50 protein-coding genes and 1 tRNA gene (1 of these 51 only partly in view) are annotated in these 57,671 nt (G+C 70.6%); 17 read left to right on the top strand and 34 right to left on the bottom strand.

All coding sequences use genetic code 11. The annotated features are described in order from the left end of the window. Positions 1 to 157: 157 nt before the first annotated feature. The 3 genes from QPJ90_RS13450 to glgA all read right to left on the bottom strand — a co-directional run bounded on the left by QPJ90_RS13450 (position 158) and on the right by glgA (position 2,588). Positions 158 to 406 (bottom strand): type B 50S ribosomal protein L31, encoded by a 249-nt coding sequence (locus tag QPJ90_RS13450; RefSeq protein ID WP_022905175.1) that lies wholly within the window; start codon positions 404 to 406, stop codon positions 158 to 160. 111 nt (positions 407 to 517) lie between these two features. Further along, a complete protein-coding gene (locus QPJ90_RS13445; protein WP_290131685.1) occupies positions 518 to 1,300 on the bottom strand; it encodes an ABC transporter ATP-binding protein in 783 nt (260 codons plus the stop codon). A gap of 91 nt (positions 1,301 to 1,391) precedes the next feature. Further along, positions 1,392 to 2,588: a glycogen synthase gene (gene glgA / locus QPJ90_RS13440; RefSeq protein WP_290131684.1), complete on the bottom strand. Its 1,197-nt coding sequence runs from the start codon at positions 2,586 to 2,588 to the stop codon at positions 1,392 to 1,394. 47 nt (positions 2,589 to 2,635) lie between these two features. On the opposite strand from glgA, the gene QPJ90_RS13435 reads away from it, so the two are divergent. Then, positions 2,636 to 3,877 carry a glucose-1-phosphate adenylyltransferase gene (locus QPJ90_RS13435; RefSeq protein WP_290131683.1) on the top strand — a complete coding sequence of 414 codons (1,242 nt, stop codon included), beginning with the start codon at positions 2,636 to 2,638 and terminating at the stop codon, positions 3,875 to 3,877. An 82-nt stretch (positions 3,878 to 3,959) separates the two neighbouring features. Then, positions 3,960 to 4,598, top strand: a complete 639-nt coding sequence (gene serB / locus QPJ90_RS13430) for a phosphoserine phosphatase SerB (RefSeq protein ID WP_290131682.1) — start codon at positions 3,960 to 3,962, stop codon at positions 4,596 to 4,598. A 24-nt stretch (positions 4,599 to 4,622) separates the two neighbouring features. On the opposite strand, the gene fabG is transcribed toward serB, so the two are convergent. Next, positions 4,623 to 5,336, bottom strand: a complete 714-nt coding sequence (gene fabG, locus QPJ90_RS13425) for a 3-oxoacyl-ACP reductase FabG (protein ID WP_290131681.1) — start codon at positions 5,334 to 5,336, stop codon at positions 4,623 to 4,625. Positions 5,337 to 5,486: 150 nt separating this feature from the next. Between fabG and QPJ90_RS13420 the strand changes: the two genes are divergently transcribed. From QPJ90_RS13420 to QPJ90_RS13410, 3 genes are read left to right on the top strand one after another with little or no spacing between them, the layout of a single operon-like run. Next, positions 5,487 to 5,921 (top strand): DUF3099 domain-containing protein, encoded by a 435-nt coding sequence (locus QPJ90_RS13420; protein ID WP_290131680.1) that lies wholly within the window; start codon positions 5,487 to 5,489, stop codon positions 5,919 to 5,921. Further along, positions 5,921 to 6,229, top strand: a complete 309-nt coding sequence (locus QPJ90_RS13415) for a hypothetical protein (protein WP_354670479.1) — start codon at positions 5,921 to 5,923, stop codon at positions 6,227 to 6,229. Before QPJ90_RS13420 ends, QPJ90_RS13415 begins: the two co-directional genes overlap by 1 nt. Beyond that, the gene (locus QPJ90_RS13410) at positions 6,226 to 7,191 is read left to right on the top strand and encodes an SURF1 family protein (RefSeq protein WP_290131679.1); all 966 of its coding nucleotides are present in this window, start codon (positions 6,226 to 6,228) and stop codon (positions 7,189 to 7,191) included. Before QPJ90_RS13415 ends, QPJ90_RS13410 begins: the two co-directional genes overlap by 4 nt. A gap of 82 nt (positions 7,192 to 7,273) precedes the next feature. Here QPJ90_RS13410 and QPJ90_RS13405 read toward each other — a convergent pair whose 3' ends face one another. Next, entirely contained in the window at positions 7,274 to 8,872 is a 1,599-nt protein-coding gene (locus QPJ90_RS13405) for an ABC-F family ATP-binding cassette domain-containing protein (RefSeq protein ID WP_290131678.1), read from the bottom strand. A gap of 116 nt (positions 8,873 to 8,988) precedes the next feature. Here QPJ90_RS13405 and QPJ90_RS13400 point away from each other — a divergent pair, with 116 nt between their 5' ends. Further along, positions 8,989 to 9,588 (top strand): biotin transporter BioY, encoded by a 600-nt coding sequence (locus tag QPJ90_RS13400; RefSeq protein WP_290131677.1) that lies wholly within the window; start codon positions 8,989 to 8,991, stop codon positions 9,586 to 9,588. Positions 9,589 to 9,918: 330 nt separating this feature from the next. Here the strand turns inward: QPJ90_RS13400 and QPJ90_RS13395 are convergent, their stop codons facing one another. From QPJ90_RS13395 to sufB, 5 genes are all read right to left on the bottom strand, one after another. Then, positions 9,919 to 10,248 carry a metal-sulfur cluster assembly factor gene (locus QPJ90_RS13395; RefSeq protein ID WP_022902786.1) on the bottom strand — a complete coding sequence of 110 codons (330 nt, stop codon included), beginning with the start codon at positions 10,246 to 10,248 and terminating at the stop codon, positions 9,919 to 9,921. Beyond that, a complete protein-coding gene (gene sufC / locus QPJ90_RS13390; RefSeq protein ID WP_290131676.1) occupies positions 10,248 to 11,021 on the bottom strand; it encodes a Fe-S cluster assembly ATPase SufC in 774 nt (257 codons plus the stop codon). The genes QPJ90_RS13395 and sufC overlap by 1 nt, the downstream gene beginning before the upstream one ends. Before the next feature lie 62 nt (positions 11,022 to 11,083). Continuing rightward, positions 11,084 to 11,410, bottom strand: coding sequence for a non-heme iron oxygenase ferredoxin subunit (locus QPJ90_RS13385; protein WP_290131675.1), 327 nt, complete (start codon positions 11,408 to 11,410; stop codon positions 11,084 to 11,086). Continuing rightward, on the bottom strand, positions 11,410 to 12,681 hold the full coding sequence (gene sufD, locus QPJ90_RS13380; protein ID WP_290131674.1) for a Fe-S cluster assembly protein SufD: 1,272 nt from the start codon (positions 12,679 to 12,681) through the stop codon (positions 11,410 to 11,412). The genes QPJ90_RS13385 and sufD overlap by 1 nt, the downstream gene beginning before the upstream one ends. Continuing rightward, entirely contained in the window at positions 12,682 to 14,100 is a 1,419-nt protein-coding gene (sufB, locus tag QPJ90_RS13375; RefSeq protein WP_290131673.1) for a Fe-S cluster assembly protein SufB, read from the bottom strand. Positions 14,101 to 14,351: 251 nt separating this feature from the next. Here sufB and QPJ90_RS13370 point away from each other — a divergent pair, with 251 nt between their 5' ends. Next, positions 14,352 to 15,323: a COX15/CtaA family protein gene (locus tag QPJ90_RS13370; RefSeq protein ID WP_290131672.1), complete on the top strand. Its 972-nt coding sequence runs from the start codon at positions 14,352 to 14,354 to the stop codon at positions 15,321 to 15,323. Positions 15,324 to 15,821: 498 nt separating this feature from the next. On the opposite strand, the gene QPJ90_RS13365 is transcribed toward QPJ90_RS13370, so the two are convergent. Next, positions 15,822 to 16,748: a heme o synthase gene (locus tag QPJ90_RS13365; protein ID WP_290134238.1), complete on the bottom strand. Its 927-nt coding sequence runs from the start codon at positions 16,746 to 16,748 to the stop codon at positions 15,822 to 15,824. Positions 16,749 to 17,258: 510 nt separating this feature from the next. Between QPJ90_RS13365 and tkt the strand changes: the two genes are divergently transcribed. From tkt to pgl, 6 genes are all read left to right on the top strand, one after another. Next, entirely contained in the window at positions 17,259 to 19,352 is a 2,094-nt protein-coding gene (tkt, locus tag QPJ90_RS13360) for a transketolase (RefSeq protein ID WP_290131671.1), read from the top strand. A 127-nt stretch (positions 19,353 to 19,479) separates the two neighbouring features. Then, positions 19,480 to 20,592: a transaldolase gene (gene tal, locus QPJ90_RS13355; RefSeq protein WP_290131670.1), complete on the top strand. Its 1,113-nt coding sequence runs from the start codon at positions 19,480 to 19,482 to the stop codon at positions 20,590 to 20,592. 1 nt (position 20,593) lies between these two features. After that, on the top strand, positions 20,594 to 22,192 hold the full coding sequence (locus QPJ90_RS13350; RefSeq protein ID WP_290131669.1) for a glucose-6-phosphate isomerase: 1,599 nt from the start codon (positions 20,594 to 20,596) through the stop codon (positions 22,190 to 22,192). A 22-nt stretch (positions 22,193 to 22,214) separates the two neighbouring features. Further along, positions 22,215 to 23,753 carry a glucose-6-phosphate dehydrogenase gene (gene zwf, locus QPJ90_RS13345; protein WP_290131668.1) on the top strand — a complete coding sequence of 513 codons (1,539 nt, stop codon included), beginning with the start codon at positions 22,215 to 22,217 and terminating at the stop codon, positions 23,751 to 23,753. Continuing rightward, positions 23,750 to 24,694: a glucose-6-phosphate dehydrogenase assembly protein OpcA gene (locus QPJ90_RS13340; RefSeq protein ID WP_290131667.1), complete on the top strand. Its 945-nt coding sequence runs from the start codon at positions 23,750 to 23,752 to the stop codon at positions 24,692 to 24,694. The genes zwf and QPJ90_RS13340 overlap by 4 nt, the downstream gene beginning before the upstream one ends. Positions 24,695 to 24,791: 97 nt before the next feature. Further along, entirely contained in the window at positions 24,792 to 25,562 is a 771-nt protein-coding gene (gene pgl, locus QPJ90_RS13335) for a 6-phosphogluconolactonase (RefSeq protein ID WP_290131666.1), read from the top strand. Positions 25,563 to 25,800: 238 nt separating this feature from the next. Here the strand turns inward: pgl and QPJ90_RS13330 are convergent, their stop codons facing one another. The 11 genes from QPJ90_RS13330 to uvrB form a co-directional block, all read right to left on the bottom strand. Then, a complete protein-coding gene (locus QPJ90_RS13330) occupies positions 25,801 to 26,163 on the bottom strand; it encodes an RNA polymerase-binding protein RbpA (RefSeq protein WP_290131665.1) in 363 nt (120 codons plus the stop codon). 3 nt (positions 26,164 to 26,166) lie between these two features. Beyond that, positions 26,167 to 26,418: a preprotein translocase subunit SecG gene (gene secG / locus QPJ90_RS13325; protein WP_022902309.1), complete on the bottom strand. Its 252-nt coding sequence runs from the start codon at positions 26,416 to 26,418 to the stop codon at positions 26,167 to 26,169. Positions 26,419 to 26,535: 117 nt separating this feature from the next. Next, positions 26,536 to 27,315, bottom strand: a complete 780-nt coding sequence (tpiA, locus tag QPJ90_RS13320) for a triose-phosphate isomerase (RefSeq protein ID WP_290131664.1) — start codon at positions 27,313 to 27,315, stop codon at positions 26,536 to 26,538. Then, positions 27,312 to 28,529 carry a phosphoglycerate kinase gene (locus QPJ90_RS13315; RefSeq protein ID WP_290131663.1) on the bottom strand — a complete coding sequence of 406 codons (1,218 nt, stop codon included), beginning with the start codon at positions 28,527 to 28,529 and terminating at the stop codon, positions 27,312 to 27,314. Before QPJ90_RS13315 ends, tpiA begins: the two co-directional genes overlap by 4 nt. 3 nt (positions 28,530 to 28,532) lie before the next feature. Then, positions 28,533 to 29,537: a type I glyceraldehyde-3-phosphate dehydrogenase gene (gene gap / locus QPJ90_RS13310; protein WP_058726334.1), complete on the bottom strand. Its 1,005-nt coding sequence runs from the start codon at positions 29,535 to 29,537 to the stop codon at positions 28,533 to 28,535. A 303-nt stretch (positions 29,538 to 29,840) separates the two neighbouring features. After that, the gene (gene whiA / locus QPJ90_RS13305; RefSeq protein ID WP_290131662.1) at positions 29,841 to 30,821 is read right to left on the bottom strand and encodes a DNA-binding protein WhiA; all 981 of its coding nucleotides are present in this window, start codon (positions 30,819 to 30,821) and stop codon (positions 29,841 to 29,843) included. Positions 30,822 to 30,896: 75 nt separating this feature from the next. Beyond that, positions 30,897 to 31,793 carry an RNase adapter RapZ gene (rapZ, locus tag QPJ90_RS13300; protein WP_290131661.1) on the bottom strand — a complete coding sequence of 299 codons (897 nt, stop codon included), beginning with the start codon at positions 31,791 to 31,793 and terminating at the stop codon, positions 30,897 to 30,899. 187 nt (positions 31,794 to 31,980) lie between these two features. After that, the gene (gene uvrC / locus QPJ90_RS13295; RefSeq protein ID WP_290131660.1) at positions 31,981 to 34,125 is read right to left on the bottom strand and encodes an excinuclease ABC subunit UvrC; all 2,145 of its coding nucleotides are present in this window, start codon (positions 34,123 to 34,125) and stop codon (positions 31,981 to 31,983) included. Further along, positions 34,126 to 37,185: an excinuclease ABC subunit UvrA gene (uvrA, locus tag QPJ90_RS13290; RefSeq protein ID WP_290131659.1), complete on the bottom strand. Its 3,060-nt coding sequence runs from the start codon at positions 37,183 to 37,185 to the stop codon at positions 34,126 to 34,128. It abuts the gene before it with no gap. 48 nt (positions 37,186 to 37,233) lie between these two features. Beyond that, positions 37,234 to 38,157, bottom strand: coding sequence for an SDR family NAD(P)-dependent oxidoreductase (locus QPJ90_RS13285; RefSeq protein ID WP_290131658.1), 924 nt, complete (start codon positions 38,155 to 38,157; stop codon positions 37,234 to 37,236). Next, a complete protein-coding gene (gene uvrB / locus QPJ90_RS13280; protein ID WP_290134237.1) occupies positions 38,147 to 40,219 on the bottom strand; it encodes an excinuclease ABC subunit UvrB in 2,073 nt (690 codons plus the stop codon). The genes QPJ90_RS13285 and uvrB overlap by 11 nt, the downstream gene beginning before the upstream one ends. Before the next feature lie 212 nt (positions 40,220 to 40,431). On the opposite strand from uvrB, the gene QPJ90_RS13275 reads away from it, so the two are divergent. Further along, positions 40,432 to 41,766, top strand: coding sequence for an MFS transporter (locus QPJ90_RS13275; RefSeq protein WP_290131657.1), 1,335 nt, complete (start codon positions 40,432 to 40,434; stop codon positions 41,764 to 41,766). Between the two features lie 115 nt (positions 41,767 to 41,881). Here QPJ90_RS13275 and QPJ90_RS13270 read toward each other — a convergent pair whose 3' ends face one another. The 7 genes from QPJ90_RS13270 to polA form a co-directional block, all read right to left on the bottom strand. Beyond that, on the bottom strand, positions 41,882 to 43,090 hold the full coding sequence (locus tag QPJ90_RS13270; protein WP_290131656.1) for an acyltransferase: 1,209 nt from the start codon (positions 43,088 to 43,090) through the stop codon (positions 41,882 to 41,884). Next, complete coding sequence (locus QPJ90_RS13265; RefSeq protein ID WP_290131655.1) at positions 43,087 to 44,583, bottom strand: class I adenylate-forming enzyme family protein; 1,497 nt, start codon at positions 44,581 to 44,583, stop codon at positions 43,087 to 43,089. The genes QPJ90_RS13270 and QPJ90_RS13265 overlap by 4 nt, the downstream gene beginning before the upstream one ends. A 22-nt stretch (positions 44,584 to 44,605) precedes the next feature. After that, positions 44,606 to 45,733, bottom strand: coding sequence for a hypothetical protein (locus tag QPJ90_RS13260; protein WP_290131654.1), 1,128 nt, complete (start codon positions 45,731 to 45,733; stop codon positions 44,606 to 44,608). Further along, complete coding sequence (coaE, locus tag QPJ90_RS13255; RefSeq protein WP_290131653.1) at positions 45,730 to 46,332, bottom strand: dephospho-CoA kinase; 603 nt, start codon at positions 46,330 to 46,332, stop codon at positions 45,730 to 45,732. The genes QPJ90_RS13260 and coaE overlap by 4 nt, the downstream gene beginning before the upstream one ends. A 96-nt stretch (positions 46,333 to 46,428) precedes the next feature. Beyond that, positions 46,429 to 47,892 (bottom strand): 30S ribosomal protein S1, encoded by a 1,464-nt coding sequence (rpsA, locus tag QPJ90_RS13250; protein WP_290131652.1) that lies wholly within the window; start codon positions 47,890 to 47,892, stop codon positions 46,429 to 46,431. A gap of 243 nt (positions 47,893 to 48,135) precedes the next feature. Next, positions 48,136 to 49,815 carry a DUF885 domain-containing protein gene (locus QPJ90_RS13245; RefSeq protein ID WP_290131651.1) on the bottom strand — a complete coding sequence of 560 codons (1,680 nt, stop codon included), beginning with the start codon at positions 49,813 to 49,815 and terminating at the stop codon, positions 48,136 to 48,138. A 123-nt stretch (positions 49,816 to 49,938) separates the two neighbouring features. Further along, complete coding sequence (polA, locus tag QPJ90_RS13240; RefSeq protein ID WP_290131650.1) at positions 49,939 to 52,608, bottom strand: DNA polymerase I; 2,670 nt, start codon at positions 52,606 to 52,608, stop codon at positions 49,939 to 49,941. 101 nt (positions 52,609 to 52,709) lie between these two features. Here polA and QPJ90_RS13235 point away from each other — a divergent pair, with 101 nt between their 5' ends. Both QPJ90_RS13235 and QPJ90_RS13230 read left to right on the top strand, forming a co-directional pair. Next, a complete protein-coding gene (locus tag QPJ90_RS13235) occupies positions 52,710 to 53,078 on the top strand; it encodes a hotdog fold thioesterase (RefSeq protein ID WP_058724714.1) in 369 nt (122 codons plus the stop codon). Between the two features lie 62 nt (positions 53,079 to 53,140). After that, entirely contained in the window at positions 53,141 to 53,524 is a 384-nt protein-coding gene (locus tag QPJ90_RS13230; RefSeq protein ID WP_290131649.1) for a VOC family protein, read from the top strand. Between the two features lie 55 nt (positions 53,525 to 53,579). On the opposite strand, the gene QPJ90_RS13225 is transcribed toward QPJ90_RS13230, so the two are convergent. The 5 genes from QPJ90_RS13225 to QPJ90_RS13205 all read right to left on the bottom strand — a co-directional run bounded on the left by QPJ90_RS13225 (position 53,580) and on the right by QPJ90_RS13205 (position 57,111). Then, positions 53,580 to 54,050, bottom strand: a complete 471-nt coding sequence (locus QPJ90_RS13225; protein WP_290131648.1) for a GNAT family N-acetyltransferase — start codon at positions 54,048 to 54,050, stop codon at positions 53,580 to 53,582. Between the two features lie 130 nt (positions 54,051 to 54,180). Beyond that, positions 54,181 to 54,786 carry a response regulator gene (locus QPJ90_RS13220; RefSeq protein ID WP_022903868.1) on the bottom strand — a complete coding sequence of 202 codons (606 nt, stop codon included), beginning with the start codon at positions 54,784 to 54,786 and terminating at the stop codon, positions 54,181 to 54,183. A 51-nt stretch (positions 54,787 to 54,837) separates the two neighbouring features. After that, positions 54,838 to 54,918, bottom strand: a tRNA-Leu gene (locus tag QPJ90_RS13215). Between the two features lie 7 nt (positions 54,919 to 54,925). After that, positions 54,926 to 56,431: a HAMP domain-containing sensor histidine kinase gene (locus QPJ90_RS13210; protein ID WP_290131647.1), complete on the bottom strand. Its 1,506-nt coding sequence runs from the start codon at positions 56,429 to 56,431 to the stop codon at positions 54,926 to 54,928. Beyond that, positions 56,428 to 57,111, bottom strand: a complete 684-nt coding sequence (locus tag QPJ90_RS13205; protein ID WP_290131646.1) for a response regulator transcription factor — start codon at positions 57,109 to 57,111, stop codon at positions 56,428 to 56,430. Before QPJ90_RS13205 ends, QPJ90_RS13210 begins: the two co-directional genes overlap by 4 nt. Positions 57,112 to 57,267: 156 nt before the next feature. On the opposite strand from QPJ90_RS13205, the gene QPJ90_RS13200 reads away from it, so the two are divergent. After that, positions 57,268 to 57,671 carry the 5' portion of a hypothetical protein gene (locus tag QPJ90_RS13200; RefSeq protein ID WP_290131645.1) on the top strand. The gene runs 109 nt beyond the window's last position, so 404 of the gene's 513 nt are visible here — the first part of the coding sequence; it begins with the start codon at positions 57,268 to 57,270; its stop codon lies off the right edge, out of view.

Here is a 57,671-nt window from a genome sequence, read left to right as displayed (position 1 = left end):
CGTGGTTCCGATGGACTTCACTTGTGCGCCGCCGATCGGTACCGCCCGCGCCACCGGCGCCGCGCCTCGCGCGCCGCCCGCCGCACCGCCACCCCCCGGAACGGCGAACGGGCGGCCCCCCCGAAGGAGGACCGCCCGTTGCGGAACGCGAGGCTGCTTACTTGGAGAAGCCCTTGAAGCGCTGATTGAACTTCTCGACGCGACCGGCCGAGTCGAGGATGCGCTGCTTGCCCGTGTAGAACGGGTGCGACGCGGACGAGATCTCGACGTCGATGACCGGGTAGGTCGCACCGTCGAGCTCGATGGTCTTGTCGCTGGTCGCGGTCGAGCGCGTCAGGAACGTCTCACCGGAGGCCAGGTCGCGGAAGACGATGGCGTTGTACTCGGGGTGGGTGTCGGTCTTCATGGAGATTCCTCGGTTGGATGCGGTCGGGATGCGCGGGTCCGAAAGGACGCCGTGCGGGAAGTCTTCGGCGTGCGCCAGCCGTCTACGTTACCAGATCGGCTCGGCGAGCCGCTACGACGCGCGGGCGGTCCAGCGCCCGTCGTCCTTGGTCACGGCGAGACCGACGCCGAACGCCTGCGAGAGCGTCTCGTCCGTCAGGACCTCGTCGATCGGACCGGCGGCCTGGACCCGTCCGTCGGCGAGGACGAGCGCGTGCGTGAAGCCGACGGGGATCTCCTCGACGTGGTGCGTCACGATGACGATCGCGGGGGCGTCGGGGCTCTGCGCGTACCCGCCGAGGGTCCGGACGAGGCTCTCGCGGGCGCCGAGGTCGAGCGACGCCGCCGGCTCGTCGAGGAACAGCACCTCGGGGTCGGTCATCACCGCACGGGCGATCTGCACGCGCTTCTGCTCGCCGTCGCTCAGCTCGCCGAAGGTCCGCTCGGTGAACGCACCGAGGCCCCACTCGTCGAGCACACGCTGCGCACGCCGGACGTCGAGCTCCTCGTACTCTTCGTTCCACCGACCGGTGACCGAGTAGGCCGCCGTCAGCACGACGTCGAGCACGGTCTCGGTGAACGGGATGCGTCGCGCGAGGGCGGTCGACGCGAAGCCGATCCGCGGACGGAGCTCGGCCAGGTCGGCCGTCCCGAGCTCGACGTCGAGGACGTGCACGGCGCCCGAGGTCGGGAACGTCTGCGCACCCGCGACCTGCAGCAGCGTGGTCTTGCCGGCGCCGTTCGCTCCGAGCACGACCCAGCGCTCGTCGTCCTGCACCTCCCACGAGACGGAGTCGAGGATGGTGGCCCCGTTGCGGACCACGGAGACGTCTGACAAGCGCACGACCGAGGGCATGCCCCCCAGCCTACGGGGTCGCGACGGCCGGGACCGGCCCGGGAGGCCCGTGGCGCGGAACCTGGTCGGGTCGCGCCACGGACGGTGTGCGTCAGCGACCCGCGAGGACCTGGTCGTACACGGCGCGGGTCCGGTGGGCGATGGCGTCCCACGTGAACTCGCTCTCGACACGCAGTCGTCCGGCGCGGCCCATGAGCTTCGCGAGCCCCTCGTCCTCGAGGACCTCGTTCAGGGTGGCCCCGAGGTCGGCCACGTACCGGTCCGGGTCGGTGGGCGTGCCGGTGCCGTCCTGCGCCTGGTCGATCGGCACGATGCGTCCGGTGAGACCGTCGGCGACGACCTCGGGGATGCCTCCGGTGCCGGTGCCGACGACGGGGATGCCGCACGCCATGGCCTCGAGGTTCACGATGCCGAGGGGTTCGTAGATCGACGGGCAGACGAACACCGTGCCGGAGGACAGCACGTTGACGATCTCACCGTGGGAGAGCATGCGGTCGATCCAGACCACGCCGTCTCGTTCCGAACGCAGGGAGTCGACCAGCCCGGTCACCTCGGCCATGATCTCCGGGGTGTCAGGCGCCCCGGCACAGAGCACGATCTGCACGTCCGACGGCAGCGACGCCACCGCGCGGAGCAGGTAGGGCAGGCCCTTCTGGCGCGTGATCCGTCCGACGAACACGACGCTGCGACGCGAGGGGTCGATCCCGAGTGCGCGCACCGCGTCCTCGTCGACGTTCGGCTGCCACTCGTCGATGTCGATCCCGTTGTAGACGACCTGCACCCGCTCGGGGTCGATCGACGGGTACGACCGGAGGATGTCGGCCCGCATGGCCTTCGACACCGCGACCACGGCGTCAGCCCGCTCGAACGCTTCCCGTTCCATCCAGCTCGACAGTCGGTAGCCGCCGCCGAGCTGCTCGGCCTTCCACGGCCGCAGCGGCTCGAGGCTGTGGGCGGTGACGACGTGGGGGATGTCGTAGGTCAACTGCGCGATCCGTCCAGCGGCGTTCGCGTACCAGGTGTGCGAGTGCACGACGTCGGCGCCCTCGACGTCGGCGGCGATCGCCACGTCGGTGCCGAGCGCCTGCAGAGCGCCGTTGGCCTGCTCGAGGCCGTTCGGCGTCCGGTAGGCCCAGACGTCGGCCTCGTCCCGGAAGGCCCCGAAGGCGCGGACCCGCACGTCGGTGTCCGTACCCGACCGCAGCGCTGCGGTGAGCTCGGCGACGTGGACGCCCGCCCCGCCGTACACCTCTGGTGGGTATTCCCTGGTCAACAGATCGACTCGCACGCGTTCAACGTAACCGTTCCCCGGTCCGGACGCATACTGTGAGCGGTATGGCACCAAAGAAGGTCTTCGGCATCGTCCTCGCCGGCGGAGAGGGCAAGCGCCTCATGCCGCTCACGGCGGACCGTGCGAAACCCGCTGTCCCGTTCGGCGGCAACTTCCGGCTCATCGACTTCGCGCTGTCGAACCTCGTGAACTCCGGGCTGCAGAAGATCGTCGTCCTGACCCAGTACAAGTCGCACAGCCTCGACCGCCACGTCGCGGAGACCTGGCGCATGGAGGGGCTGCTCGGCTCCTACGTCGCGTCCGTGCCCGCGCAGCAGCGACTCGGCAAGCGCTGGTTCGCCGGGTCTGCCGACGCGATCCTGCAGTCGCTCAACCTCCTCCGTGACGAGCGCCCCGACATCGTCGTCGTGGTGGGTGCCGACCACGTCTACCGGATGGACTTCCACCAGATGGTCGAGGCGCACATCGCCTCCGGCCGGAGTGCCACGGTCGCCGCGATCCGCCAGCCGATCGGCCTCGCGGACCAGTTCGGCGTCATCCAGGTCGCCGAGGACGACCCGACGAAGATCGACGCGTTCCTCGAGAAGCCGAAGGACGCGGTCGGTCTGGCCGACTCCCCCGGCGAGATCCTCGCGTCGATGGGCAACTACGTCTTCGACGCCGACGCGCTCGTGGACGCCGTGCTCCGCGACGGCCAGATCGAGACGTCGAACCACGACATGGGCGGTGACATCGTGCCGGACTTCGTGGCGCGGGGTGACGCCGGCGTGTACGACCTCAAGCGCAACGACGTGCCCGGCTCGAACGAACGCGACCGGTACTACTGGCGCGACGTGGGGACGATCGACTCGTTCTTCGACGCGCACATGGACCTCATCGCCCCGGTGCCCGTCTTCAACCTGTACAACCAGGACTGGCCGATCTTCAACCAGCAGACCAACCTGCCGCCGGCGAAGTTCGTCCGCGACGCGAACGGCAACACCGGATCGACGGTGGACTCGCTCGTCTCGCTCGGCTGCCTGGTGTCCGGCGCGCAGGTCGAACGCAGCATGATCGGCCCCTGGTGCGGCATCGACTCCGGCGCGAAGGTCCTCGACTCCATCGTGTTCGAGCGAGCCTCGATCGGTGCGGGCGCCGTCGTCAACCGCGCGATCCTCGACAAGGACGTGGTCATCGCACCGGGTGCGCGGGTCGGCGTCGACCGCGAGGCCGACGAAGCGCGCGGCTTCACGGTCACCGAGTCCGGGATCACCGTGGTCGGCAAGGGCGTCAAGGTCGAGGCCTGACGACGAACCAGCAAGGACGGCCTGGAGGCACGGCTCGCGTCACGGACGCGGCCGTGCCTCCGTCAGTCGGTAGCGTTGGTCCGTGCCCCGCTTCCTCGTCGTCCTCGATGCCGATTCCACGCTGCTCGAAGACGAGGTGATCGAACTCCTCGCCGACGCGGCCGGTACCCGGCCACAGGTCGCGTCGATCACGGAGCGCGCCATGCGCGGGGAGATCGACTTCGCGGAGAGCCTCCGGGAGCGTGTCGCGACCCTCGCGGGCCTCCAGGACGACGTCTTCCGCAGAGCGCAGCAGGCGGTCCGCGTCACGCGGGGCGCTGCCGAACTGATTCGCGGCGTGCACGCCGCGGGCGGCACCGCCGGGGTCGTGTCCGGCGGCTTCCACGAGGTCCTCGACCCGTTCGCCGCCGAGCTCGGCCTCGACCACTGCCGGGCGAACCGGCTCGAGGTGGTCGACGGCGTGCTGTCCGGGCGCGTCCTCGGGGACGTGGTGGACGCGCAGGCGAAGGCGACCGCGCTCCGGGAGTGGGCGGCGGCGGACGGCGTCGACCGACTGCGGACGGTCGCCGTCGGCGACGGCGCGAACGACCTCGAGATGATGCGCGTCGCGGGCCTGTCCGTGGCGTTCGACGCCAAGCCCCGGGTCCGCGCCGAGGCGGACCTGTCCGTGGTCGACCGCGACCTGTCGGCGGTCCTCGTGACGATGGGCCTGCGCGGCTGAACCGCGCAGGCCGTCAGCCGCGCGTCAGTGGCCCATCCCGAGGCCGCCGTCGACCGGGATGACCGCGCCGGAGATGTACCCGGCGCCGTCGCCCGCGAGGAACAGCGTGGCGTCCGCGACGTCGTCCACCGTGCCGTACCGGGAGGCGGGGATCTGCTTCTTGAACTCGGCGACGAGCTCGTCCGGCAGCGACGCCGTCATATCCGTCTGGATGAACCCGGGCGTGACGACGTTGGCGGTGATGCCGCGGGAGCCGAGCTCGCGCGTGATCGACCGGGCCATGCCGATGAGGGCGGCCTTCGACGACGCGTAGTTCACCTGCCCGACCTGACCGAACGTGCCGACGACGCTGCCCATGAGCACGATGCGGCCGAACTTCGCCTTCATCATGCCCTTCGTGGCGCGCTTGACCACCCGGAACGTGCCGGTGAGGTTCGTGTCGACGACGCTCGTGAAGTCCTCCTCCGACATGCGGAGCAGCAGCTGGTCGTTCGTGATGCCGGCGTTGGCGACGAGCACCTCGACCGGGCCGAGCTCGGCCTCGACCTGCGTGAAGGCCGCGTCGACGGACGCCGTGTCGGTGATGTCGGCCTGCACCGTGAGCGCTCCCTCGGGGCCGCCCGTCCCGCTGCGCGACGTGACCGCGACGCGGTGTCCCTCGGCGACGAAGCGCTCCGCGAGGGCGTAGCCGATGCTGCGGTTGCCGCCGGTGATCAGGACGGTACGGGGGGTGCTCATGGTCGCTCCTCGGGGTGTGTCGGACGGCGTGCCGCCGGACACGCCCGGACGAGCGTACCCGAGCCGATCCGCGCACTCCGATCGCGCGCGGCGGAACCGGAATGTCCGACGGAGGCTTAGGCTTGTCCCCGGGAGACGATGGACATCCGAATGAAGACCACGCACAGCATCACGGCACTCCCCGAGTCGCCGGAACAGGACCGTGCGCACCGGCTCTCCCGCTACGTCTGGCAGATGGCCGTCCGTGTCGTCTGCTTCGTCGCCGCCGTCCTCGTCTGGACCGCCTGGCACACGTGGCTCGTGGTGATCCCGATCATCCTCGCCGGGGTGATCCCCTGGGTCGCGGTCATCCTCGCCAACGCCGGCAACCGCGCCGAGAACGACGTCGTCGCCCCCGCCGGAGCGATCCAGCTCTACGACGCCGACGACGTCCGCATCCGTGAGGAGCAGGAGGCAGCCCGCGCGCAGGCCTACCGCGACGAGCAGGATCGCCTCCGCGACCAGGCCCAGCACGCGCAGGACGAGTGGCAGCGGCACGGCGACCACACGAACGTCTGGCCCCCGAAGACCGGCGGACGGCGCTGATGGGGGCGACGTTCGACCTCTTCACCGAGCCCGGTTCCACCCCGGTGTGCTCGCGCGCCGGCTGCACCGAGACCGCCGAGTGGCGCATCAACTGGCGGAACCCGCGCATCCACGCCACCGATCGGGTGAAGATCTGGGCGGCGTGCGAGGACCACCGTGACTTCCTCGCCGACTACCTCCGCTCGCGCAGCTTCCCCGTCCGCGTGACCGGCATGCACGAGGACGTCGACCGCCTCGACGACCTCCGAGACCCGAACGCCGGGCCGAAGAACGACGTCGGGGTGCGCGCCACCGGCACCGATCGATGACCGACGGCTTCGACCCGAGCTCCCGGTACGGCCGACGACACGCCGCCAAGCTGCAGCGCGAGGTGGTCACGACCTCGGGCGCCCCGCACGAGCACGACCCCGACGAGCCGTTCGTCGGGTGGCGCTTCGTCCGGAGCCGCCGCTGGCTCGGGTACTTCGCGATCGCCGTGGCCTTCGCGATCGTCTGCGCCCTGTTCGGCATGTGGCAGTGGGACCGCCGGAACGAGGCCGTCCGTCAGAACGAGCAGATCGCGCAGAACTACGACCACTCCCCGGTCCCGCTCGACCGCGCACTCCCCCGTGCCTCGAGCTGGGACGACGACCAGACCTGGCTCCGGGTGACCGCCACCGGCCGGTACGACACCGACGCGCAGCTCCTCGTCCGGAACCGCGTGCACAACGGCCAGCCCGGCTTCGAGGTCCTCACCCCGCTCGTCACCGCCGACGGCCGCGCGTTCATCGTGGACCGCGGTTGGGTCCCGACGGGCAACCGACAGGACGCGCCCGACCACGTCCCGGCGCCCCCGAGCGGCGAGGTCACCGTCGTCGTGCGCCTGCAGCAGAGCGAGCCGCGGATTCCCGGACGCTCGGACCCGTCGCACACCGACCAGGTGCAGTCGGTCACCCTCGCGGACGTCCGCGACAAGGTGGGGATGCCGATCTGGACCGGCGCCTACGGGCAGCTCGCCTCCGAGGACCCGGCTCCGACACAGACCGCGCCACTCGGCTGGGACCGCCCGTCGGCGGACACCGGGCTGCACCTCAGCTACTTCATCCAGTGGTTCCTGTTCGCCGCCGGGGGCTTCGGCTTCCTGGCGTACGTGATGGTGCAGGAGTACCGGAACCTCAACCAGGACGACCCGGAGGAACGGGAGCGCGCCGAGGAGCGCCGTCGCCGGAAGGACGCGAAGCCGAAGTCCGACGCCGAGGTCGAGGACGAACTGCTGAACGCCGGTCGCTGAACGCGACCGGTTCCGGACGGGAGGCCCGTGGCGGTGTCGCCACGGGCCTCCCGTCCGATCGCGCGCACCGCGCGCACGCCGGTCAGGCGAGCTCGATGAGCTCCGCGTACTCCTTGTTCCAGTGGTCCTCGGTGCCGTCCGGCAGCAGGAGGACCCGCTCCGGGTTGAGGGCCTCGACCGCGCCGGCGTCGTGCGAGACGAGCACGACCGCACCCTCGTAGCCGGCGAGGGCACCGAGGATCTCCTCGCGCGAGGCCGGGTCGAGGTTGTTCGTCGGCTCGTCGAGCAGCAGCACGTTCGCGCCCGACACGACGATCATCGCAAGCGACAGACGGGTCTTCTCGCCGCCGGAGAGCACACCGGCCTTCTTGTAGCCGTCGTCGCCCGTGAAGAGGAACGAGCCGAGCACACGGCGGGCCTCGGTCTCGTTGAGGTCGTTCGACGCCGACACCATGTTCTCGATCACGGTCCGGTTGACGTCGATGTTCTCGTGCTCCTGCGCGTAGTAGCCGATGCGCAGGCCGTGGCCGGGCAGGATCTCGCCCGTGTCCGGCTGGTCCGCGCCCGCGAGGATCCGGAGCAGCGTCGTCTTGCCGGCGCCGTTGAACCCGAGGATGACGACGCGCGAGCCGCGGTCGATCGCGAGGTCCACGCCCGCGAAGATCTCCAGTGAGCCGTACGACTTCGACAGCCCCTCGGCCATGAGCGGCGTCCGTCCGCACGGGGTCGGCGTCGGGAACCGCAGCTTGGCGACCCGCTCCACGGCGCGCTCGTCCTCGAGGCCCGCGAGGAGCTTCTCGGCACGCGCGACCATCTGGTGCGCCGCGGCGGCCTTCGTGGCCTTCGCACCGAAGCGTGCGGCCTGGTCCTTCAGCGTCGCGGCCTTCTTCTCGGCGTTCGCGCGCTCCTTGCGGCGGCGCTCCTCGTCGGCGGCGCGCTGCCGCTGGTAGAGCTTCCAGCCCATGTTGTACACGTCGATCGACTGGCGGTTGGCGTCGAGGTAGAACACTCGGTTGACGACCTCGTCCACGAGCTCGACGTCGTGCGAGATGACGATGACGCCGCCCGGGTAGGTCTTCAGGTGTTCGCGGAGCCAGACGATCGAGTCGGCGTCGAGGTGGTTCGTCGGCTCGTCGAGGATCATCGTCTCGGCGTCCGAGAACAGGATGCGTGCGAGCTCGATGCGCCGCCGCTGACCGCCCGAGAGCGTCTTGAGCTGCTGGTCGAGGATGCGGTCCGGCAACTTGAGGTTCGACGCGATCGACGCTGCCTCGGCCTCGGCCGCGTACCCGCCGAGCGCGTTGAACTGGTCGTCGAGACGGCTGTACCGGCGCATGGCCTTCTCGGCGACGGCGGCGTCGTCGCTCGCCATGTCGAGGGTCGCGAGCCGGATGCCCTCGACGAGCTCCCCGAGACCGCGGGCGTCGAGGATGCGCTTCCGGGCGGTGTCCTCCGGGTTGCCCGAGCGGGGGTCCTGCGGCAGGTAGCCGATCTCGCCACCGCGGTCGATCTTGCCGGCGGTGGGCTGCGTCTCCCCCGCCAGCGCCTTCGTCATCGTGGTCTTGCCGGCGCCGTTGCGCCCGACGAGACCGATCTTGTCGCCCTTCTCGACACGGAAGGAGACGTTCTCCATGAGGAGGCGGGCCCCGACGCGGATCTCGAGATCGTGCACGGCAAGCACAGTGGACGTCCAATCAGTTGGTGGTTTTGCACAACGACGTGTGCGGGAGGTGCACCGCTACGCTGACGGGACCGATGGTCCCAGAACGGGACCAGCAGTCCATTCTAGGAGAATCCATGACGAACGCCACCGGGTTCGCTCGCCGCGCAGTCCTCGCCGACCGTCTGCGCACCCACGGCCTGGCCACCGACGCCGCCCTCGTCGCCGGCGGCGCGCTCTTCACCGCCGCCATGGCGCAGGTCGAGGTGCCGATGTGGCCCGTACCGATCACCGGGCAGACCCTGGCCGTCGTCCTCGTCGGCGCCACGCTCGGCGCCCGTCGTGGCATGCTCTCGCTGCTCGTCTACGCGGTCGCCGGGCTCGCCGGTGCGCCGTTCTTCGCCGGGTTCTCCGGTGGCCTGTCCGCGCTGGCCTCGCCGAGCTTCGGCTACGTGATCGGGTTCGTCCCGGCCGCTGGGCTCGTGGGCTGGCTCGCCCGACGCGACTGGGACCGGCACGTCGGTCGCGCCACCGTGGCGATGCTCCTCGCGAGCGCGGTCCCGTTCGTGACCGGTCTGCCGTGGCTCGCGGCCTCCCTCGGGCAGCTCGGTGCGCCGAACGACCTGCAGTCCGTGCTCGCGGCGGGCCTCTACCCGTTCGTGATCGGCGGCGTGGCGAAGGCCCTCATCGCGGCGGGCGTCCTGCCCCTGGCGTGGAAGGCGCTCGGCCGGCGCTGATCGCTGCACGTTGCGAGAGCGGCCGAGGTTCCGGAATGTCGGAACCTCGGCCGCTCTCGTCGTTCCTCTGTGGAACTTCGGTGGGATGCGCACGGCGAGTCGTGGAACCTCGGGCATCGCGAGCCGCGGTAAGCCGCGGTGGTCGCGCGACACGCCGCACGCAGGATGCGCTGGTCGCACGAACAGTCGTCTGAGGGCGCCGCACGTGACACATCCTGCGACCGCGGCGACGGGCCGCGGGCGCGTCGCGCGCGACGGACGCGACCCTACGACGGACGGGAGGCGCGGTGCCAGCTGGCACTGCGCCTCCCGTCTGCTGGTCGGTCGCGACTAGATCGAGAAGCCGAGCGCGCGCATCATCTCGCGCCCGTCGTCCGTGATCCGCTCCGGGCCCCACGGCGGCATCCAGACCCAGTTGATCCGGAACGCGTCGACGATCCCGTCGAGCGCGTTCGCCGTGTCGCCCTCGATGACGTCCGTCAGCGGGCAGCCCGCGCTCGTCAGCGTCATGCTGATGACGAGTGCGTTCGCCTCGTCGTCCATCGCGAGGTCGTAGATCAGGCCGAGGTCGACGATGTTCACGCCGAGCTCCGGGTCCTGGACCTCCTTGAGGCCCTCGACGACCTCGTCGAACTTCTCCGGGGAGAGTGCGGTGATCATCAGGCCTGCGCCTCGGCGGCAGCGGCCTGTACGTAGCGGTCGTAGCCCTCGTTCTCGAGGCGCTCGGCGAGCTCGGGGCCACCCTGCTCCGCAACCTTGCCCGCGACGAACACGTGCACGAAGTCCGGCTTGATGTAGCGGAGGATGCGCGTGTAGTGCGTGATGAGGAGCACGCCGAGGCCGGTCGCCGCCTTGGCGCGGTTGACGCCCTCGGAGACGATCTTCAGCGCGTCGACGTCGAGGCCGGAGTCGGTCTCGTCGAGGACCGCGAACTTCGGCTTGAGGAGCTCGAGCTGCATGATCTCGTGGCGCTTCTTCTCGCCGCCGGAGAAGCCCTCGTTGACGTTGCGCTCGGCGAAGGCGGAGTCCATCTTGAGGTCGGCCATCGACTGGCGGAGGTCCTTGACCCAGCCGCGCAGCGCGGGGGCCTCTCCGTCGATCGCGGTCTTCGCGGTGCGGAGGAAGTTCGACACCGTGACGCCGGGGATCTCCACCGGGTACTGCATGGCGAGGAACATGCCGGCACGGGCGCGCTCGTCGACGCTCATGGAGAGGACGTCCTCGCCGTCGAGCGTGATCGAGCCGCCGACCACGTTGTAGCGCGGGTGCCCGGCGATCGTGTACGCGAGTGTCGACTTGCCGGAGCCGTTCGGCCCCATGATCGCGTGGATCTCGCCCTCGTTGATGGTGAGGTCGACGCCCTTGAGGATCTCCTTGGTGCCCTGATCGGTGTCGATCGAGACCTGGAGGTCGCGGATTTCGAGAGTGGACATTGCGTTCCTTCGGTTGCAGCTGGTGTGCGGCGTCAGCCGCGCGGGAAGAGTGGTGGTGTCGCTCAGTCGACGGGGACCGGGTCGTGCACGTCGACGTAGACGTCGCCGTCACGGACCTCGACCCGGAAGACCGGCACCGGCTCGTACGCCGGGAAATTCTGCGGCTTGCCGGTCGTCAGGGAGAACTTCGACCCGTGTGCCCAGCACTCGAGTGCGTCCCCCTCGACGAAGCCCTCCGACAGGGAGATGTCGCCGTGCGTGCAGGTGTCCCCGATGGCGTGCACGACGCCAGCGGAGTCCTTCACGATCGCGACCGCGGTGCCGTCCACGACGACCCGCATCGGGCTGTCGACCGCGATGTCCCCCTCGGCGCAGACCTTCTCGGCCATCAGGCGTCCGCCTGCGCAGCCTCGGGGTCGGTCTCCGGGTCGGCCTCGGCGATGACCGAACGGCCTGCCGCCAGCTCCTCCTCGACCGCCGCGATGAGACGCTCCTCGAGCTCGGGCGCACCGATCTTCTGGATCACCTCGACGAGGAAGCCGAGCACGACCAGACGACGCGCCTCTTCCTCGGGGATGCCGCGGGCCTGCAGGTAGAACAGCTGCTCGTCGTCGAACCGGCCGGTGGCGCTGGCGTGGCCGGCACCCTCGATGTTGCCGGTCTCGATCTCGAGGTTCGGGATGCTGTCCGCGCGCGTGCCGTCGGTGAGGACGAGGTTGCGGTTCTGCTCGTACGAGTCGGTGCCGTCGGCCGGACGGCTGATGAGCACGTCACCGATCCACACCGTGTGCGCGCCCTCGCCCTGCAGCGCACCCTTGTAGTTGACCCGACCGCGCGTGTTCGGCGCGTCGTGGTTCACGTAGACCTGCTGCTCGATGTACTGCCCCGCGTCGGCGAAGTACACGCCGTACATCTCGGTGTCGGCCCCCTGCGCACCGAGGTGCGTGGACGGGTTGACCCGGATGACGTCACCGCCGAGCGAGACGACCACGTGCTTGAGGAAGGCGTCCCGGCCGACCTCGGCGAAGTGCGTCGACACGTGCACGGCGTCGTCGTCCCAGTCCTGCAGGCTGACGACGGTGAGCCGGGCGTTGTCGCGGACCACGATCTCGATGTTCTCGCTGAGGAGCGCGGAGCCGCGGTTGTCGATCACGACGATGCCCTGCGCGTTCGGCTCGGCCGTGACGACCGTGTGCGCCGCTCGGGGCTGCGAGCCGAAGTCGGAGCGCGTGATGGTGATGAACTCGTGCTCTTCGGTCGCCTTGATCGTGACCGCGAGCACGGCGTCACGCGCCGTCCAGGCTGCCGCGGAGGCGCGGTCCTCGGGGAGCCCGGCGGAACCGACCCGCGGGTCGTCGCTGCGGCCCCACTCGACGTCGGCACCGTCGGACTGGCGCGCGAGGTACGGGTACGGCGCGCCGTCGAGTCCGCCGTCGAGCAGCGGCTGGAGCTTCGCGAGCGGCGCGAACTTCCAGTTGACCTCGCGGCCGGTGACCGTCGGGAAGGCGTCGAGGTCGGCGGACTGGAACCGCTCCGACCGGGTCTGGACGGGGACCTTCGTCTCGGCCGCGTCCCACCCGCCGTCGGAGTGCGCACGAGCGCCGTGCTGCTCGGTGCCGCCGGCTGCGGCGGCGCTGGGCTGTTCGGTGGTGCTGGACATCTAGCCGACGGATCCTTCCATGCTCATCTCGATGAGCTTGTTGAGTTCGAGCGCGTACTCCATCGGGAGCTCGCGGGCGATCGGCTCGATGAAGCCGCGGACGATCATCGCCATCGCCTCGTCCTCGGGCAGACCGCGGGACATGAGGTAGAACAGCTGCTCCTCGCTCACGCGGGAGACGGTGGCCTCGTGCCCGAGCTGGACGTCGTCGACGCGGATGTCGATCGCCGGGTAGGTGTCCGAGCGGCTCACCGTGTCGACGAGGAGTGCGTCGCACCGGACGGTGTTGGCCGCGTGGTGCGCGTTCGGGTCGACCCGGACCTCACCGCGGTACCCCGCGCGGCCGCCGCCACGGGCGATCGACTTCGAGACGATCGACGACGTCGTGTACGGCGCCATGTGGATCATCTTCGCGCCGGCGTCCTGGTGCTGCCCCGGACCCGCGAAGGCGACCGAGAGGGTCTCGCCCTTGGCGTGCTCACCGGCGAGGTAGATCGACGGGTACTTCATCGTGACCTTCGACCCGATGTTGCCGTCGATCCACTCCATCGTCGCGCCCTCGTGCGCGATCGCACGCTTGGTCACGAGGTTGTAGACGTTGTTCGACCAGTTCTGGATCGTCGTGTAGCGAACGCGGGCGTTCTTCTTCACGATGATCTCGACGACCGCGGAGTGCAGCGAGTCCGACTTGTAGATCGGTGCCGTGCAGCCCTCGATGTAGTGGACGTAGGAGCCCTCGTCCGCGATGATCAGCGTCCGCTCGAACTGGCCCATGTTCTCGGTGTTGATGCGGAAGTACGCCTGCAGCGGGATCTCGACGTGCACGCCCTTCGGGACGTAGACGAACGAGCCGCCGGACCACACCGCCGTGTTCAGCGCGGCGAACTTGTTGTCGCCGGCCGGGATCACCGTGCCGAAGTACTCCTCGAAGATGTCGGGGTGCTCGCGGAGCGCGGTGTCGGTGTCCATGAAGATGACGCCCTGCTGCTCCAGGTCCTCGCGGATCTGGTGGTAGACGACCTCGGACTCGTACTGCGCGGCGACGCCGGCCACGAGGCGCTGGCGTTCGGCCTCGGGGATGCCGAGCTTCTCGTAGGTCGCGCGGATGTCCTCGGGGAGGTCTTCCCACGACTGCGCCTGCTTCTCGGTGGAGCGCACGAAGTACTTGATGTTGTCGAAGTCGATGCCCGTCAGGTCGGCACCCCACGTCGGCATCGGCTTGCGGCCGAACAGCTGCAGACCCTTGAGTCGGTTCTTGAGCATCCACTCGGGCTCGGACTTGAGGTTCGAGATGTCGGTCACGACCTCCTCCGACAGACCACGTCGCGCGGACGCGCCGGCGGAGTCGGAGTCGGACCAGCCGAACTCGTATTGGCCGAGCCCTTCGAGCTCGGGACGGTCGATGAGCACGTCGGACATGGTCTCCTCGTTTCCTTCTCGCGGCAGCGTCACCAGGGCCAACCCGGTACGGCTGGACGCCATTCCACCCCGAGCCACCGACACGGGCGACCAGGGTGCTGCTACCTCGCAACGTCAATGGTTCCACGCAGTCGCGGGCCGTAGTGACGATCACGGCCCATTCGGAGCCGGCGCCTGCCTAGACTTGACTGCCGCTGAACCCTCGAATCCTACAGGTTCGGTGCACGGAACAACAGGAAGGCACCACCCTCGTGACTCGCGTCGGATCCCCCGTCGAGCTGGACGTCCGCACCCGGTGGTGGTCCCTCCCCCGCACCGTCGACGTTCGCGTGATCTGGCTGGCGTGGGCGTCGTTCGTCGTCGAGGTGGTCCTGATCGGCACCGGCGGCCTCGTGCGGTTGACCGCGTCGGGGCTCGGCTGCCCGACCTGGCCGAAGTGCACCGCCGACTCGCTCGTGTCGACGCCGGAGATGGGCGTCCACGGGATCATCGAGTTCGGGAACCGCCTGCTCACCTTCGTGCTGGTCGTCGTCGCCGTCGCCACGTTCCTCGCGGTCGTCCGCATGCGCCGCACCCGCCCCGAGCTCTTCTGGCTCGCGTTCGCGCAGGGCGCCGCCATCCCCGTGCAGGCGGTCATCGGCGGCATCAGCGTCTGGACGAACCTCAACCCCTTCGTCGTCGGCCTGCACTTCGTCGTCTCGGCGCTGCTCACGATGGTCACCGCAGCGCTCGTCTACCGGGCGATGAACGGCCCGCGCACCGACGTCCGACTCGTCCCCGTCTGGTACACGAACGTCGTCCGAGGGACCGTCGCTGCCGTCGCGGTCACCGTCCTCGTGGGCATCCTGACCACCGGCAGCGGGCCGCACGCCGGCGCCGACGAGGCCGTCGACGGCGGCCGCCTCCACCGCACCGGCTTCGACCCGGCGATCATGGAGCACGTCCACGCGGTCCCCGCCTACGTCCTCTTCGCCCTGACCCTGGTGCTCGTCGTCGGCGCGGTGCGCCTGCGGCTCTCGAGCCGCTGGGCGCTGGCGCTCCTCATCGTCGAGTTCGTCCAGATCGCGGTCGGGCTCACCCAGGCACGCACGGGCCTCCCCGTCGGGCTCGTCGGCACGCACATGGTGCTCGCGGGCCTGCTGGTCGCCGCGACCACCGCCGTGGTGCTCTCGACCCGGAAGAGCGCGGGCCGGGACGCCGTGCGCGAGCCGCTCGACGTCTGACGGCGTCCCCGGAACGACGGAGGACGCGTCGATCGACGCGCGCTCCGTCGTTGCACGGGCGTCCCGCGGCCACACACGCCCGGTCCGACGACGCACCACGTGATCGACGCGTGGGACGTCGGAACGCGCGCGTTTCGCGGGCCGGACTCGCCACCCACCGGACGGGAGGCGCGGAACCAGCCCGCCACGCGCCTCCCGGCCGTCACGCACGCCGTCATCGACGGAACACGCGTCGATCGTCGTGCCCAACGTCGGAACGCGCGCGTTTCGCGGGCCGGACTCGCCACCCACCGGACGGGAGGCGCGGAACCAGCCCGCCACGCGCCTCCCGGCCGTCGTCGTGGAACGACTCCGTCGCTGTCGCACGACAGCGACGGAGTCGTTCGATGCGCCTGCAACACCCGGCGCGCGCAGCGAACGACGGGGCCGCTGTCGTACGACAGCGGCCCCGTCGTCCGACAGCGGCCGGCGCAGGCGGACCTCCCGGTCCGACGAGCGCTAGAAGGTGAAGACCTGCGGGAGCAGCGGGTCGATGCCCACCGCGATGAACAGCAGCGTCAGGTACGTGATCGAGCTGTGGAACACGCGCATCGGCTGCACCTGCTCGACGTGCTGGATCGCCCGCGAGTACAGCCGGTGCGACTCGACGACGAACCAGACGCCGCCGGCGAGTGCCACGACCGTGTAGAGCGGCCCCATGTGCGCCACCGGGATGAGGAGGAGCGAGCAGACCAGCGTCGCCCAGGCGTAGAGCACGACCTGGAGGCCGACGACCGTGCGACCCCGGACCACCGCGAGCATCGGGACCTCGGCGGCGTCGTAGTCGTCGCGGTACTTCATCGACAGCGGCCAGTAGTGCGGCGGCGTCCAGAGGAAGATCACCATGAAGAGGATGATCGGCGTCCAGGTCAGCGACCCGGTCACACCCGCCCAGCCGATGAGGACGGGCATGCAGCCGGCCGACCCGCCCCAGACGATGTTCTGCGGGGTGCGGCGCTTGAGCCACAGCGTGTACAGGAACACGTAGATGAGGATCGCGACGACGCTCAGCGCCGCGGCGAGCCAGTTCACGAAGACGAGCAGCACTCCGGTCGACGCGATGCCGAGGACCCACGAGAACACGAGGGCTTCACGGTCGGAGAGCTCGCCGGTGACGAGCGGCCGGGTGCTCGTGCGCTTCATCAGCCGGTCGATGTCGCGGTCGATGTAGCAGTTGAACGCGGACGCGGAGCCCGCGGACATCGCACCACCGAGCATCGTCCAGAACACGAGCCACAGGTCCGGCACACCGCGGGCGGCGAGGAACATCGTCGGCGCCGTGGTGACCAGCAGCAGCTCCATGACCCGGGGCTTCGTCAGCGAGACGTACGCCCGGACCTTGCGCGAGAGCGTCGATCGGGGTCGATCGGTGTCCGGCCGGGTCACGGTGGCAGTGGGCAAGGGAACCTCAGTCTGTTTCGCGTCAGCTCGCACACTCGGTGGACGGCTCCGTCGTCGTCCGGGCGTGCGTCGACCCGGAATGCACACGGGCCGTCATCAGTTTAGGCCATCGAGGCGCTGCGACGATGCCCCGCCCCGTCATCCGGACCGATCGACGTCGGCGGACGGACGAGCCGGCAGGTCAGCGGGCGGACGCACCGAGACACGGCGCGGCCGTCGCGGACACGCCCGGGCCGTCCGGACGGTCGGCGTTGGAGCGCTGCACCCGGCGTGCGCACCCGGTGAACAGAACGTGTCACCTGAACCCTCACTGAGTGCATGGTCACTATGCTGGAGTCGCCCTCCCGCAGTGCGTGCCCCGAAGACGTCGGTCACGACGAGCCGGTCGGCCGCCGCCAGACGGCGACCCGAACCCCGGCCCCCGGGATGGCGATCATGTCCGTGCGATGGCACGAGCCCTCGCACATGTCGCATTCAAGAAGGGTCAACATCCAAGTGGCTGAATTCACCTGGGACGCCATCGACAGGAAGGCCGTCGACACGGCCCGCGTACTCGCCGCCGACTCGGTCGAGGCCGCCGGCAACGGTCACCCCGGCACCGCGATGAGCCTCGCGCCGGTCGCCCACCTGCTCTTCCAGAAGGTGATGCGTCGCGACCCGAGCGACTCCACCTGGATCGGCCGCGACCGCTTCATCCTCTCGGCGGGCCACGCCTCGATCCTGCAGTACGTGCAGTTCTACCTGCACGGCTACGGTCTCGAGCTCGAGGACCTCCAGCACCTCCGCAAGTGGGGCTCGAAGACCCCGGGTCACCCGGAGTACGGCCACACCGACGGTGTCGAGATCACGACCGGCCCGCTCGGCCAGGGCCTCGCCTCCGCCGTGGGCTTCGGCTACGCGCAGCGCTTCGAGCGTGGCCTGTTCGACCCGGAGACCGCCGACGGCGAGTCCCCCTTCGACCACTTCACCTACGTGATCGCCGGTGACGGCGACATGCAGGAGGGCGTGACCAACGAGGCAGCGAGCCTCGCGGGCCGCCAGCAGCTCGGTCGCCTGGTCGTCTTCTACGACTCGAACCAGATCTCGATCGAGGACGACACCGACATCGCGTTCTCCGAGGACGTCGCCGCCCGCTACGAGGCGCTCGGCTGGCACGTCCAGCACGTCGACTGGAAGAAGACCGGCGAGTACTCCGAGGACGTCGAGGAGCTGTACCGCGCCGTCGAGGCCGCGAAGGCCGAGACGACCAAGCCGTCGCTCATCGTCCTCAAGACCATCATCGGTTGGCCGTCGCCGACCAAGCAGAACTCCGGCAAGATCCACGGCTCCGCCCTCGGTGGCGAGGAGCTCAAGGGCCTCAAGGAGGTCCTCGGCTTCGACCCCGAGCAGACCTTCCACGTCGACCCCGAGGTGCTCGAGTACACCCGCGGCGCCGTCGCCAAGGGCCAGGCGGAGCACGCCGAGTGGCAGAAGACCTTCGACGCGTGGGCCTCGGCCAACCCGGAGAAGAAGGCGATGCTCGACCGCATCAACGCCGGCGAGCTCCCCGAGGGCCTCGAGGAGGCCCTGCCGGTCTTCCCGACCGAGAAGGCCGTCTCGACCCGTGCCGCGTCCGGCAAGGTCATCAACGCCATCGCGCCGCTGATGCCCGAGTTCTGGGGCGGCTCGGCCGACCTCGCCGAGTCGAACCTCACCACGATCGAGGGCGCCAAGTCCTTCGGTCCGGCGGAGGCCTCGACCAAGACCTGGAGCACCGACCCGTACGGCCGTGTCCTCCACTTCGGCATCCGCGAGCACGCGATGGGCTCGATCCTGTCCGGCATCGTCCTGCACGGGAACACCCGTCCGTTCGGCGGCACGTTCCTCATCTTCAGCGACTACATGCGCCCGGCCGTCCGTCTCGCCGCGCTCATGAAGGCGCCGGCGATCTACGTCTGGACGCACGACTCGGTCGCCCTCGGCGAGGACGGCCCGACGCACCAGCCGATCGAGCAGCTCACCGCCCTCCGTGCGATCCCGGGTCTCGACGTCGTCCGCCCGGCCGACGCCAACGAGGTCGCGTACGCGTGGCTCGAGATGCTCAAGCACAAGGACCGTCCGGCCGGCATCGCGCTGAGCCGCCAGAACCTCCCCGTCTTCGAGCGTGGCGAGGGCGAGGCGTCGGGCGAGACCTTCGCGTCGGCGAAGAACGTCGGCAAGGGTGCGTACATCCTCGCCGAGGCGCCGAACGGCACCCCGGACGTGATCCTCATCGCGACCGGCTCCGAGGTCCAGATCGCCGTCGAGGCGCGCGAGCAGCTCAAGGGCGAGGGCATCAACGCCCGCGTCGTGAGCGCCCCGTCCCTCGAGTGGTTCTTCGAGCAGTCGGAGAACTACCGCGACCAGGTCCTCCCGAAGGACGTCACCGCTCGCGTGTCCGTCGAGGCGGGCATCGCCATGAGCTGGCGCGACATCGTCGGCGACAAGGGCCGCAGCGTCTCGATCGAGCACTTCGGTGCCTCGGCCGACTACCAGACGCTCTTCAAGGAGTTCGGCTTCACGACGGAGCACGTCGTGGCCGCCGCGAAGGAATCGATCGCGGCTTCCTGACCCACCGGGGCCGGGTCCGGTCACCCGGATCCGGCCCTTCTGCCGGGAGGCGCGGCTCGGCCCCGCCACCACGCCTCCCGGCCCACAGACCACGGCCAGACGGCCGATGAAGGAAGAAGACACACACATGGCTGAGACCACCCCCACCGCCGCCCTCTCCGAGGTCGGCGTCAGCATCTGGCTCGACGACCTCTCGCGCGAGCTCCTCGAGACCGGCAAGCTCGAGCAGCTCATCGCCGAGAAGAACGTCGTCGGCGTCACCACGAACCCGACGATCTTCGCGTCGGCCCTCGCCAAGGGTGAGCGCTACGACGCCCAGGTCAAGGAGCTCGCCGCGGCGGGCACCGACGTGACGAGCGCGATCTTCGAGATCACCACGCAGGACGTCGCGAACGCGTCCGACGTGTTCAAGCCGATCTACGACGAGACCAAGGGCTTCGACGGCCGCGTCTCGATCGAGGTCGAGCCGGGCCTCGCGCACGAGACCCAGAAGACCATCGAGCAGGCCAAGTTCCTGTTCGACAAGGTCGGTCGCGAGAACGTCCTCATCAAGATCCCGGCGACGCTCGAGGGCCTCGAGGCCATCACCGAGGTCATCGCCGCGGGCATCTCGGTCAACGTCACGCTGATCTTCTCGCTCGAGCGCTACCGTGCCGTCATCGACGCGTACCTCGGTGGGCTCGAGAAGGCCAAGGCCGCGGGCCACGACCTCTCGAAGATCCACTCGGTCGCCTCGTTCTTCGTGTCGCGCGTCGACTCCGAGATCGACAAGCGCCTCGACGCCGTCGGCACCGACGAGGCGAAGGCCCTCAAGTCGAAGGCCGGCATCGCCAACGCGCAGCTCGCCTACCAGGTCTGGACCGAGGCGTTCGCCACCGAGCGCGCCCTGGGCCTGCTCGAGGCCGGTGCGAACACGCAGCGTCCGCTGTGGGCCTCGACCGGTGTCAAGGACCCGTCGCTGCCCGACACGCTCTACGTGACCGAGCTCGCCGCCCCGAACACCGTCAACACCATGCCGGGCAAGACGCTCGACGCGACGTTCGACCACGGTGAGATCCACGGCGACGCGATCGCCGGGTCGTACGACGCCGCGCAGGAGGTCCTCGACCAGATCGCGGCGCAGGGCATCAGCTACGACGAGGTCGTCGCGCTGCTCGAGAAGGAGGGCGTGGACAAGTTCAACGTCTCCTGGGGCGAGCTCGTCGACACCGTGAAGACGGCCCTCGAGGGCGCGAAGTAGCGTGACCGTCTCCATCGCCGCCAGGGGCGCGGCTGCGCGGGCCATCGACACGGTGGTCCCGCAGCTCGTCGCCGACCTGGTCGCGTCGGGCATCACGGCGCAAGACCCCGGGCTCTGGGGTCCCGCAGCCGAGTCCGAGGCGTCGGAGCGTCTCGGGTGGACGGAGGCCGTCGCGGTCTCCCGTCCGCTCGTCGCGGAGATCACGGCGCTGCGCGAGCAGCTCGCCGCCGACGGGGTCGACCACGTCGTCCTCGCCGGCATGGGCGGCTCCTCGCTCGCGCCCGAGGTGATCACGCGGACGTACGGCGTCCCGCTGACGGTGCTCGACTCGACCGACCCGGCTCAGGTCCGGGCGGCGATGGGACACGACCTCGAGCGCACCGTGCTCGTGGTCTCGTCGAAGTCCGGCTCCACACTGGAGACGGACTCTCAGCGACGTGTGTACGAGCAGGCGTTCCGTGACGCGGGGATCGACCCCGCGTCACGGATCGTCGTCGTCACCGACCCCGGCTCGTCGCTCGGGCGGCTCGCACACGACGCCGGGTACCGCGTGTTCACCGCGGACCCGAACGTGGGCGGACGGTTCTCGGCGCTGACCGCGTTCGGCCTCGTGCCGTCCGGGCTCGCCGGAGCCGACATCGACGAGCTCCTCGATGAGGCCGACGCCATCTCGGTGCTCCTCGCCGTGGACACGGACGAGAACCCGGGCCTCGTGCTCGGCGCAGCCCTCGCGACGCTCGACCCCACGGTCGCGAAGATCGGCATCGTGCCCGACGGCACGCACATCGTCGGGTTCGGCGACTGGGTCGAGCAGCTCCTCGCGGAGAGCACCGGCAAGGACGGCAAGGGGCTGTTGCCCGTCGTCCTCACCCCCGACTCCCCCGAGGTCTCCGCGGGACTCGCCGACCTGCAGGTCATCCGCATCGTGGGCTCCCGCGAGGACGAACGCCACGTCGCCGAGGGCGAGGTCGAGATCGACGGCACCCTCGGTGGGCAGTTCCTCGTGTGGGAGTACGCCGTCGCGGTCGCCGGCCGCATCATCGGCATCAACCCGTTCGACCAGCCCGACGTCGAGGCCGCCAAGGTCGCGACCCGTGCGCTGCTCGACGACCGCCCCGCCCCCTCCGAGCCCGCGTTCACGGAGGGCGGCACCGCCGTCCGCGCGACGGCGGGTCTGTCGGTCGGGACGACGATCGCGGAAGCCGTGACGAGCCTCCTGGCCGAACTCGACGCGACCGGCTACCTGGCCGTGCAGGCGTACGTGGACCGCACCGCGAACGGCGACCTCCGACCGCTCCGCGACGCGCTCGCGGCGCGCAGCGGTCGCCCCGTCACCCTCGGGTACGGGCCCCGCTTCCTGCACTCCACCGGGCAGTACCACAAGGGCGGACCTGCGAACGGGTTCTTCCTCCAGATCGTGGCCGACGAGCCGGACGACCTCGGCATCCCGGGGCGCTCGTTCACGTTCGGCCAACTCATCCAGGCCCAGGCCGCCGGCGACGCGAGCGTGCTCGCGGCGCACGGCCGGCCGGTCCTGACCCTCACGACGTCGGACGTCGCCGCTGCCACCGCAGCGTTGCGCGCCGCCGTCTCCCTCTGACTCGTAAGGAGTTCACCGACTCATGTCACCGGTGGCGATCACCCCGGAGCACAACCCGCTCCGGTTGCCGACCGACCGACGTCTGAACCGGATCGCGGGACCCAGCACCCTCATCATCTTCGGCGTGACGGGTGACCTGTCGCGCAAGAAGCTGATGCCCGCGGTCTACGACCTCGCGAACCGGGGGCTGCTGCCGCCCGGGTTCGCGCTCGTCGGGTTCGCCCGGCGCGACTGGGAGGACCAGGACTTCTCCCAGCTGGTGCACGACGCGGTCCGGGACCACTCCCGCACCCCCTTCGACGAAGCCGTCTGGAAGCAGCTCGAACAGGGCATCCGCTTCGTGCAGGGCTCGTTCGACGACCCGGAGGCGTTCACCGAGCTGAAGCGCACCGTCGACGAGCTCGACGCCCAGCGCGGCACGCTCGGCAACCACGCGTTCTACCTCTCCATCCCGCCGAAGATGTTCCCGGTCGTGACCGAGCAGCTCAAGGTCTCCGGCCTCACCGAGAAGCGCGACGGCTCGTGGAGCCGTGTCGTGGTCGAGAAGCCGTTCGGTTCGGACCTCCGGACCGCGCGCGAGCTCAACGCGATCGTCGAGAGCGTGTTCGCTCCGGACGACGTGTTCCGCATCGACCACTACCTCGGCAAGGAGACCGTCCAGAACCTCCTGACGCTCCGGTTCGCGAACCAGATGTACGAACCGATCTGGAACTCGAACTACGTCGACCACGTGCAGATCACGATGGCCGAGGACATCGGCGTCGCCGGACGTGCCGCGTACTACGACGGCATCGGTGCGGCGCGGGACGTCATCCAGAACCACCTGCTGCAGCTCCTCGCCCTCACGGCGATGGAGGAACCGGTCTCGTTCAAGGCGGCGGACCTCCGCGCCGAGAAGGAGAAGGTGCTCTCCGCGGTGCGGCTGCCCGAGGACCTCGCCACGGCGACGGCCCGGGGACAGTACGCCGGCGGGTGGCAGGGCGGCGAGAAGGTCCTCGGGTTCCTCGAGGAAGCGGGGATGAACCCCGAGTCCACGACCGAGACCTACGCGGCCATCAAGCTCGACATCGCGACCCGACGTTGGCAGGGCGTCCCGTTCTACCTGCGCGCCGGCAAGCGCCTCGGCCGCCGCGTCACCGAGATCGCGATCGTGTTCAAGCGCGTCCCCGAGGACGTCTTCGGCATCCCGCAGTCGCCCCTCGGCCAGAACGCGCTCGTCATCCGTGTGCAGCCGGACGAGGGCGTGACGCTCCGGTTCGGCTCGAAGGTCCCCGGCGTCGGCACCCAGGTGCGCGACGTGACGATGGACTTCGGCTACGGCCACGCGTTCACCGAGGCGTCTCCGGAGGCGTACGAACGACTCATCCTCGACGTGCTCCTCGGCGACCCGCCCCTGTTCCCACGGCACCAGGAGGTCGAGCTCTCCTGGAAGATCCTCGACCCGATCGAGGAGTTCTGGCGCGGACAGGGCCAGCCCGAGCAGTACCGTCCCGGCACGTGGGGTCCGGCGTCCGCCGATGCCCTGCTCGCTCGCGACGGCCGGACCTGGAGGCGTCCATGAAGATCGACATGCCGAACACCACGGTCTCGAAGATCCAGAAGAAGCTCGTCCACATCCGCGAGGAGGGCGGTGCGGTCGCGCTCGGCCGCGTCCTCACGCTGATCATCTCGACGGCCCTCGGCCACGAGGAAGAGGCGATCAACGCGGCGAACGAGGCGTCCCGCGAGCACCCGATGCGCGTGATCATCGTCTCGAAGAACGAGGGCGACACGAAGTCCCCCGGGCGTCTCGACGCGCAGATCCGCGTCGGGAGCGACGCGGGCGCGAGCGAGGTCATCGTCCTCCGCGCCTACGGCGAGACGGCCACCGACGAGGAGAGCCTGGTCACGGGCCTCCTGCTGCCGGATGCGCCCGTGGTCGCGTGGTGGCCCGACGCCGCACCGTCGCAGCCGTCCGAGTCCGCCCTGGGTCGCATCGCCCAGCGTCGGATCACGGACGCCGCGGCGCAGAAGGACCCGAACGAGGCCATCGCGGCACTCGGCGAGTCCTACGTGCCCGGCGACACCGACTTCGCGTGGACCCGCCTGACCCTCTGGCGCAACCAGCTCGCCGCGGCGCTCGACCAGCCGCCGTACGAGCCGGTCACCGCCGTCGAGGTCTCCGGTGCGTTCGACAGTCCGTCGACGATCCTGCTCGCGGCCTGGCTGCAGCTGCAGCTCGAGGTGCCGGTGTCCGTCGTCACGTCGCCGCGTGCGACCGGGTCGAGCGGCATCCACGGCGTGAAGCTCGTCCGCGAGAGCGGGGCGATCGAGCTCGAGCGCTCCCTGGTCGACGTCGCGACGCTGTCCATGCCCGGTCAGCCGACGCACGACCTCTCGCTGCCGCGCCGCAACCTGCGCGACTGCCTGGCCGAGGAACTCCGTAGACTCGACCCGGACGTCCTCTTCGGAGACGTCGTCAAGCACGGGGTGCCCCAGCTGCGCGAGTCCATCGCGGGCTGAGCCACCCAATCGACCGGTCCGTCCGCACCCGCGGGCGGACCGGTCGGACCGAAGGCGGTCCGCACGCCGGGCCGCCGACCTCGAACACGGGAGTCACGTGACCAACGAACGACGGGTGCTCGTACACCCCGACAAGCAGGCCCTCGGCGCGTCGGTCGCCGCACGCTTCATCACGAAGATCATCGACGTGCTCGACGAGCAGGAGCGCGCGGACATCGCCATCAGCGGCGGCTCCGTGTCCACGCTCGTCCTCGCGGCGATCGGCCAGTCGCAGGCGCGCGAGAGCGTGGACTGGTCGAAGGTGCACGTGTGGTGGGTGGACGAGCGCTGGGTGCCCGCGGGTGACGCAGACCGCAACGACACCGGCACGAAGGCAGACTTCTTCGACCACGTCGACATCCCCGAGGCGAACATCCACCGGATCGCGACGTCGGACGCCGGGCTCTCGATCGACGACGCCGCGCTCCAGTACGAGCGTGAACTGCAGGACGCCGCTCCCGAGGGTGCCGTCGCGCCCCGGTTCGACATCGCGCTGCTCGGTGTCGGCCCCGACGGTCACACCGCGTCGCTGTTCCCCGAGTTCCCGCAGCTCGCCGTCACCGACCGCGCCGTGCTCCCGGTCGACGACTCCCCCAAGCCGCCGTCGCAACGCCTCACGCTGACCTTCCCGGTCATCAATGCGTCGCAGCGGGTGTGGGTCATCCTGTCGGGTGCCGAGAAGGCGTCCGTGCTCGGGCTCGCCCTGGCCGGCGCCGCCGTGGACGAGGTCCCCGTGGGTGGCGTGCAGGGCCGCAAGCGCACCGTGTTCTTCGTGGACCAGGACGCCGCACGTGACGTCCCCGAGAACCTCATCGCGTCGACGTACTAGACGCGACCCCCTGACGGACGGGAGGCGCGGTGCCGGCTGGCACCGCGCCTCCCGTCCGCCGTGTGGGCGCGTCGGACGGTCACGAATCGTCGCTGCGAGGCGACGTGAGCGACGATCCACGACCAGCCCACTGCGTTCCGACGGGGTGTTGCGACCTGCCGAGGCGCCCACCGCGAACCGCAACACACGAAGGCCCTCGTACCGGATCGGTACGAGGGCCTACAGACGTGCGTGTGGCCTACTTCGAGGCGGTGCCGCGACGCTCCCGGAGCTGCTGGAGCGCGTCCTCGAGGAGCTGCGCCGCCTCTTCCTCGGTGCGGCGCTCCTTCACGTAGGCGAGGTGCGTCTTGTACGGCTCGGTCTTCGCGACCTGCGGCGGGTTCTCCTTGTCACGACCAGCCGGCAGACCGGTGGACGGCGAGTCGACCGTCTCGGGGATCTCCTCGTCGGGCAGGCCAGCGGCGAAGTACCGCACGACCTCGTTGCCCAGCGCGTCCCAGTACGAGATCGCGACGCGCTCGGCCTGGACCCCGCGGTCCTGCTCGCCCATCGGCCCCGCGCCCACGCGCGATCCGCGGATGGCGCTGCCTCCTGATGCCATGTGTCAGCTCCCCGTCGTGAACTTGTTGATGAGACCGAGCACGATGATCGAGATGATCCAGACCAGACCGAGGATCACCGTGATGCGGTTGAGGTTGCGCTCGGCGACGCCGGACGCCCCGAGGTTGCTCGTCACGCCGCCGCCGAACATGTCGGAGAGGCCGCCACCGCGGCCCTTGTGCAGCAGGATGAGGAGCGTGAGCAGGAGGCTCGTGATCGCGAGCAGGACCTGCAGCACGACGGAGAGAATCGCCACGACGTACCTTTCGTGTCAGTCAGCCGTACGAGTATACCGAGGACGCGTCGCCCCCGGGCACGACGGGCCGGGCATGGAACAGGCCGGCCGCGCGAGCGACCGGCCTGTCCGGGTGGATCAGAGTCCGACGTGCTGGCGGAAGCGCGCGATCGCCGCGAACTCCTGCACGTCGAGCGAGGCTCCGCCGACGAGCGCGCCGTCGACGTCGGGCTCGCGGAGGAAGCCGGCGATGTTGCCGGACTTCACCGAGCCGCCGTAGAGGACACGGGTCGCCGCAGCGGCCTCGTCCCCCCAGGCCGCGGCGATGCCGCGACGGATCGCCGCGCACTCCTCCTGGGCCTGGTCGGCGGTGGCTGCCTGGCCGGAGCCGATGGCCCAGACCGGCTCGTACGCGACGACGATCTCCGCGGGCTGCACCGCGTCGAGGACGACCTGCAGCTGCTCGACCGCGACGACACCGGCGCCGCGCTCCTCGCGCTGCTCACCGGTCTCGCCGACGCACACGACCGGCACGAGTCCGTGCTTGACCGCCGCGGCGGTCTTGGCCGCCACGACCTCGTCGGTCTCGCCGTGCATCGTCCGCCGCTCGGAGTGGCCGACGATGACGTACTGCGCGTCCAGGGCGGCGAGGAACGCTCCCGAGACGTCACCGGTGTAGGCACCGGAGTCGTACTGCGAGAGGTCCTGCGCACCGAAGCGGATCGGCAGCTTGTCCGCCGAGATGAGCGTCTGCACGCTGCGGAGGTCGGTGAAGGGCGGGAACACCGCGACCTCGACGTCGTCGTGGTCGTGGCGGGCGTCCTTCAGCGTCCACGCGAGCTTCTGCACGGTGGCGATGGCCTGGAGGTGGTCCAGGTTCATCTTCCAGTTCCCGGCGATCAGCGGTGTACGGCTCATCGCGACCACCCCAGTGCTTCGAGACCGGGCAGCGACTTGCCCTCGAGGAACTCGAGGCTCGCACCGCCACCGGTCGAGATGTGCCCGAACTGGTCGTCCGAGAACCCGAGCGACCGGACGGCCGCCGCGGAGTCGCCGCCACCGACGACCCCGAGGCCGTCGACCTCGGTGAGCGCCTGCGCGACGGTCTTGGTGCCGGCCGCGAACGCCGGGAACTCGAACACGCCCATCGGCCCGTTCCAGAACACCGTCTTCGATCCGGACACCGCCGCGGCGAAGCGCGACGCGGTCTCGGGGCCGATGTCGAGCCCGATGCCGTCCGTGCCGAACGACGACGACTCGATCGCGTCGGCCGCGACGGTCTCGTGGGAGGCGTCGGCCGCGAACCCGGAGGCCACGACGACGTCGGTCGGCAGGTCGATCGTGACGCCGAGCTCCTGCGCCCGCGAGAGGTACCCGCGGACGGTGTCGAGCTGGTCCGCCTCGAGCAGCGACTTCGCGACCCCGTGGCCCTGGGCCGCGAGGAACGTGAAGAGCATGCCGCCACCGATGCAGAGCGTGTCGACCTGCGGCAGGAGGTGGTCGATGACCCCGAGCTTGTCGCTCACCTTCGAACCGCCGAGCACGACCGTGTACGGGCGCTCGGGCTTCGATGTGAGGCGCTCGAGGACCGTCAGCTCGGTCTCGATGAGCGAACCCGCGGCCGACGGCAGCGCCGAGGCCAGTTCGTACACCGAGGCCTGCTTGCGGTGCACGACACCGAAGCCGTCCGACACGAACGCGTCGCCCAACGCGGCGATCCGCTCGGCGAAGCCCTTGCGCTCGTCGGCGTCCTTCGAGGTCTCCTCCGGGTTGAAGCGGAGGTTCTCGAGCAGCAGGACGTCGCCGTCACCGAGCTCCGCGGCGGCCGCGGTGGCCTCGTCGCCGACGGTCTCGCCGACGAAGGTGACCTCCTTCCCCAGGAGCTCGGAGAGCCGCTGCGCCACGGGGGCGAGCGAGTACTCCGGAGCCGGCGACCCGTCGGGCCGCCCGAGGTGGGAGATCACGATGACGCGCGCGCCGGCGTTGACGAGCGTGTTCAGCGTGTCGAGCGACGCGCGGACGCGGCCGTCGTCGGTGATCGTGCCGTCCTTGAGCGGGACGTTCAGGTCACACCGGACGACGACGCGCTTGCCGGCGAGGTCGCCGAGGTCGCCGAGAGTTCGGAGCGCCATGGCTTAGAGGCGCTCGCCCACGTACTCGGTGAGGTCGACGAGGCGGTTCGAGTAGCCCCACTCGTTGTCGTACCACGAGGTGATCTTCACGAGGCCGCCGATGACCTTGGTCAGACCGGAGTCGTAGATGGACGAGTGCGGGTCCGTCGTGATGTCGGTCGACACCAGCGGGTCCTCGCTGTAGAGCAGGATGCCCTTCAGCGGGCCCTCCGCGGCCTCCTTGTAGGCGGCGTTGATCTCGTCGACGGTGACCTCGGACTTGGTCTCGAGGGTGAGGTCGGTGATCGAGCCGGTGGGGACCGGGACGCGGAGCGCGAAGCCGTCGAGCTTGCCCGCGAGCTCCGGGAGCACGAGGCCGATGGCCTTCGCCGCACCGGTGGAGGTCGGGACGATGTTCAGGGCGGCGGCACGGGCACGACGCGGGTCCTTGTGCGGGCCGTCCTGGAGGTTCTGGTCGGCGGTGTACGCGTGCACCGTCGTCATGAGGCCACGCTCGATGCCGAACTTGTCGTGGAACACCTTGGCGAGCGGCGCGAGGCTGTTCGTGGTGCAGGACGCGTTCGAGATGATGTGGTGGTTCGCGGCGTCGTAGGTGTCCTCGTTCACGCCGAGCACGATGGTGACGTCGTCACCCGTGGCCGGGGCGGAGATGATGACCTTCTTGGCGCCGGCGTCGATGTGCTTCTGCGCATCGGCAGCCTTGGTGAAGAAGCCGGTCGACTCGATGACGATGTCGACGCCCAGCTCGCCCCACGGGAGGTTGGCGGGGTCGCGCTCCGCGAGGACCTTGATCGCCTTGCCGTCGACGACGATGTTGTCGCCGTCGAGCTCGACCGTCGCCGGGAGCTTGCCGGTGATCGAGTCGTACTTGAGCAGGTTCGCGAGCGCCGTGTTGTCGGTGAGGTCGTTCACCGCCACGATCTCGAGGTCGGAGCCCTTGGCGAGGGCGGCCCGGAAGAAGTTACGGCCGATGCGGCCGAAGCCGTTGATGCCGATCTTGACGGTCAATGGATCTCCTGGTGGGTGTGGAGCGCCCGAGGGGCGCTGCTTTTCGGAGTCGTGGGCCCCGCGGGCCCACGTGTGGTGGACGATACGCCCCGTAACGTCGCCGTAACGACCCTAGCAGTCGGACACTGCGCGCCCGCGCCGGATGACGGTCCGTCCGGACGGTCGCACGCGGCGCCCTGGACGCACCCACTGAACGGACGGGAGGCGCGGTGCCAGCTGGCACCGCGCCTCCCGTCAGGTGGTCTGGACGACCGCGATCACGTGGTCTGGACGACCGCGGTCACGTGGTCGGGACGACCGCGATCACGCGCCTTCGAGCTCCTCCGGGACGCTCGCCTCGGTGCCCGGGATACCGAGGTCGGACGCCTTCTTGTCGGCCATGGCGAGCAGGCGGCGGATGCGACCGGCGATCGCGTCCTTCGTCATCGGCGGCTCGGCGTGCTGACCGAGCTCGTCGAGCGATGCGTCGCGGTGCTGCAGCCGCAGGGAGCCGGCGTACTGGAGGTGGTCGGGCACCTCGTCGCCGAGGATCTCGAGCGCACGCTCGACCCGGGCGCAGGCGGCGACCGCGGCCTGCGCGGAGCGGCGGAGGTTGGCGTCGTCGAAGTTGACGAGTCGGTTGGCGGTGGCGCGGACCTCGCGGCGCTGACGCATCTCCTCCCACTCGGCGGTCGTGCGGGCGGCGCCCATGACGGTGAGCATCTGACCGATGGCCTCGCCGTCGCGGATGACCACGCGGTGGACGCCGCGGACCTCGCGGCCCTTCGCGGCGATGCCGAGACGCGACGCTGCCCCGACGAGCGCCATCGCGGCCTCGTTGCCCGGGCAGGTGACCTCGAGGGCGGCGGCGCGACCCGGGTCGGTCAGCGTGCCGGACGCCAGGAACGCGCCGCGCCAGATGGCGGCGAGGTCCTCGCGGTTGCCCGTGGTGAGGCGGTTCGGCAGGCCACGGACCGGCCGGCGGCGGGCGTCCATGAGGCCGGTCTGGCGCGCGAGGGTCTCCCCCGCCTCGAGCACCCGGACCAGGTAGCGCGCGCCACGACGGGACGACGCGGACGATCCGACGCTCGCCTCGGAGCGGACACCGTAGAGCTCCGCGAGGTCCTTGCGCACCCGGTGCACGATGATGCGGGTGTCGAGTTCGACCTCGACCGCGATCCTGCCCGAGATGACGTGCAGACCACCCGCGAACCGCAGGATGGTCGCGAGTTCGGCGGCGCGGACCGTGTTGCGGTTCACGACGACCCTCGCCAGTTCGTCCTTGACCTCGGCAGTCAACGGCACAGCATCATTCCTAACGTTTTCTCGGTGGGGTCCGCGGTCCGGCGTCACACGCGTGGGGAGCAGCCGGAGGGACGGTCACTCCCGGCCGAGATCTCGGTTCTTCACACGCACGGCGACGCTGGGCATCCCGCGGAGGAGACTCGCCAGCTCGGCGACGATGGCGACCGAACGGTGCTTCCCGCCGGTACAGCCGATGGCGATCGTAGCGTGTCTTTTGTTCTCCCGCTGGTACCCCTCGAAGACCGGCTCCAGGACGTCGGCGTAGCGCTCGACGAACGGACGGGCTCCGGGCTGGGCCAGGACGTAGTCCGAGACGGGGGCATCGAGGCCGGTGTGGGCGCGGAGTTCCGGCACCCAGTAGGGATTCGGCAGGAAGCGCACGTCGGCCACCATGTCGGCGTCGGCGGGCAGCCCGTACTTGAAGCCGAAGCTCATGAGGGTCACCTGGACGCCGACGAAGTGGTCGTCGGCGAACTTCTCGGTGACGGTGTTCGCCAGCTGGTGGATGTTGAGGTCCGAGGTGTCGATGATCATGTCCGACGCCTCGCGCAGCCCGGACAGCCGGGAGCGCTCGCGACCGATGCCGTCGAGCAGGGTGCCGTCGCCCTGCAGCGGGTGCGGTCGACGGACCTGTTCGAAGCGCCGCACGAGGACCGCGTCGGTCGCCTCGAGGAAGAGCACGCGGACCCGGGCGGACGTCGTCGAGCGGACCTGCTCGACCGCTTGCTCCGGATCGGTGAAGAAACGCCCGCCGCGGACGTCGACCACGGTCGCGATCTTCGGGATCTTCTCACCGGCGCGGTCGGCCAGCTCGGTGAGCGGGGCGAGCATCTGCGTCGGCAGGTTGTCGACCACGTACCAGCCGAGGTCCTCGAGGGCCTTCCCGACCGTGGACCGGCCGGCGCCGGACATGCCCGTCACGATGAGGATGTCGTGCTGCTGCGGGGTCGTGGATCCGGCGGTGTCAGTCATCTGGGAGGAGGCTCCGTCGTCGCGGTCCGGGCTCGTCGCCCGGGGTCGTCTCGGTCACAGCCGTCGGCCGCGGCTGTCGGTGGTCGGCTCGGTCAAGGCTACCGTCCGGACCGGTCACGGCGCGCGGTCGGCCCGGCTCTCCTCGGTCCGTGCCTCCGCGGCAGACGGCCTGGAGGCACGACGCACCTCACGCGGGCAGCTCCGGCCCGTCGTCGGTCACGTCCGGCACGGTGACGGAGGCGGCCGGGACACGACCGCCGTCGGTGTCGGCGTCGACCTCGTCGGCGTCGGCGTCGACGTCGGCGTCGGCGTCGGCGTCGGGCACGCTGCCGGGGTCGAGCGCGCCGTCGGCGTCGAGCGCGTCGTCGACGTCGAGCGCGGCGTCGGTTCCGGGGGCGCTGTCGGGATCGGGGGCGCTGCCGGGTGCGGACGGGCTCGCCGGGTGCTGCGCGAGCTTCGTGACCACGGCGGCCGCCGTCCCCGGCCCGATGCCCGGGACGACGCCGATCTCCGCGGCGGTCGCCGCCCGGAGCCGAGCGACCGACCCGAAGTGCTTCAGGAGCGACGCCACGCGCGACGGCCCGAGCCCCGGGATCTCGGAGAGCTGTGAGCGGACGTCGCGCTTCCGGCGGGTCCGCTGATGGGTGATCGCGAAGCGGTGCGCCTCGTCACGGATGCGCTGGATGAGGAACAGGGCCTCGGAGTTGCGCGGCAGGATCACCGGGAAGTCGTCGTCGGGCAGCCAGAGCTCCTCGAGGCGCTTCGCGATGCCGACGAGGGCGATGTCGTGCACGCCGGCCTCGTCCATTGCGCGCTTCGCGGCCTGCACCTGCGGCTGCCCGCCATCGACGATGAGCAGCTGCGGACGGTACGCGAACCGCTTCGTCGGCTTCGACCCCTCGACGACCTCGTCCGTGGTGACGTCCGGGACGTCCGGCACCGAGGCGTCCTCGTCGAGGCGCGCCAGACGCCGGGTGAGCACCTGGTGCATGCTGTCGGTGTCGTCGGTGGTCTCGGCGATCGTGTACCGCCGGTACTGGTCCTTGCGGGGCAGTCCGTCCTCGAAGACGACCATCGAGGCGACGACGTTCGTGCCCTGTAGGTGCGAGATGTCGTAGCACTCCATCCGCAGCGGGGCCTCGCTCATGCCGAGGGCGTCCTGGATGTCGGCGAGGGCCGCCGACCGCGTCGTGTAGTCCGCGCTCCGCTTCGTCTTGTAGAGCATGAGGGCCTGCGCCGCGTTCTGCTTCGCGGTGCGTGCCAGGCCCGCCCGGTCACCACGCTGCGCGGTGCTGAGCTTCGTCCCACGCCCGCCGCGCCGCTGGCTGAGCCACTCCTGCAGTGCCTCGGCGTCCTCGGGGAGCTCGGGCACGACGACCTCACGCGGGGGTTCGTCACCCGTCGCGTAATTGCCCTGCACGATCTGCTCGACGAGGTCGCCCGTGGCGATGTCGAGCTCCTTGTCGACCACCCAGCCCCGGACACCACGGATGCGACCACCGCGCACGGAGAACAGCTGCACGGCAGCCGCGAGCTCGTCCTCGGCGATCCCGAACAGGTCGAGGTCGACGCTGTCGCGCAGCACCACGGCGCTCTTCTCGAGCACGGCCTCGAGCGCCTCGACCTGGTCGCGGTACCGGGCGGCCTGCTCGTACTGCATCGCGTCGGCGGAGGCGCCCATGCGCTGGCGGAGCTGCGTGATGACGCGCCGGTCGTAGCTCGACATGAAGCGCACGAACTCCTCGACGAGTGCGCGGTGCTCCTCGATCGTGACCTTCTGCGAGCAGGGCCCGCCGCACTTCCCGATCTGGCCCGGGAAGCACGGCTTGCCGGTCTGCATGGCGCGCTTGTACGACGAGTCCGAACAGGTGCGGATCGGGAACACCTTGATCATCAGGTCGATCGTGTCGTGCACGGCCCAGATCTTCGGGTACGGGCCGAAGTACTTCGCGCCCTTGATTTTCCGGTTCCGCGTCACCATCACCCGCGGCGCCTCGTCGCCGAGGGTGATCGCCATGTACGGGTACGACTTGTCGTCCCGGAACTTGACGTTGAACGGCGGGTCGAACTCCTTGATCCACGTGTACTCGAGCTGCAGCGCCTCGATCTCGGACCCGACGGTCGTCCACTCGACGCTCCGCGCCGTGAGGACCATCCGTCGGGTGCGCTCGTGCAGCGTCGGCAGCGGCGCGAAGTAGTTGCTCAGCCGTGCACGGAGGTTCTTCGCCTTGCCGACGTACAGCACCCGGCCGTTCTCGTCACGCCACCGGTAGACGCCCGGATCGGTCGGGATCTCCCCCGCCTTCGGCCGCCACGGAACGGTGTCCGCCACCTACCGCGCACCCGCCTTCAGCTTCGATCCGGCGCCGCTCTTCGCCGCACCCTTGGAACCCGACCGTGCGGAGGCGCTCGGTTGCCGCGCACCGACGGCCTGCTCCTTGCCGACCCGAGCGTCCTGTGCGTCGAAGATCTCGCGCAGGAAGACACCGGTGTGGCTCTCCGGGACCTCGGCGACGTGTTCGGGCGTCCCGGTCGCGAGGACCGTCCCACCGCCGGCACCGCCCTCCGGACCCATGTCGATGAGCCAGTCGGCGGACTTGATGACGTCGAGGTTGTGCTCGATCGTGATGACCGTGTTGCCCTTCTCGACCAGACCCTGGAGGACGAGGAGGAGCTTGCGGACGTCCTCGAAGTGCAGCCCCGTGGTCGGCTCGTCGAGCACGTACACGGTGCGGCCGGTCGAGCGGCGCTGCAGCTCCGTCGCGAGCTTGACGCGCTGCGCCTCACCACCGGACAGCGTCGTGGCGCTCTGCCCGAGCCGCACGTAGCCGAGACCGACGTCGACGAGGGTCTTCATGTACCGGTGGATCGCGGAGATCGGCTCGAAGAACTCGGCGGCCTCGCTGATGGGCATGTCGAGGACCTCGGAGATGTCCTTGCCCTTGTAGTGCACCTGCAGCGTCTCGCGGTTGTAGCGCGCACCGCCGCAGACCTCGCACGCGACGTACACGTCGGGCAGGAAGTTCATCTCGATCTTGATCGTGCCGTCGCCCGAGCAGTTCTCGCAGCGACCGCCCTTGACGTTGAAGCTGAAGCGTCCAGGCTGGTACCCGCGCGCCTTGGCCTCGGGGGTCTCGGCGAAGAGCTGGCGGATCCGGTCGAACACGCCCGTGTACGTCGCCGGGTTCGACCGGGGCGTCCGGCCGATCGGGGCCTGGTCCACGTGCACGACCTTGTCGAGTTGGTCGAGGCCCTTCACGCGCGTGTGCTTCCCGGCGATGTGCCGCGCCCCGTTGAGCTGGTTCGCGAGCACCTTGTACAGGATGTCGTTGACGAGCGTCGACTTGCCGGAGCCGCTCACACCGGTGACCGCCGTGAACACCCCGAGCGGGAAGTCCACGTCGATCTCCTGCAGGTTGTTCGCCCGCGCGCCCTGCACGCTGATGACGCGCTTCGGGTTCGCCTTCCGACGCTCCGCCGGCACCTCGATCGCGCGTCGACCGGCGAGGTAGTCCCCCGTGATCGACTCCCGGTTCGCGATGATCCCCTCGTACGAGCCGGAGTGCACGACGTTGCCGCCGTTGACACCGGCGCCCGGGCCGATGTCCACCACCCAGTCGGCCGTCCGGATCGTGTCCTCGTCGTGCTCGACCACGATCAGGGTGTTGCCGAGGTTCTTGAGCTTGACGAGGGTGTCGATGAGCCGGCGGTTGTCACGCTGGTGGAGACCGATGCTCGGCTCGTCGAGGACGTAGAGCACGCCGGTCAGCCCGGAACCGATCTGCGTCGCGAGACGGATGCGCTGGGCTTCGCCACCGGACAGTCCACCCGCACCGCGCGCGAGCGTGAGGTAGTTCAGCCCGACCTCGAGCAGGAACTCGAGACGGGCCCGGATCTCGCGGAGGACCGCCGCAGCGATGTGGGCCTCGCGCTCGGTGAGCCGGAGCTCCTCCATGAAGGCGTAGGCGTCGTCGAGGGACAGGTTCGTCACGTCGGCGATGCTGCGGCCGTCGACCGTGACCGCGAGCACCTCGGGCTTGAGGCGCGTGCCGTCGCACACCGGGCACGGGACCTCGCGCAGGTACCCCTGGAAGCGCTGCCGCTGCGAGTCCGACTCGGCCTCGGCGAACTTGCGCTCGATGTAGGGCATGACGCCCTCGAAGCCGCTCGTGTACCGCATCTCGCGGCCGAAGCGGTTCCGCCACGACACCGAGACCTGGAAGTCCTTGCCGGTGAGGATCGCCGCCTGGACCTTCGGGTCCAGCTGGCTCCACGGGGTGTCGAGGGAGAACCCGAGGTCCTTCCCGAGGCCGGCGAGCAGCTTCTCGAAGTAGGAGTACAGCCCACTCGTGCCCGTCCACGGCAGTAGGACGCCGTCGCGGAGCGAGGCTTCCGGATCGCCGAGCACGAGGTCGGGGTCGACGGACATCCGGGTGCCGAGACCCGAGCACTCCGGGCAGGCACCGAACGGAGCGTTGAACGAGAACGTCCGCGGCTCGATCTCGGTGAGCGCGAGCGGGTGGTTGTTCGGGCAGGAGAGGTTCTCGGAGTAGGTCCGGACCGCGCCGGGGCCCTCGTGGTCGACGAGGTCGATCGCCACGGTGCCGTTCGTCAGGCGCAGGGCCGTCTCGAGCGAGTCCGTGAGGCGCCCGAGGATGTCGTCGCTCGCGACCAGGCGGTCGATGATGACCGAGATGTCGTGCTTGACCTGCTTCTTGAGCTTCGGCGGGTCGCTCAGCTGGATCCGCTCGCCGTCGACGATCGCGCGGGCGTAGCCGGAGGCCGCGAGCTCCTGGAAGAGGTCGACGAACTCGCCCTTCTTCTTCGAGATCACGGGCGCGAGGACCTGGAACCGCGTGCCGGACTCGAACTCCATGAGCTGGTCGGCGATCTGCTGCACGCTCTGCTTGCTGATCACCTCGCCGCAGACGGGGCAGTGCGGCACACCGATGCGCGCCCAGAGCAGACGCATGTAGTCGTAGACCTCGGTGATGGTGCCGACGGTCGACCGGGGGTTGCGGTTCGTCGACTTCTGGTCGATCGACACCGCGGGCGACAGCCCCTCGATGAAGTCGACGTCGGGTCGGTCGACCTGCCCGAGGAACTGTCGCGCGTAGGCCGAGAGGGACTCGACGTAGCGGCGCTGCCCCTCGGCGAAGATCGTGTCGAACGCGAGCGACGACTTCCCCGACCCGGAGAGCCCGGTGAACACGACGAGGGAGTCGCGCGGGATCTCGAGGTCGACGTCGCGGAGGTTGTGCACGCGAGCGCCCCGGACGCTGAGCGTCGAGGTGCTGTGCGGCGCCGTACCGCCCGGGAGGTGGAGGTCAGCGGGCTCGCCGAAGGCGTTCCGGCCCGAGGTCGCGGTACCGCGGTCAGAGGTGATGGTCATCGCCGACAAGTCTACGAACCGGGACTGACATTCGTCGGGCCGTGGGTGTCACCCGAGTGCGTCGAGAGCGAACGCCACCCCGGCTGCTCGTTCGCTGGCCGTCCAGAGCCGGGCGGCCTCGAGCCGGTCGTGCGCCTTCGGTTCGGCCGTCACCCGGCCGGCCGGTCCCCGGAGCTGCATCCACCCCGCCGGCCCCCAGTACTCCCCGGACCGGACGCCCGGAGCGACCGCCGCGTGCACGATCGGCTCGGCGCCGTCGTCCTTGCCCTGGGCGTACAGGCGCTGCGCGGGCCGGGTCCACGCCGGCTCTGCCCGGGTCGCCGACACGAGCGGGCGGTCCGGGGCGAGGACGTCGAGCGAGAAGCCCGGGTGCGCAACGACACTGGCCACGGACGATCCGGCGTCGGCGAGGCGCTCGGCCAGCTCGAAGCCGAAGAGCATCGCCGCGAGCTTGCTCCGGCCGTACTGCCGGTAGCTCGAGTAGTGCCCGGCGCCGAGCGGATCGGTGCGGTCGAGTCGTGCCCATCGGTGCGCGATCGATCCGAGGTGCACGACCCGGCCCGCGCGTCGCTCGACCAGCGGCAGCACACGGGCCGTCAGGGCGAAGTGCCCGAGGTGGTTCGTCCCGACCTGCAGTTCGTGCCCCTGCGCGGTCGACCGTTGCTCGTGCGAGCCGACCACGCCGGCGTTGTTCACGAGCGCGTCGATGCCGTCGGGCAGCCGGTCTGCGAGTGCGGCCGCCGCGGCGCCGACGGAGTCCAGGTCGGCCAGGTCGAGCGCGACGTGCTCGACCTCTGTCCCCGGTACCACCGAGCGGATGCTCTCGATCGCTGCAGCGGCACGATCCCGGCTCCGTGCGGCGAGGACAACCCGGTGCCCCGCTGCGGCGAGCTGCTCCGATGCCCAGTAGCCGAGCCCTGCCGTCGCCCCCGTCACGACGACGGTCAGGGGAACGCCGGCGTCAGCGGACATGCCCGGCCGACTCCATCTGCCGGAGGGCCTTCTTGAGGTCCTGGACCTCGTCCCGGAGCCGGGCGGCGAGCTCGAACTTGAGCTCGGCCGCCGCCTGCAGCATCTGCTCGTTGAGGTCCGCGATGGTGGCTTCGAGTTGCGTCGCCCCCTCGCCCGCGATGCCGCCACGCTTGAGGTTCGGCGTCGGCGAGCGTCGACCGTCAGCTGCGGGCCGGCCCTCGAGCAGCGCCTTCGTGTCGTCGTTCTCGCGCTGCAGGACCTCGGTGATGTCCGCGATCTTCTTGCGGAGGGGCTGCGGGTCGATGCCGTGCTCGAGGTTGTAGGCGACCTGCTTCTCGCGACGCCGGTCGGTCTCCTCGATCGCGTTGCGCATCGAGTCGGTCATCTTGTCCGCGTACATGAGCACCTGGCCCGAGACGTTGCGGGCAGCACGGCCGATGGTCTGGATGAGCGACGTCGACGAACGGAGGAAGCCTTCCTTGTCGGCGTCGAGGATCGCGACGAGCGAGACCTCCGGCAGGTCGAGCCCCTCACGCAGGAGGTTGATGCCGACGAGCACGTCGTACACGCCCTGTCGCAGCTCGGTGAGGAGCTCGACGCGCTTCAACGTGTCGACGTCGGAGTGGAGGTAGCGGACCCGCACGCCGGCGTTGCCGAGGAAGTCGGTGAGCTCTTCCGCCATGCGCTTCGTGAGGGTGGTGACGAGGACACGTTCGTCCTTCTCGACGCGCTGCTTGATCTCCTCGAGGAGGTCGTCGATCTGGCCGTCGCTCGGCTTCACCACGATCTCGGGGTCGACCAGGCCCGTCGGACGGATGATCTGCTCGACGACGCTGTCCGTGACGCCGAGCTCGTACCGGCCGGGGGTCGCCGACAGGTAGACCTTCTGCCCGGCGCGCTCGAGGAACTCCTCCCACGTGAGCGGGCGGTTGTCGAGGGCGCTCGGGAGGCGGAACCCGTGCTCGACCAGGGTGCGCTTGCGGGAGGCGTCGCCTTCGTACATCGCGCCGATCTGCGGCACCGTGACGTGCGACTCGTCGATCACGATGAGGAAGTCGTCGGGGAAGTAGTCGAGCAGGCAGTGCGGGGCCTCGCCCGCCACACGGCCGTCCATGTGGCGGGAGTAGTTCTCGATGCCCGAGCAGAAGCCGATCTGCTCCATCATCTCGATGTCGAACGTGGTCCGCATCCGCAGCCGCTGGGCCTCGAGCAGCTTGCCCTGCCCCTCGAGCTCGGCGAGGCGCTCGGCGAGCTCGACCTTGATGTCGGCGATTGCGCGGTGCATCACGTCGGTGTCCGCCACGTAGTGCGACGCGGGGAAGATCGACACCGCGGGCAGGTCCTCGATCACGGACCCCGTCAGCGGGTGCAGCGAGGACAGCGCCTCGACCTCGTCACCGAACATCTCGATGCGGATCGCGTGCTCCTCGTACATCGGGATGATCTCGATGGTGTCCCCGCGGACGCGGAACGTGCCGCGCGCGAAGTCGACGTCGTTGCGCTGGTACTGCATCGAGACGAACTTGCGGACGAGCTGGTCCCGGGAGATCGTCTGCCCGACGTGCAGCGCGACCGAGGCGTTCATGTACTGCTCGGGCGTCCCGAGGCCGTAGATGCAGGACACCGTCGAGACCACCACGACGTCACGTCGGCTGAGCAGCGAGTTCGTCGTGGAGTGGCGGAGACGCTCGACCTCGGCGTTGACCGAGGAGTCCTTCTCGATGAAGGTGTCCGTCTGCGGGACGTACGCCTCGGGCTGGTAGTAGTCGTAGTACGAGACGAAGTACTCGACGGCGTTGTTCGGCAGCAGGCCGCGGAACTCGTTCGCGAGCTGCGCCGCGAGGGTCTTGTTGTGCGCGAGCACGAGGGTCGGGCGCTGCACCTGCTCGATGAGCCACGCCGTCGTCGCCGACTTGCCCGTACCGGTGGCGCCGAGGAGCACGACGTCGGTCTCACCGGCGTTGATGCGACCGGCCAGTTCGGCGATCGCCGCCGGCTGGTCACCGCTCGGCGAGTACTCGCTGATCACCTCGAACGGGCGCACCGCCCGCGTGGGCTCGATGTCGACTGCCATGCCTCCACGGTAGCCGCGACCACTGACAACGCCCGGCTCCGATCGCCCACAGCGCACGGGCCCGCTCCGTGGTCCCACCGCTCGCCGAGGTCGCCCCCGGCGTACTGTCCGCTGCAGGCAGCCTCAAAGCCCGCTGATAAGGACCGGTCGTAGCCTCCGGTCCGTTCAGCAACCCGAACCCCCACCCCCGAAGAGGCCCCATGACGACGGCGACGCCTGCCGCACCGACCCCCGCGAAGGGCACGCCGTTCCGCGGCAGGATCCGCGGCAAGGTGCTCCTGCTCCTCTGCTGCATGTACGCGATCTCGTACATCGACCGCACGAACATCTCCACCGCGCTCCCCCACATCACCGAGGAGTTCGGGTTCAACGAGACCACCGCCGGTCTCGTCGTGTCCGCCTTCGCGCTGCCGTACGCGCTCCTGCAGGTCTTCGGTGGCACGATCAGCGAGAAGTTCGGCCCGCGGAAGTCCCTCTTCGTCATCACCGTGCTCTGGGGTGTCGCGACCCTCTGGACCGGCCTCTCGATCGGCTTCTGGACGCTCGCCGCAGCGCGCTTCCTCCTCGGTCTCACCGAGGCAGCGGCCTTCCCCGCCGCGACGCAGGCGATGAGCCGGTGGATCCCCCGCGACCGCAACGGCTTCGCGCAGGGCGTCGTGCACTCGGCCGCCCGGCTCGGCAACGCGGTCGCGCCGCTCCTCGTCGCCTGGGTGATCGCGGGCACCGGCAACTGGCGGTGGGCGTTCGTCGCCACGGCCGTGCTCTCGGTCGCGTGGGCCGTCGTCTGGTTCGTCTGGTTCCGCGACCGCCCCGAGTCCGCGAAGGGGATCACCGAGGCCGAGCTGGCCGAGCTCCCGCCCGTCGAGACCCGTGCGACCCGTCCACCGGTGCCGTGGCGCCAGCTCGCGAAGCAGGTCCTCCCGGTGACGTTCGTCGACTTCGGCTACGGGTGGACCCTCTGGGTGTTCCTGACGTGGATCCCGACGTTCCTCAGCAGCACCTACGACCTCGAGATCAGCTCCTTCGCCTGGTTCACTTCCGGGGTGCTCCTCGCCGGCGTGGTCGGCGACACCGTCGGGGGCGTGCTCAGCGACCGGCTCATCCACCGCGGCGGCGACACCCGGCACGCGCGCCGCATCATCCTGGTGATCGGGCTCGGCGGGTCACTGCTCTGCCTGCTCCCCCTCGTGTTCGGCCAGGGGCTCGCCGTCGCGACCGTGTCCCTCGCGCTCTCCTTCTTCTTCCTCGAGCTCTGCAACGCGAACCTGTGGGCGATCCCCATGGACGTCGCACCACAGTGGTCCGGGACGGCGTCCGGGTTCATGAACACCGGCTTCGGCATCGCCGGCGTCGTCTCGCCATTCGTCTTCGGTGCCCTGATCGACGCGTCGGGCTGGCAGCTGCCGTTCGCCCTCTCGTGCGCGCTGCTCGCCGCGGCCGCCGTGGTCGCCTGGGTGATGAAGCCGCAGCGGCTCACGTCGACCGACGGCCGACTCGAGGTCGGCACGCCGGCAGCCGAGCGCACCGGCGCCTGATCGGGCGCCGCTCGCGGTGCGTCCGGCCGGACCGGCACCCTGGTGCCGACCGCCTGACGGCCTGGAGGCACGACACCCGTCCGGTGCCGAGCCTCCAGGCCGAGACGTGGCCGGCTCAGCCGGCGGCCACCGCCGCACGCTTCCGCGCCCTCGCCTCGCGCTGCGCGCGCGAGGCGAGCGACGGCCGGCCCGTCAGCGGCACGCTGAGCGGGGTCCAGCGGAACGCCTCGGTGAGCGCGACGGACAGCACGACCACCAGCACGTAGGTGACGAGGGTCAACCAGGGCTTCGCGACGTGGCCCTCCAGCCAGCTGTCGCCGTACAGCAGGAGCCAGATCACGAACGGGTGGCTCAGGAAGATGCCGAACGAGCGGTCCGAACCGTAGTCGACCACCCGGGCGAGGAGACTCCCCGGGCGCCGGCGGTCCGCCCACCGCGCGCCGATCGTCAGGAAGCCGACGAAGACTGCGGAGCTCCACACCACCTGGACGGGCTGCAGCGGGGTCCCGGCGGCGTACAACGACTGGCCGAGCAGGACCTGCACGGTCCACACACCGAGCGTGCCCACCCCGACCGCGGCGAAGCCCCAGAGCACACCCCGGCGGTGCACCCGGATGAACCGGAGGAACGCGTCGGCGTGGTCGGCGGCGATCGCCCCCGAGACGATGAAGAAGACGTACGAGAAGAAGAACTGCTTCTGGTAGCCGTGCAGCCACGCGTCGCTCGCCGGGAAGTACTTGTAGCCGGCGAAGACCACGAGCTGCACGACCGCCGCGACCACGAGCACCGTGACGTGGTGCCCTCGGGTCCGCCGCACGAGCCACACGACGACCGGCAGCAGAAGGTACACCTGCATCGTCACGAGCAGGAAGTAGAGGTGGTACCAGGCGACGCCCGTGACGATGCCCTCCGCGTACGTCCGGACGAGGTCCGGGACGTCACCGCGACGCGACGAACTCAGCAGCCACGAGGACGCGACGTACACGAACGACCACGCCAGGTACGGCACCCCGACCAGCAGGAAGCGCTTCGGCCAGAACTGTGCCATGGGCCGTGGACGGATCTCGTAGCTGTAGACGAGCACGAACGCGGTGAGCGAGAAGAACACGAGACGGGTGAAGTGCAACAACCCGAGCAGGGCGTTCTGGCCGACGTCGTCGGTGGCCGCGGTGTGGCTCGTCGTGTGCACGCCGACGACGCACGCGAAGGTCAGGATCCGGAGGACGTCGACCTCGTACAGGTGCCGCGGGCGACCGTCGGCGGTGCGGGTCGGCGACGCGTCACTCGGGGCTGCCGGGTGCGCGGCCGCGGGCGCTGCGCTCACGGCTGCTCGGCCATCGTCCGGACGTCGGCCCGTCGGATCTTCCCTGTCGGCGCCCGCGGGAGGTCCGGGACGACGGTGATCTCGACCGGTCGGCGGAAGCGGGTGAGCTCGGCCTCGGTGCGGGCGGTCAGGTCGGCGACGAGGACGTCGGCGTCGACCTCGGCGTCGGGACGGACGATGACGTAGGCGACCGGGACGGCACCGAGCACCTCGTGGGGACGGCCGACGACCACCGCCTCGAGCACGCGGTCGTCGGCGAGGAGGACGTCCTCGACCTCGGACGGGTAGACCTTCTCGCCACCGCGGTTGATGACGTCGTCGGAGCGGCCCGCGAGGGACACCCACCCGTCGGACGACACCGACCCGATGTCGCCCGTGCTCAGCCAGTGGTCGGCGTCGAAGCGTTCCGCGCCGCGGCCGCCGAGGTAGTGGTCGACGATCCCCGGGCCGCGGACCCACAGCGCACCGACCTCGTCGGGACCGGCGACGGTGCCGTCCTCACGGCGGACTTGCACCTCGCAGCCGACGGGTACGCCGACGCTGCCCGGACGGGCCGGGGCGTCGAGCGGCGTCGCGGTGATCTGGGACGCACCCTCCGTCATGCCCCAGCTCACGACGAGCGGCACGTCACCGAGGGCGTCCCGGACGGGGTCGGGCAGCGGCGCCGAGGCGCTCCGGACGAACCGCAGTCCCTCCGGGAAGTCGAGCGGGCCGGTCTTCGCGAGCACGGCGAGGACCGCCGGCACCGCGTTGAGCCAGGTCACGCGGCGCTCGGCCAGCAGCTCCCAGAAGCCGGTGCGCCGGAAGCGGCGGTCGAGCACGAGCGTGCCGCCGGCGACGAGGGTCGCCAGCAACCCGACGACCTCGGCGTTGACGTGGAAGAGCGGGAGGGAGTTGAAGCCGCGGTCGTCCGGGGTGAGGCCGTTGTGCGAGGCGACCGCGCGGGCGACGACCAGCAGCTGCGACGCGGGCAGCTCGACCCCCTTGGGGGTCCCGGTCGAGCCGGAGGTGAAGAGCACCACGGAGCCCTCCCCGGGGGCGTCGACCACCTCGGCCGGCACGTCGCCGTCCCGCACGCCCGTCGGCAGGAACGTGCTCGGGTCGATCCGCGAGGACGGCGCACCCTCGACCGTGGCGTCCTCGTCGCGGTCGGACACCACCAGGCCGGGCCCGCCGAGCAGCGCCGCGAGCCGAGCGGGCTCGCCGACGGGCTGGCCGGTGTCGACCGGGACCGACCGACGACCGGACGCCACCGCGGCGAGGTGCACGACCGCGAACGCGAGCGGGTCGCCGACGTCCACGAGCACCGCGCCGGAGCTCGGCACACCGATGGCGTCGAACGTGGACGACCACGCGGACACGGCGGCGTCGAGGTCGGGGTAGGTGAGGGCACGGTCGGAGCGCGCGTCCTCGAGGTACGCGCGGTCACCGCCCTCGGTGGCGCGTCGGGCGATCAGGGCGCGCAGGTCGGGGAGTTCTGCTGCTGGCTGCACGACCTGAGCGTATTGCGAGACCCTATGACCGGTCCGAGGAACGCGAGGCCTCCACCGGCGCAGTGCTCGCGCCGGAGCCGGGCACCGCGGGACTGCCGGACGCTGCGGACCCGGCGGTCTCGCCGGGTGTGTTCGCGAACCGGTGCAGCAGCCACTGCCAGAGCGGCAGCATCACGGGCGTCCCGTCGGACGCGAGCGGAGTGTCGTCCTTGATGATCCGCGAGTGCGACTGCCCGGGGTCGCCGAGGCCGAGGTCGGTGAGGATGGCGTGCGGGTCCGCGCCGGCCAGCGGCGGCGCGGTGTCGGTGCGGAACGGCCCGGACGACCCGGTCAGCCCGAGCGCGGTCCACGAGCCACGGATCCGCGGCCCGAACTCGTCACGGACGTCGTCGATCGCGTACATCCGGGCGACGGGCGTCCGACCCGGGCGGTCCATCCACGCCGCGTGCACCGCGCCGAGCGACTCGACCGGGGACGAGAACATGAGCGAGCCCCGGACGGACCGGACGTGGGCGATGTACGCCGCCTCGCCGCCGCCCTGGGAGTGCCCGGCGACGACGATGTCCGACCAGTCGATGCCCTCGCGAGCGTCGACGAACCGGCCCCACCCGCCGTCCGGGTCGTGGTCGTCGAGGTACTCGATCGCGTTGCGGAACCGGGACACGATCGACCCGGCCGGCGTGACCTGGCTGAACCGCGATGGACGGCTCCCGTCGAACCGGTTCCGCTGCACCTGGCCGTAGCACCGTGCGTCGGCCTCGCACGTACCCGAGAGCGTCTTGCCCAGGTTCCAGTAGTCGAGCCCGAGCACGTGGTAGCCGTCGCCGAGCGCGGTCGCGAGGAACCGCTGGTACTGCGCCGGCTTCGCGCGGGTCGCCGGGAGGAAGAGCAGCAGCGGGCCGTCACGGTCGGTCCGGGCGGCGAAGTCGTCCCGGTTCGGCTCGAGCCGCTCCCCCGCGATCGACCCCAGCCGGAAGCGGTGGAACTCGCCGTCCGGTCCGTGTTCGTCGCCGCGTGTGCGTTCCTGCGCGGCCGTCCGTCCGTCGTCCGCGAGGCGCTGCGCCGCGAGGACGTTCGCCGCGACGACGGTGCCCGTCCCGATGGCCAGGAGCAGGACGAACGCGACGGCGAGCAGGACGCGGTGCTTCACCGGGCGATCCGTGCCCAGACCGCGTCGGCCGACCGGATCGTGTCCTCCAGCGTCCCGGTGGCGTCCACGACGTGGTCTGCGAGGGCCAGACGCTCGGCGTCACTCGCCTGCGCGGCGACCCGTCGTTCGGCCTCCGCGTGGTCCATGCCGCGGTGCTCGACGAGGCGTTCGATGCGCTGTGCCGCCGGGGAGTCGACGACCACGACCGCGTCGAACCGGATCGGCCGGGAGCCGGCGGCCTCGGCGAGCAGCGGGACGTCGTACACGACGACGGCCTCGGGGTCCGCGGCCGCGGCCGCGTCGAACGCCTGCTGGGCGAGCCGCCAGACCTCCGGGTGCGTGATCCCCTCGAGCGCCTTCCGGGCGTCCGGGTCGGCGAACACGATCGCGCCGAGGGCCGGGCGATCGAGCGAGCCGTCGGCGGCGATCACGCTCGGACCGAACCGTTCGGCGACCTGCGCCAGACCCGGGCTCCCCGGAGCGACCGCCTGCCTGGCCAACCGATCGGCGTCGACCACGACCGCCCCGTGTTCCGCCCAGCGGGCCGAGACCGTCGACTTGCCGGCGGCGATGCCCCCCGTGAGTCCGATGATGCGCACGCCGACCAGGCTAACGGCGCCGTCCTGCACAACGCCGGAAGCCCGGCACCCCTCTGCTGAGGGAGTGCCGGGCTTCCGGTCGCGGATGCGACTCGATCAGTTGGTCGAGCTGAGCTTCTCGCGGAGCGCCGCGAGCGAGGCGTCGTCGGCGAGGGTACCCGCACCGTTCGACTCGCCCGAGAACGAGGAGGACGACGAAGCGCTGGCCGGGAGGTCGAAGCCACCCTGCGCCTCTTCGGCGATGGTCTTCGCGACCTGCGCCTTGTGGGCCTCCCAGCGCGACTGGGCGGCGGCGTACTGCGCCTCCCACTCGGTGCGCTGGGTGTCGAAGCCCTCGAGCCACTCGTTGGTCTCCGGGTCGAAGCCGTCCGGGTACTTGTAGTTGCCCTGGTCGTCGTACTCGGTCGGCATGCCGTAGAGCGCCGGGTCGAACTCGGTGCCCTCCGGGTCCACGCCCTCGTTCGCCTGCTTGAGGCTGAGCGAGATGCGGCGACGGTCGAGGTCGATGTCGATGATCTTGACGAAGACCTCGTCACCGACGGACACGACCTGCTCGGCGAGCTCGACGTGCTTGTTCGACAGCTCCGAGATGTGCACGAGGCCCTCGATGCCGTCGGCCACGCGGACGAACGCACCGAACGGCACGAGCTTCGTGACCTTGCCCGGTGCGATCTGGCCGATCGCGTGAGTGCGGGCGAAGACCTGCCACGGGTCCTCCTGCGTCGCCTTGAGCGACAGCGAGACGCGCTCGCGGTCCAGGTCGACCTCGAGGATCTCGACGGTGACCTCCTGGCCGACCTCGACGACCTCGCTGGCGTGCTCGATGTGCTTCCAGCTGAGCTCCGAGACGTGGACGAGACCGTCGACGCCGCCGAGGTCCACGAACGCACCGAAGTTGACGATCGAGGAGACGACGCCCTTGCGGACCTGGCCCTTGTGGAGGTTGTTGAGGAACGTGGTGCGCGACTCGGACTGCGTCTGCTCGAGCAGGGCGCGGCGCGAGAGGACCACGTTGTTGCGGTTCTTGTCGAGCTCGAGGATCTTCGCCTCGAGTTCCTGACCGAGGTACGGCGTGAGGTCGCGGACACGGCGGAGCTCGATGAGCGAGGCCGGGAGGAAGCCGCGGAGGCCGATGTCGACGATCAGACCGCCCTTGACGACCTCGATGACCGTGCCGGTCACGACGCCGTCGGACTCCTTGATCTTCTCGACGTCGCCCCACGCACGCTCGTACTGCGCGCGCTTCTTCGACAGGATCAGGCGGCCTTCCTTGTCCTCCTTCTGGAGGACGAGGGCCTCGACCTCGTCACCGACCTCGACGACCTCGTTGGGGTCGACGTCGTGCTTGATCGAGAGCTCGCGCGAGGGGATGACACCCTCGGTCTTGTAACCGACGTCGAGGAGGACCTCGTCGCGGTCGATCTTCACGACGGTGCCGGAGATGAGGTCTCCGTCGTTGAAGAACTTCAGGGTCTTCTCGACCTCGGCCAGGAAGTCATCAGCCGAGCCGATGTCGTTGATGGCGACCTGCTTGGGAGCCTTGGTCGTGGTGGTTGTCATGTAGAGATTGCTCCGAACGGACATGAGTCGGGCTGCACGGCGAGGGAGCGACCCTCTGGTCCGCACCTCGGACGAGGGCGAGCCGGACAGCGGTGTGATTGGTTGGCGCGGATTGCGCCGCACAAGTCTAACCGCACCGGAGGAAGCGCCACAACCGGGCGTGTCGCCGCGCGTCGGGACGCGACCGGGGGCGGACTGGAGGCGCGGTGCCGGCCCGCACCGCGCCTCCAGTCCGTCTCGTCGTCAGCCGACGAGCGCGGTCCGCAGCGTGTCGAGCCCGATGCTGCCGAGCGCGAGCGCGCGGTGGTGGAAGGACTTCAGGTCGAACGCCGCACCCTCGCGCGCCGCGACCTCGTCGCGGATGGACTCCCACACGCGCTGCCCGACCTTGTACGACGGCGCCTGCCCCGGCCACCCGAAGTAGCGCGCCACCTCGAACCGCACGAACTCCGGTGCCATGTTGACGTTCTGCCCCATGAAGTCGAGCGCGTACTCCCACGTCCAGGCGCCCCCGTCCGGGTTCGTCTTCTGCAGGTGCACGCCGATGTCGAGCACGACGCGGGCGGCACGCATGCGCTGACCGTCGAGCATGCCGAGGCGGTCGCCGTCGTCGTCGAGGAAGCCGAGCTGGTCCATGAGGCGCTCGGCGTACAGCGCCCAGCCCTCGACGTGCCCGGACGACCCGGCCAGCTGACGGCGCCAGGTGTTCAGCTCGCCGCGGTTGTAGACGCCCTGGCTGATCTGGAGGTGGTGACCGGGGACGCCCTCGTGGTAGACGGTCGTCTTCTCGCGCCAGGTGCCGAACTCGGTCACACCCTGCGGCACCGACCACCACATCCGACCGGCTCGGGAGAAGTCGTCGGACGGACCGGTGTAGTAGATCCCGCCCTCCTGCGTGGGCGCGATCCGGCACTCGAGGCGCTTGATCGGGTCCGGGATGTCGAAGTACCTGCCGTCCATCTCGCGGATCGACTCGTCGCTCGTCTCCTGCATCCACCGCTGCAGGGCGTCGGTGCCGTGCAGGATCCGCGCCGGGTCCTGGTCGAGGACCTCGATCGCCCGGGCGACGCTCGCGCCGGACTCGATGCGGTCGGCGATGCGCTCCTGCTCCTCGCGCATCCGGGCGAGCTCCTCGATGCCCCACGCGTACGTCTCGTCGAGGTCGACCGTGGCGCCGAGGAACCGGCGGGAGTGCAGCTCGTAGTCCTCTCGGCCGACGGCGTCGACCGGGGTGGCGAGCGGCAGCAGTTCGTGCTCGAGGAACTGCCCGAACGACCGGTACGCGGCCGCCGCGACCTCGGCGCCGCGGCGGAGGTCGGCGCGCAGGGACTCCGGGAGCGCGGCACCGTCGTCGAGGGCGGCTCCGTCGGCGAGCTGCCGGAACATGCCGTCCTCCGCACCCGTGCGACCGGCCTGCTCGGCGATGAGCGCGACCTGGCGCTTCGCGGGCGTCACCTGCTCGCGTGTGCCCTCGAGCAGGGTCTCGCGGATGCCCTCGAGGGCGTCGGGGAGCGCGGCGAGACGGCTGGCGACGTCCTGCCAGTCGGACTCGGTCGCGGTCGGCATGAGGTCGAGGACCTCGCGGACGTTCTGGGCGGGGCTGGCGATGACGTTGAGGTCGCGGAGGTGCAGCTTCCGCGCGTACGACTCGGCGACCAGGTCGAGCTCGGCGCCGAGGTCGGCCTTCGTGACCCGGTCGACGTCGTCGGTCGCCTCGGCGGCGTCGAGCGCACGCTTCGCCGCGGCCGCGGCCTCGGCCATCGCGGCGGCACCGGCGGGCGAGGTGTCCCCGTACTCCCCCGTCCGCCCGGGCACACCGATGTAGGTGGCGACGGTCGGGTCGAGGTCGACGAGGGTGGTCACCCAGTCCTCGGCGACGCGGTCGACGGCGGTGGGCTGACGGGAAGGACGCTCTTCGCTCATGCGATCGACCCTACCCAGCGGCGGCGACCCGCCGCGAGACGGACCGACGGGAGGCTCGGTGCCGGCGGGCACCGAGCCGTCCGTCCGCCGGGTGGTCACGTCGGTGACGCGACCACACCGGCGTCAGTGCGCGGCGGCTTCCCAGTTCGGGCCGACGCCGACCGAGACGTCGAGCGGGACGCTCAACTCGGCCGCCCCGCCCATCCGGGTGCGCAGGATCTCCTCGACGCGGTCCTGCTCGCCGGGAGCGACCTCGAGGATGAGCTCGTCGTGCACCTGGAGGAGCAGGTGCGACTCGAGGTCGCCGTCCCGCAGGTCGGCCGCGACGCCGAGCATCGCGATCTTCATGATGTCGGCGGCGGAACCCTGGATCGGCGCGTTGAGTGCGGCACGCTCGGCGTTCTCGCGCAGGACGCGGTTCGGGCTCTTGAGGTCCGGGAAGGGCCGGCGGCGGCCGAAGATCGTCTCGGTGTAGCCGTCTTCGCGTGCCTGCTCGACCACGTTGCGGAGGTAGTCGCGGACGGCGCCGAAGCGGGCGAAGTACTCGGTCATGAGCGTTCGGGCCTCGGACTGCTCGATGCGCAGCTGCTTCGACAGGCCGAAGGCGCTCAGGCCGTAGGCGAGGCCGTACGACATCGCCTTGACCTTCGTCCGCATCTCGGGCGACACGTCGGCCGGCTCGACGCCGAACACACGGGCGCCGACGAAGCGGTGGAGGTCCTCGCCCTCGTTGAACGCCTGGATGAGCCCCGGGTCGCCGGAGAGGTGCGCCATGATCCGCATCTCGATCTGCGAGTAGTCGGCCGTGATGAGCGTCGTGTACGGCTCGGCCACCGCGAACGCCGAGCGGACCCGACGGCCGACGGCGGTCTTCACCGGGATGTTCTGCAGGTTCGGGTCGGTCGAGGAGATGCGGCCCGTGCTGCTGCCGGTCTGCTCGTACCGGGTGTGGATGCGGCCGTCGACGATCGCCGCGTCGAGGGTGTCCACGATCTGCCGGAGCTTCGTCGCGTCACGGTGCTGCAGCAGCAGGCCGAGGAACGGGTGCGGGTGCTGCTCCTGCAGGTCGGCGAGGCTGGCGGCATCGGTCGAGAACCCGGTCTTGGTCTTGCGGGTCTTCGGCATCGCGAGCTCGGTGAACAGGACCTCCTGGAGCTGCTTCGGCGATCCGAGGTTCACCTCGTGCCCGATCTCTGCGAAGGCCTGCTGGGCGAGGTCGGCAGCGCGCTCCCCGAGCTCGTGCGACAGGTTCGTGAGCACGGGCCGGTCGATCGCGACGCCCGTGGTCTCCATGCCGGCGAGGACGTGCACGAGCGGCAGCTCGATGTCGTCGAGCACCCGCAGCGAGGACTCGTCGAGGCGTGCCCGGATCGCCGTCGTCACCCGGAGGACGTACCAGGCGTGGACGCCGACGTTGACCGGGTCGGTCTCGGGCACGAGCTGGTTCGGGTCGGCGGTGGGGAGTTCCTCGCCGAGCTCCTGGTAGACGAGGTCGGCGAGGGGCTGCCCCTGCTTGCCGGGCTGCGCCAACCACCCGAGGATGCGGGCGTCGCCGGCGAGCCCGTTCACCGTGAAGCCGACCGTGGCGAGCGTCTTGATCGCGGTCTTCGCGTCGTGGAAGTGCTTCGGCGCGTCGGAGGCGAACCACGCCGCGAGCTGCTCGTAGTCCTTCGCGCCGCTGCCGCCGGGGACGAGCACGGCGTCGTCGTGCGTGGCGATGCCGATCGCGCTGAGGCGGCCGTCGATGACCTCGACCGCGACGCCGAAGCCGTTCGCAGCGTCCTTCGCCTTGCGCTCGAGCCAGTAGCCCAGCTCTTCGTCGATGATCGTCGTGACCTTCGGCGGCGTCGGAGCTCCGTCGGCCACACCGCCGTCGGTCGCGGTGCCCTCGGACGGCTCCCCCGTGCCCGCGACCTTGAACACGCGGTCGAGGAGGGTGCGGAACTGGAGCTTCGCGAAGAGGTCGCGGACCGCCTGCTCGTCGAGGGGGCGGAGTGCGACGTCCGCCGGCCCGATCGGCAGCTCGACGTCGTTCACGAGTCGGTTGAGCTTGCGGTTCCGGATCGCGCGGTCCTTCTGCTCGCGGAGGTTGCCGCCGACGACGCCCTTGATCTCGTCGGCGTGCTCGAGCACGCCGTCGAGCGACCCGTACTGGTTGATCCACTTGACGGCGGTCTTCTCGCCGACCTTGTCGATGCCGATGAGGTTGTCGCTGGTCTCGCCGACGAGGGCCGCGATGTCCGGGTACTGGTGCGGTTCGATGCCGTAGCGCTCGTACACCTTGTCGCGGTCGTACCGGGTGAGCTCCGAGACGCCGCGGACGGACGGGTACAGCAGCGTGACGTCGTCGTTCACGAGCTGGATGGAGTCGCGGTCGCCGGAGACGACGTAGACCTGGTAGCCCTGCTCCGACCCCTGGCGGGCGAAGGTGGCGAGGATGTCGTCGGCCTCGTAGTCCTCCTTCGTGACCGTCGTGATGCCCATGGCCTCGAGCGCCTGCTGCAGGAGCGGGATCTGGCCCTTGAACTCAGGCGGGGTCTCGGAGCGGGTGCCCTTGTAGTCCTCGTACTCACGGGTGCGGAACGAGAACCGGGAGATGTCGAACGCGACCGCGAGGTGGGTCGGCTTCTCGCGCTGCAGGAGCATGAGCAGCATCGAGATGAAGCCGTGGATGGCGTTCGTGTGCTGCCCCTCGCGGTTCACGAAACTGTCGACCGGGAGCGCGTAGAACGCCCGGAACGCGAGGGAGTGGCCGTCGATGACCATGAGGGTAGGCTTTGCGGAGTCCGACACCCGGACAGCCTACCGACGCCATCCGACACGGGAGTCCTGCGCGCGTGACCGACGAAGCGACCACCACCACCGCGGTCGACGACCGCCTGGCCGAGCGCGGAATGGGCGAGCTCGCCGAGAAGATGGGCATGGTCATCACCGAGCTCACGGCCGAGCGCGCGGTCGGCACGATCCCGGTGGAGGGCAACCGCCAGCCCGTCGGCCTGCTGCACGGTGGCGCGTACGTCGTCCTCGCCGAGAGCCTCGGTTCGATGGCGGCGAACGTCCACGCCGGCCCCGGCCGCTACGCCGTCGGCATCGAGCTCAACGCCTCGCACTCCCGCAGCGCCACGAGCGGCACCGTCACCGGGACCTGCACCGCGATCCACCTCGGCAACACCCTCACCACGCACGAGATCGTCCTCACCGACGACCAGGGGCGGCGCTGCTCCACCGTGCGCATCACCAACATGATCCGCGACGCCCGCTGACGCGCCGGACCGGAGCGACCCCCGCCGCACCGCGACCGCCGGGCACCCACGAAGGAGTGACCATGCCCGCGACCGACTGGAAGATCGAACTCATCATGGTCCCGGTCAGCGACGTCGACCGTGCCCGGGAGTTCTACGAGCGCATCGGGTTCGTCATCGACCACGACCAACGCGTCTCCGACGACGTCCGGTTCGTGCAGGCGACACCGCCCGGCTCGGCCTGCTCGATCGCGTTCGGCGAGGGGATCATGTCGCCGGACGTGCCGCCCGGGTCGCTGAAGTCGGTCCAGGTCGTCGTCCCGGACGCCGACGAGGCCCTCGCCCACCTGCAGGACCTCGGCGTCGACGCGATCGGGGTCGACGAGCTCGCCTGGGGCCGCTTCGTCTTCTTCCGCGACCCCGACGGCAACGCCTGGACGCTGCAGCAGCTCCCGCCGCGGCCCTGACCGCTCCGAGCCTGGTCGCCCCGAGCCTGGCCGACCCGGTTCGGGCTGGGCGGTGTCAGTCCTCGGGCGGCCGCTGCAGCAGCCGTCGAGCGTCGTCGAAGCCGAGCCGCCGGTAGAGCCGCTCGCCGACGACGCTCGAGTGCACCACGACGCGTTCGGCTCCGGCCTCGTCCGCGATCTCGAGCAGCCGCTCGACGAGCCGCCCGGCGACGCCGGCACCCCGGAGGTCCGGGTGCACGTACACGGTCTGGAGCTCGGCCGCCACCCGGCCCCGTGGTCGGTGCGGCGCCGGCGGCCGAGGGTTCAGGGCGAGCCACGCCATGGCGAGCACCCGCCCGTCCCGTTCCGCGACGACGCACCGGTGCGAGTCGGGGTGCTCGGCCGCGAAGACGCGCATCGCGTCCCGGTACTCCGCCGGCGTCACCGCCGGGGCGACGCCGTCCTCGTCGACGCTCCACCGCCACCGCAGGTCGGCGACCGCCGCCATGTCGGTCGGCCGGGAGGCACGGATCACCACGTCGTCCATCGCTCCACCCTGCCAGGCGGCCGGCCGGGGCGGGCGCACCCCGCGCCTCCAGGCCGGGTCGCGGCGCCGCAGACGACGAGAGCGCCGCCTCCCGGTGGGAGACGGCGCTCTCGTGCGAGCGACGCGGACGCTACTTCTTGGCGCTCAGCTGCTCGATGATCGCCTTGGCGACGTCGTGCATGGTCAGACGGCGGTCCATCGACGCCTTCTGGATCCACCGGAACGCCTCGGGCTCGGTGAGGCCCATCTTCTCGTTGAGGAGGCCCTTGGCGCGGTCGACGAGCTTGCGGGTCTCGAAGCGCTCGACGAGGTCGGCGACCTCGGCCTCGAGCGTGATGATCTGCTGGTGGCGCGAGAGGGCGATCTCGATCGCGGGGAGCAGGTCGTTCGGCGTGAACGGCTTGACGACGTAGGCGAGGGCGCCGGCCTCGGTCGCGCGCTCGACGAGGTCCTTCTGGCTGAACGCCGTGAGGAGGACCACCGGAGCGATGTGGTTCTTGGAGAGCTTCTCGGCCGCGGAGATGCCGTCGAGCTGGGGCATCTTGACGTCCATGACGACGAGGTCGGGACGGAGGTCGGTGGCGAGCTGCACGGCGGTCTCGCCGTCGCCCGCCTCACCGACGACGTCGAAGCCGTTGTCGCGGAGGATCTCGACGATGTCGAGGCGGATGAGCGACTCGTCCTCGGCGACGACGACGCGACGCGGTGCTGCTGGGGTTGCTTCTGTGTCACTCACGAACGAAACCTTACTAGAAGTCGCCTGCACTCCTCGCTCGGCAGGCTCTTGTACGAGTGGCGGGACTCGAACCCGCACGCCGTGAGGCAGAGCATTTTGAGTGCCCCGTGTCTACCGTTCCACCACACTCGCGAGGACATCAGGCTAGCAGCACCCGCAGGTCGAACACGGCGCCGCCGAGACCGTCGACACCGCGACGGCTGTCGGCGTGCGCGAGCGTCCCGCCGTGGGCCTCGGCGATGCCCCGGGCGATCGGCAACCCGAGCCCGGCACCGCCGGAACGGACGTCGCGGGAGGCCTCGAGCCGCACGAGCCGGTCGAACACCCGCTCCCGTTCGGACGCCGGGATGCCGGGCCCGTCGTCCTCGACCCGGACGACGGCCTCCCCCGACTCCTCCGTCAGGGTGAGGCGGACGGTCCCGCTCGGCCCCGTGGCCCGTGCGGCGTTGTCGACGAGGTTGCCGACGACCTGCGCGAGCCGGTCCGGGTCGACGTCGGCGACCACCGCGTGCTCGGGCACGGTCGCGTCGACGGTGGTGGCGGGCAACCGGAGCCGCAGCCGGTCGACCTCCGCCACGAGCCACGGCCCGAGGTCGGTCGGGCGCCGGTCGAGCGCGATCCCCCGGTCGAGCCGGGCCATCGTGAGCATGTCGTCGACGAGCCGGGCCGCGCGGTCCGCCTGCCGGACGACGTGGACCGCGAGCTCCTCGTTCGTCCCGGGGTCCGCGGCACCGTTCCGGACGAGGGTGTCGGCGGCGGCCCGGACACCTGCGACGGGTGTCCGGAGCTCGTGCGCGGCGTCGGAGAGGAACCCGCGCACCCGTTCCTCGGCGGCGACGGCCTTCGCCTCCGCACCCTCGACGGCGTCGAGCATCTCGTCGAACGCGAGCGCGACCCGTCCGATCTCGGTGTCCGTCCGCTCCGGCCGGAGTCGTCGGCCGCGGTCCCCGGAGGCGATCGAGCGCGCCGCCCCGGTCATCTCGTCGAGCGGTCGCATCGTGCGCCGGACCACGAGGACGAGACCGACGACCGCGACCCCGAGGAAGGCCGCGGACGCGCCGCCCATCACCCAGCCGAGCTGTGTGAGGGTCTCCTGCACGTCACGGGTCCCGGCGGTGAGGGTGATGTGCGTCCCGTCGGCGAGGTCCGACCGGAGCGTGAGCACGCCGTCGTCGTCCTGCACCGAGGACGAGGTGATCCGTGTGCCGGCCGTCGACGTGCTGGCGGACCCTGCTGCGGACGATCCGGTCGCCGCGGATCGCCCAGTGCCCGAGGCGTCCGCCTTCGCCGCGGGGCCCGGCAGACCCCCGGGGTCCGGCGGGCCGTTCCGCAGCTGGTCCGGCGTGGGACCGGCCTCGACGGCGGCACCGTCGGGCTCGACGATGCGGACCGAGAGTCCCTGCGCCGACAGCCGGTCGGCGAGGTCGTCGGCGTCCAGCACCCCCACGAGTGCGGCGGCCGCCGACGCGCGGTCGCGCAGGCGGTCCTCGACCTGGGCGGTGAGCCGGGCACCGAGGACGGCCTCGACCGCGACGACGAGTCCCGCGAGCAGGACGGCCAGCAGCACGGTGACGGCGACGACGGTGCGGAGCCGGAGGGAGGTGGTGCGGAGCGGTCGACCGGGAGCGGCGAGGTCCTTGCTCACGCGGCACCCCGGTCGACCGCGAGCCGGTAGCCGAGCCCGCGCACGGTGTGCACGAGCCGAGGGCCGTGGGCCTCCATCTTCCGACGCAGTGCGCTGAGGTGGACCTCGACCACGTTCGGGGCGATGTCCTCGTAGCCCCACACCTGGGTCGTGATCTGCGCCTTCGAGACCGTGCGGCCGCGGCTCTCGGCGAGGAACCGGAGGAGCCGGAACTCCGTCGCGGTGAGGTCGAGCACGACGCCGGCCCGTCGGACGGTCGAGGCGTCGGGGTCGAGCACGAGGTCACCCACCTCGATCACCGACGGGATCCGTCCGCGTCGGCGCAGCACCGCCGTGACGCGGGCGACGAGTTCGGCCATCGCGAACGGCTTCACGACGTAGTCGTCCGCACCCTCGGCGAACCCGCGCAGCCGGTCGTCGAGCTCGTCGCGCGCGGTCGTCATCACCACGGCGGCGTCCGAGCGGGCACGGATGCGCGCGGCGAGCAGGATGCCGCTCGGCCCGGGGAGCATCCAGTCGAGGAGCACGAGGTCGGGGGCCGTCCGGTCGAGGTCCTCGGCGATGGTGCGGCCGTCCGGGGCCCCGGCGACGACGAAGCCCTCGGCGCGGAGGCTCGTCGCCACCGCGGTCCGGAGGGAGTCGTCGTCCTCGACCACGAGGATGCGTGCTGGTGCGTTCACGGCGGACACCGTAGGTCGGCACCGCCATCACGGAGCCTGGAACGGCCTGGAGAAACCCTGTGCGCCGCACATGCTTCAGTCCTGCTTCAGATTCGGATCCGAGCGTCTCCTCCGCGGCGGTCCGACCGGTCAGCCGCTCGACGAACAGGAGACACCATGCAGCACGAACAGGACGACCAGCCCACCGCCGGCCGTCGACGCCGGACCCTCCGGGCGGTCGGCATCGGCACCGCGGCGGCAGCGGCGCTGGTCCTCGGTGGGATCGGTGTGACAGCGGCGATGGCGGCGCCGAGCGCACCGAGCGTCGCCCCGTCCGGAGCACCCAGCGGTGCACCGAGCGGAGCGCCCAGCGGTGCGCCCAAGGCCGGACCTGGAGGCGACGCGAGTGGCCCCGCCGCGGCGCCGGGGTGCGCCGCGGGCCCGCTCGCGGACGGCAAGGCCCCCACGCCGCCGGCCGCGCCGAAGGACGGGAAGGCTCCCACGCCGCCCGCCGCACCGAAGGACGGGAAGGCTCCCACCCCGCCCGCCGCACCGAAGGACGGGAAGTCTCCCACCCCGCC

Origin of the sequence: Curtobacterium sp. 458 (genome assembly GCF_030406605.1) — a bacterium.
Lineage (GTDB): Bacteria > Actinomycetota > Actinomycetes > Actinomycetales > Microbacteriaceae > Curtobacterium.
Note: the sequence above shows the minus strand (reverse complement) of the source record. Positions and strands in the feature narration are given on the sequence as shown.

What these genes read in the sequence shown, in the direction of transcription:
- QPJ90_RS13450 (WP_022905175.1), bottom strand. Translation starts at nt 406, where the DNA reads ATGAAGACCGACACCCACCCCGAGTACAACGCCATCGTCTTCCGCGAC.
- QPJ90_RS13445 (WP_290131685.1), bottom strand. Translation starts at nt 1,300, where the DNA reads ATGCCCTCGGTCGTGCGCTTGTCAGACGTCTCCGTGGTCCGCAACGGG.
- QPJ90_RS13435 (WP_290131683.1), top strand. Translation starts at nt 2,636, where the DNA reads ATGGCACCAAAGAAGGTCTTCGGCATCGTCCTCGCCGGCGGAGAGGGC.
- fabG (WP_290131681.1), bottom strand. Translation starts at nt 5,336, where the DNA reads ATGAGCACCCCCCGTACCGTCCTGATCACCGGCGGCAACCGCAGCATC.
- QPJ90_RS13420 (WP_290131680.1), top strand. Translation starts at nt 5,487, where the DNA reads ATGAAGACCACGCACAGCATCACGGCACTCCCCGAGTCGCCGGAACAG.
- QPJ90_RS13415 (WP_354670479.1), top strand. Translation starts at nt 5,921, where the DNA reads ATGGGGGCGACGTTCGACCTCTTCACCGAGCCCGGTTCCACCCCGGTG.
- QPJ90_RS13410 (WP_290131679.1), top strand. Translation starts at nt 6,226, where the DNA reads ATGACCGACGGCTTCGACCCGAGCTCCCGGTACGGCCGACGACACGCC.
- QPJ90_RS13400 (WP_290131677.1), top strand. Translation starts at nt 8,989, where the DNA reads ATGACGAACGCCACCGGGTTCGCTCGCCGCGCAGTCCTCGCCGACCGT.
- QPJ90_RS13395 (WP_022902786.1), bottom strand. Translation starts at nt 10,248, where the DNA reads ATGATCACCGCACTCTCCCCGGAGAAGTTCGACGAGGTCGTCGAGGGC.
- sufC (WP_290131676.1), bottom strand. Translation starts at nt 11,021, where the DNA reads ATGTCCACTCTCGAAATCCGCGACCTCCAGGTCTCGATCGACACCGAT.
- QPJ90_RS13385 (WP_290131675.1), bottom strand. Translation starts at nt 11,410, where the DNA reads ATGGCCGAGAAGGTCTGCGCCGAGGGGGACATCGCGGTCGACAGCCCG.
- sufD (WP_290131674.1), bottom strand. Translation starts at nt 12,681, where the DNA reads ATGTCCAGCACCACCGAACAGCCCAGCGCCGCCGCAGCCGGCGGCACC.
- sufB (WP_290131673.1), bottom strand. Translation starts at nt 14,100, where the DNA reads ATGTCCGACGTGCTCATCGACCGTCCCGAGCTCGAAGGGCTCGGCCAA.
- tal (WP_290131670.1), top strand. Translation starts at nt 19,480, where the DNA reads ATGGCTGAGACCACCCCCACCGCCGCCCTCTCCGAGGTCGGCGTCAGC.
- zwf (WP_290131668.1), top strand. Translation starts at nt 22,215, where the DNA reads ATGTCACCGGTGGCGATCACCCCGGAGCACAACCCGCTCCGGTTGCCG.
- QPJ90_RS13340 (WP_290131667.1), top strand. Translation starts at nt 23,750, where the DNA reads ATGAAGATCGACATGCCGAACACCACGGTCTCGAAGATCCAGAAGAAG.
- QPJ90_RS13330 (WP_290131665.1), bottom strand. Translation starts at nt 26,163, where the DNA reads ATGGCATCAGGAGGCAGCGCCATCCGCGGATCGCGCGTGGGCGCGGGG.
- tpiA (WP_290131664.1), bottom strand. Translation starts at nt 27,315, where the DNA reads ATGAGCCGTACACCGCTGATCGCCGGGAACTGGAAGATGAACCTGGAC.
- QPJ90_RS13315 (WP_290131663.1), bottom strand. Translation starts at nt 28,529, where the DNA reads ATGGCGCTCCGAACTCTCGGCGACCTCGGCGACCTCGCCGGCAAGCGC.
- rapZ (WP_290131661.1), bottom strand. Translation starts at nt 31,793, where the DNA reads ATGACTGACACCGCCGGATCCACGACCCCGCAGCAGCACGACATCCTC.
- uvrA (WP_290131659.1), bottom strand. Translation starts at nt 37,185, where the DNA reads ATGACCATCACCTCTGACCGCGGTACCGCGACCTCGGGCCGGAACGCC.
- QPJ90_RS13285 (WP_290131658.1), bottom strand. Translation starts at nt 38,157, where the DNA reads ATGTCCGCTGACGCCGGCGTTCCCCTGACCGTCGTCGTGACGGGGGCG.
- QPJ90_RS13275 (WP_290131657.1), top strand. Translation starts at nt 40,432, where the DNA reads ATGACGACGGCGACGCCTGCCGCACCGACCCCCGCGAAGGGCACGCCG.
- rpsA (WP_290131652.1), bottom strand. Translation starts at nt 47,892, where the DNA reads ATGACAACCACCACGACCAAGGCTCCCAAGCAGGTCGCCATCAACGAC.
- QPJ90_RS13245 (WP_290131651.1), bottom strand. Translation starts at nt 49,815, where the DNA reads ATGAGCGAAGAGCGTCCTTCCCGTCAGCCCACCGCCGTCGACCGCGTC.
- QPJ90_RS13235 (WP_058724714.1), top strand. Translation starts at nt 52,710, where the DNA reads ATGGGCGAGCTCGCCGAGAAGATGGGCATGGTCATCACCGAGCTCACG.
- QPJ90_RS13230 (WP_290131649.1), top strand. Translation starts at nt 53,141, where the DNA reads ATGCCCGCGACCGACTGGAAGATCGAACTCATCATGGTCCCGGTCAGC.
- QPJ90_RS13225 (WP_290131648.1), bottom strand. Translation starts at nt 54,050, where the DNA reads ATGGACGACGTGGTGATCCGTGCCTCCCGGCCGACCGACATGGCGGCG.